This is a genomic window from Bacteroides mediterraneensis (genome assembly GCF_016900355.1).
Classification (GTDB): domain Bacteria; phylum Bacteroidota; class Bacteroidia; order Bacteroidales; family Bacteroidaceae; genus Phocaeicola.
Genome location: NZ_JACJKA010000002.1, coordinates 57,672 through 115,342 on the forward strand (window position 1 = coordinate 57,672; position 57,671 = coordinate 115,342).

The 57,671-nt window shown below is 46.5% G+C and carries 44 protein-coding genes and 8 tRNA genes (2 of these 52 cut by a window edge); 36 read left to right on the forward strand and 16 right to left on the reverse strand.

What is annotated here, in order from left to right:
- The 5 genes in view from H6A28_RS02105 to H6A28_RS02125 are tightly spaced (at most 46 nt apart) and all read left to right on the forward strand, a layout consistent with a single transcriptional unit that may run on beyond the window.
- Positions 1–53, forward strand: partial view of a CvpA family protein gene (locus tag H6A28_RS02105; RefSeq protein WP_204478688.1) — the final stretch only. It extends 466 nt beyond the left edge of the window; the window shows 53 of its 519 coding nt (coding positions 467–519); its start codon lies off the left edge, out of view; it ends in the stop codon at positions 51–53.
- Between the two features lies 1 nt (position 54).
- Positions 55–1,506: a Fe-S cluster assembly protein SufB gene (gene sufB / locus H6A28_RS02110; RefSeq protein WP_204474490.1), complete on the forward strand. Its 1,452-nt coding sequence runs from the start codon at positions 55–57 to the stop codon at positions 1,504–1,506.
- An 18-nt stretch (positions 1,507–1,524) separates the two neighbouring features.
- Positions 1,525–2,277 (forward strand): Fe-S cluster assembly ATPase SufC, encoded by a 753-nt coding sequence (gene sufC, locus H6A28_RS02115; RefSeq protein WP_022353307.1) that lies wholly within the window; start codon positions 1,525–1,527, stop codon positions 2,275–2,277.
- A 2-nt stretch (positions 2,278–2,279) separates the two neighbouring features.
- Positions 2,280–3,623, forward strand: coding sequence for a Fe-S cluster assembly protein SufD (gene sufD, locus H6A28_RS02120; RefSeq protein ID WP_204474488.1), 1,344 nt, complete (start codon positions 2,280–2,282; stop codon positions 3,621–3,623).
- 46 nt (positions 3,624–3,669) lie between these two features.
- The gene (locus tag H6A28_RS02125) at positions 3,670–4,890 is read left to right on the forward strand and encodes an aminotransferase class V-fold PLP-dependent enzyme (protein ID WP_204474486.1); all 1,221 of its coding nucleotides are present in this window, start codon (positions 3,670–3,672) and stop codon (positions 4,888–4,890) included.
- Positions 4,891–4,978: 88 nt separating this feature from the next.
- Here the strand turns inward: H6A28_RS02125 and H6A28_RS02130 are convergent, their stop codons facing one another.
- The gene (locus H6A28_RS02130) at positions 4,979–6,757 is read right to left on the reverse strand and encodes an aminopeptidase P family protein (protein WP_204478689.1); all 1,779 of its coding nucleotides are present in this window, start codon (positions 6,755–6,757) and stop codon (positions 4,979–4,981) included.
- Positions 6,758–6,958: 201 nt separating this feature from the next.
- Between H6A28_RS02130 and rpsU the strand changes: the two genes are divergently transcribed.
- The 17 genes from rpsU (at position 6,959) to rpoC (ending at position 21,562) form a co-directional block, all read left to right on the forward strand.
- Positions 6,959–7,150 (forward strand): 30S ribosomal protein S21, encoded by a 192-nt coding sequence (gene rpsU, locus H6A28_RS02135; protein WP_022353311.1) that lies wholly within the window; start codon positions 6,959–6,961, stop codon positions 7,148–7,150.
- Positions 7,151–7,223: 73 nt separating this feature from the next.
- A complete protein-coding gene (locus H6A28_RS02140) occupies positions 7,224–8,105 on the forward strand; it encodes a tyrosine-type recombinase/integrase (RefSeq protein WP_204478690.1) in 882 nt (293 codons plus the stop codon).
- A 16-nt stretch (positions 8,106–8,121) separates the two neighbouring features.
- Positions 8,122–8,421, forward strand: coding sequence for a ribosome hibernation-promoting factor, HPF/YfiA family (gene hpf / locus H6A28_RS02145; RefSeq protein WP_204478749.1), 300 nt, complete (start codon positions 8,122–8,124; stop codon positions 8,419–8,421).
- A gap of 95 nt (positions 8,422–8,516) precedes the next feature.
- Positions 8,517–8,590, forward strand: a tRNA-Thr gene (locus tag H6A28_RS02150).
- Positions 8,591–8,627: 37 nt separating this feature from the next.
- A tRNA-Tyr gene (locus H6A28_RS02155) sits at positions 8,628–8,710 on the forward strand.
- A 9-nt stretch (positions 8,711–8,719) separates the two neighbouring features.
- Positions 8,720–8,792: transfer RNA gene (locus H6A28_RS02160), tRNA-Gly, on the forward strand.
- A 16-nt stretch (positions 8,793–8,808) separates the two neighbouring features.
- A tRNA-Thr gene (locus H6A28_RS02165) sits at positions 8,809–8,880 on the forward strand.
- A 47-nt stretch (positions 8,881–8,927) separates the two neighbouring features.
- Positions 8,928–10,121 carry an elongation factor Tu gene (tuf, locus tag H6A28_RS02170; RefSeq protein WP_072529616.1) on the forward strand — a complete coding sequence of 398 codons (1,194 nt, stop codon included), beginning with the start codon at positions 8,928–8,930 and terminating at the stop codon, positions 10,119–10,121.
- Positions 10,122–10,176: 55 nt separating this feature from the next.
- Positions 10,177–10,252 (forward strand) — tRNA-Trp (locus tag H6A28_RS02175).
- A gap of 13 nt (positions 10,253–10,265) precedes the next feature.
- Positions 10,266–10,460: a preprotein translocase subunit SecE gene (gene secE / locus H6A28_RS02180; RefSeq protein ID WP_072541481.1), complete on the forward strand. Its 195-nt coding sequence runs from the start codon at positions 10,266–10,268 to the stop codon at positions 10,458–10,460.
- A gap of 15 nt (positions 10,461–10,475) precedes the next feature.
- Positions 10,476–11,018, forward strand: a complete 543-nt coding sequence (nusG, locus tag H6A28_RS02185; RefSeq protein WP_072541482.1) for a transcription termination/antitermination protein NusG — start codon at positions 10,476–10,478, stop codon at positions 11,016–11,018.
- A gap of 62 nt (positions 11,019–11,080) precedes the next feature.
- Entirely contained in the window at positions 11,081–11,524 is a 444-nt protein-coding gene (gene rplK / locus H6A28_RS02190) for a 50S ribosomal protein L11 (RefSeq protein ID WP_007564157.1), read from the forward strand.
- 16 nt (positions 11,525–11,540) lie between these two features.
- A complete protein-coding gene (rplA, locus tag H6A28_RS02195) occupies positions 11,541–12,239 on the forward strand; it encodes a 50S ribosomal protein L1 (protein WP_204474476.1) in 699 nt (232 codons plus the stop codon).
- 16 nt (positions 12,240–12,255) lie between these two features.
- Positions 12,256–12,771 carry a 50S ribosomal protein L10 gene (gene rplJ / locus H6A28_RS02200; RefSeq protein ID WP_204474474.1) on the forward strand — a complete coding sequence of 172 codons (516 nt, stop codon included), beginning with the start codon at positions 12,256–12,258 and terminating at the stop codon, positions 12,769–12,771.
- A 78-nt stretch (positions 12,772–12,849) separates the two neighbouring features.
- Entirely contained in the window at positions 12,850–13,227 is a 378-nt protein-coding gene (gene rplL, locus H6A28_RS02205; RefSeq protein ID WP_007564160.1) for a 50S ribosomal protein L7/L12, read from the forward strand.
- A 159-nt stretch (positions 13,228–13,386) separates the two neighbouring features.
- Positions 13,387–17,199, forward strand: coding sequence for a DNA-directed RNA polymerase subunit beta (rpoB, locus tag H6A28_RS02210; protein ID WP_204474472.1), 3,813 nt, complete (start codon positions 13,387–13,389; stop codon positions 17,197–17,199).
- Between the two features lie 76 nt (positions 17,200–17,275).
- Positions 17,276–21,562 carry a DNA-directed RNA polymerase subunit beta' gene (gene rpoC, locus H6A28_RS02215; RefSeq protein WP_072541485.1) on the forward strand — a complete coding sequence of 1,429 codons (4,287 nt, stop codon included), beginning with the start codon at positions 17,276–17,278 and terminating at the stop codon, positions 21,560–21,562.
- A 68-nt stretch (positions 21,563–21,630) separates the two neighbouring features.
- Here rpoC and H6A28_RS02220 read toward each other — a convergent pair whose 3' ends face one another.
- From H6A28_RS02220 to H6A28_RS02240, 5 genes are all read right to left on the reverse strand, one after another.
- Positions 21,631–22,059 carry a hypothetical protein gene (locus tag H6A28_RS02220; protein WP_204478691.1) on the reverse strand — a complete coding sequence of 143 codons (429 nt, stop codon included), beginning with the start codon at positions 22,057–22,059 and terminating at the stop codon, positions 21,631–21,633.
- A 6-nt stretch (positions 22,060–22,065) separates the two neighbouring features.
- Positions 22,066–22,992 carry a magnesium transporter CorA family protein gene (locus tag H6A28_RS02225; protein WP_022354972.1) on the reverse strand — a complete coding sequence of 309 codons (927 nt, stop codon included), beginning with the start codon at positions 22,990–22,992 and terminating at the stop codon, positions 22,066–22,068.
- A 183-nt stretch (positions 22,993–23,175) separates the two neighbouring features.
- Positions 23,176–23,249 (reverse strand) — tRNA-Asn (locus H6A28_RS02230).
- 29 nt (positions 23,250–23,278) lie between these two features.
- A tRNA-Asn gene (locus H6A28_RS02235) sits at positions 23,279–23,352 on the reverse strand.
- 30 nt (positions 23,353–23,382) lie between these two features.
- Positions 23,383–23,456 (reverse strand) — tRNA-Asn (locus tag H6A28_RS02240).
- 79 nt (positions 23,457–23,535) lie between these two features.
- Between H6A28_RS02240 and H6A28_RS02245 the strand changes: the two genes are divergently transcribed.
- The 5 genes from H6A28_RS02245 (at position 23,536) to H6A28_RS02265 (ending at position 33,412) form a co-directional block, all read left to right on the forward strand.
- Positions 23,536–24,522 carry an adenosine kinase gene (locus tag H6A28_RS02245; protein WP_204478692.1) on the forward strand — a complete coding sequence of 329 codons (987 nt, stop codon included), beginning with the start codon at positions 23,536–23,538 and terminating at the stop codon, positions 24,520–24,522.
- Between the two features lie 52 nt (positions 24,523–24,574).
- A complete protein-coding gene (locus tag H6A28_RS02250) occupies positions 24,575–26,296 on the forward strand; it encodes a S41 family peptidase (RefSeq protein ID WP_204478693.1) in 1,722 nt (573 codons plus the stop codon).
- 893 nt (positions 26,297–27,189) lie between these two features.
- Positions 27,190–30,252 carry a SusC/RagA family TonB-linked outer membrane protein gene (locus H6A28_RS02255; protein WP_430641262.1) on the forward strand — a complete coding sequence of 1,021 codons (3,063 nt, stop codon included), beginning with the start codon at positions 27,190–27,192 and terminating at the stop codon, positions 30,250–30,252.
- A 12-nt stretch (positions 30,253–30,264) separates the two neighbouring features.
- Positions 30,265–31,788, forward strand: a complete 1,524-nt coding sequence (locus H6A28_RS02260) for a RagB/SusD family nutrient uptake outer membrane protein (RefSeq protein ID WP_204474463.1) — start codon at positions 30,265–30,267, stop codon at positions 31,786–31,788.
- 73 nt (positions 31,789–31,861) lie between these two features.
- On the forward strand, positions 31,862–33,412 hold the full coding sequence (locus tag H6A28_RS02265) for a M81 family metallopeptidase (protein WP_204478695.1): 1,551 nt from the start codon (positions 31,862–31,864) through the stop codon (positions 33,410–33,412).
- An 85-nt stretch (positions 33,413–33,497) separates the two neighbouring features.
- Here the strand turns inward: H6A28_RS02265 and H6A28_RS02270 are convergent, their stop codons facing one another.
- The 6 genes from H6A28_RS02270 to H6A28_RS02295 all read right to left on the reverse strand — a co-directional run bounded on the left by H6A28_RS02270 (position 33,498) and on the right by H6A28_RS02295 (position 40,206).
- On the reverse strand, positions 33,498–35,339 hold the full coding sequence (locus H6A28_RS02270; RefSeq protein ID WP_022354981.1) for a 4-hydroxy-3-methylbut-2-en-1-yl diphosphate synthase: 1,842 nt from the start codon (positions 35,337–35,339) through the stop codon (positions 33,498–33,500).
- 4 nt (positions 35,340–35,343) lie between these two features.
- On the reverse strand, positions 35,344–35,853 hold the full coding sequence (gene purE / locus H6A28_RS02275; protein ID WP_204474458.1) for a 5-(carboxyamino)imidazole ribonucleotide mutase: 510 nt from the start codon (positions 35,851–35,853) through the stop codon (positions 35,344–35,346).
- Between the two features lie 17 nt (positions 35,854–35,870).
- Complete coding sequence (gcvH, locus tag H6A28_RS02280) at positions 35,871–36,251, reverse strand: glycine cleavage system protein GcvH (protein ID WP_204474456.1); 381 nt, start codon at positions 36,249–36,251, stop codon at positions 35,871–35,873.
- A gap of 34 nt (positions 36,252–36,285) precedes the next feature.
- Positions 36,286–36,966, reverse strand: coding sequence for a hypothetical protein (locus H6A28_RS02285; protein ID WP_204474455.1), 681 nt, complete (start codon positions 36,964–36,966; stop codon positions 36,286–36,288).
- Positions 36,967–36,976: 10 nt separating this feature from the next.
- Positions 36,977–38,458, reverse strand: coding sequence for an RNA polymerase factor sigma-54 (gene rpoN, locus H6A28_RS02290; RefSeq protein ID WP_204474453.1), 1,482 nt, complete (start codon positions 38,456–38,458; stop codon positions 36,977–36,979).
- Between the two features lie 74 nt (positions 38,459–38,532).
- Positions 38,533–40,206, reverse strand: coding sequence for a nucleoside kinase (locus tag H6A28_RS02295; protein WP_204474556.1), 1,674 nt, complete (start codon positions 40,204–40,206; stop codon positions 38,533–38,535).
- 81 nt (positions 40,207–40,287) lie between these two features.
- Between H6A28_RS02295 and H6A28_RS02300 the strand changes: the two genes are divergently transcribed.
- The gene (locus H6A28_RS02300) at positions 40,288–41,982 is read left to right on the forward strand and encodes a Na/Pi cotransporter family protein (RefSeq protein ID WP_204474451.1); all 1,695 of its coding nucleotides are present in this window, start codon (positions 40,288–40,290) and stop codon (positions 41,980–41,982) included.
- 94 nt (positions 41,983–42,076) lie between these two features.
- On the opposite strand, the gene H6A28_RS02305 is transcribed toward H6A28_RS02300, so the two are convergent.
- Entirely contained in the window at positions 42,077–43,855 is a 1,779-nt protein-coding gene (locus H6A28_RS02305; RefSeq protein ID WP_204478696.1) for an alpha-1,3-galactosidase-related protein, read from the reverse strand.
- A gap of 317 nt (positions 43,856–44,172) precedes the next feature.
- On the opposite strand from H6A28_RS02305, the gene H6A28_RS02310 reads away from it, so the two are divergent.
- The 3 genes from H6A28_RS02310 to H6A28_RS02320 all read left to right on the forward strand — a co-directional run bounded on the left by H6A28_RS02310 (position 44,173) and on the right by H6A28_RS02320 (position 49,984).
- Positions 44,173–47,214, forward strand: coding sequence for a SusC/RagA family TonB-linked outer membrane protein (locus H6A28_RS02310; protein WP_239465226.1), 3,042 nt, complete (start codon positions 44,173–44,175; stop codon positions 47,212–47,214).
- 26 nt (positions 47,215–47,240) lie between these two features.
- Positions 47,241–49,040: a RagB/SusD family nutrient uptake outer membrane protein gene (locus H6A28_RS02315; RefSeq protein WP_204478697.1), complete on the forward strand. Its 1,800-nt coding sequence runs from the start codon at positions 47,241–47,243 to the stop codon at positions 49,038–49,040.
- 104 nt (positions 49,041–49,144) lie between these two features.
- A complete protein-coding gene (locus H6A28_RS02320) occupies positions 49,145–49,984 on the forward strand; it encodes a discoidin domain-containing protein (protein ID WP_204478698.1) in 840 nt (279 codons plus the stop codon).
- A 158-nt stretch (positions 49,985–50,142) separates the two neighbouring features.
- Here H6A28_RS02320 and H6A28_RS02325 read toward each other — a convergent pair whose 3' ends face one another.
- Positions 50,143–50,997, reverse strand: coding sequence for an FKBP-type peptidyl-prolyl cis-trans isomerase (locus H6A28_RS02325; protein WP_204474439.1), 855 nt, complete (start codon positions 50,995–50,997; stop codon positions 50,143–50,145).
- 11 nt (positions 50,998–51,008) lie between these two features.
- Positions 51,009–51,593 carry an FKBP-type peptidyl-prolyl cis-trans isomerase gene (locus tag H6A28_RS02330; protein ID WP_204474437.1) on the reverse strand — a complete coding sequence of 195 codons (585 nt, stop codon included), beginning with the start codon at positions 51,591–51,593 and terminating at the stop codon, positions 51,009–51,011.
- Positions 51,594–51,742: 149 nt separating this feature from the next.
- Between H6A28_RS02330 and H6A28_RS02335 the strand changes: the two genes are divergently transcribed.
- Positions 51,743–52,450: an SIR2 family NAD-dependent protein deacylase gene (locus tag H6A28_RS02335; RefSeq protein WP_204474435.1), complete on the forward strand. Its 708-nt coding sequence runs from the start codon at positions 51,743–51,745 to the stop codon at positions 52,448–52,450.
- 67 nt (positions 52,451–52,517) lie between these two features.
- Entirely contained in the window at positions 52,518–52,682 is a 165-nt protein-coding gene (rd, locus tag H6A28_RS02340) for a rubredoxin (RefSeq protein ID WP_022353352.1), read from the forward strand.
- A gap of 75 nt (positions 52,683–52,757) precedes the next feature.
- On the opposite strand, the gene H6A28_RS02345 is transcribed toward rd, so the two are convergent.
- Positions 52,758–54,554, reverse strand: coding sequence for a MutS family DNA mismatch repair protein (locus H6A28_RS02345; protein ID WP_204478699.1), 1,797 nt, complete (start codon positions 54,552–54,554; stop codon positions 52,758–52,760).
- 213 nt (positions 54,555–54,767) lie between these two features.
- Between H6A28_RS02345 and H6A28_RS02350 the strand changes: the two genes are divergently transcribed.
- The 3 genes in view from H6A28_RS02350 to uxuA are tightly spaced (at most 29 nt apart) and all read left to right on the forward strand, a layout consistent with a single transcriptional unit that may run on beyond the window.
- Positions 54,768–55,853, forward strand: a complete 1,086-nt coding sequence (locus tag H6A28_RS02350; RefSeq protein WP_204474431.1) for a LacI family DNA-binding transcriptional regulator — start codon at positions 54,768–54,770, stop codon at positions 55,851–55,853.
- 5 nt (positions 55,854–55,858) lie between these two features.
- Positions 55,859–56,674: an SDR family oxidoreductase gene (locus H6A28_RS02355; RefSeq protein WP_204474429.1), complete on the forward strand. Its 816-nt coding sequence runs from the start codon at positions 55,859–55,861 to the stop codon at positions 56,672–56,674.
- Positions 56,675–56,703: 29 nt separating this feature from the next.
- Positions 56,704–57,671, forward strand: partial view of a mannonate dehydratase gene (uxuA, locus tag H6A28_RS02360; RefSeq protein ID WP_204474428.1) — the 5' portion only. It continues 211 nt past the right edge of the window; only the first 968 of its 1,179 coding nucleotides appear in the window; it begins with the start codon at positions 56,704–56,706; the stop codon falls past the right edge of the window.

Genomic DNA, 57,671 nt, shown 5'->3' on the forward strand with positions numbered 1-57,671 from the left:
TGGTAGAAAACCTAAAAGAGAAATTTATAGAAACAGATAATAATCAGATTTGATATGCAATTAGAACCCAACAAATATGTGAAGGAACTGACGCAGGAGAAGTACAAGTATGGCTTCACTACGGACGTACACACAGATATCATAGAGAAGGGACTGAACGAGGATGTCGTGCGGCTGATCTCTTCCAAGAAGGGAGAACCCGACTGGCTGCTTGAGTTCCGTTTGAAAGCGTTCCGCTACTGGCAGACGCTGGAGATGCCTACATGGGCGCATTTGAATATTCCGGAGATAGATTATCAGGCCATTTCATATTATGCCGATCCGACCAAGAAAAAAGACGGGCCGAAGAGCATGGATGAGGTGGATCCGGAGCTGTTGAAAACATTTGACAAGCTGGGTATTCCTTTGGAAGAACGTATGGCACTGAGCGGCATGGCGGTGGATGCGGTCATGGACTCCGTGTCTGTAAAGACCACTTTCAAGGAGACTTTGATGGAGAAAGGTATTATCTTCTGTTCCATCAGTGAGGCAGTCCGTGAGCATCCGGATTTGGTGAAGAAATACCTGGGCTCGGTAGTAGGTTACCGGGATAATTTCTTTGCGGCATTGAACTCGGCAGTATTCAGCGACGGTTCGTTTGTATACATTCCGAAAGGGGTGCGCTGTCCGATGGAACTTTCAACGTATTTCCGTATCAATGCGGCCAATACGGGACAGTTTGAACGTACGCTGATTGTGGCCGATGATGATAGTTACGTGTCTTATCTGGAAGGTTGTACGGCGCCGATGCGTGATGAGAACCAGCTTCATGCAGCCATCGTGGAGATTGTGGTGCTTGACCGTGCGGAAGTAAAATATTCTACCGTACAGAACTGGTATCCGGGTGATGCGGAAGGCAAAGGAGGTGTATACAACTTTGTGACCAAACGAGGTAATTGCAAAGGGGTAGACAGCAAATTGTCGTGGACGCAGGTGGAAACGGGTTCTGCCATTACATGGAAATATCCGAGCTGCATCTTGAGTGGAGATAACTCTACGGCTGAATTCTATTCTGTGGCTGTAACCAACAATTTCCAGCAGGCCGATACAGGTACCAAGATGATACACCTGGGCAAGAATACCCGTTCTACGATTGTGAGCAAGGGTATCAGTGCCGGGAAGAGCCAGAACTCTTACCGTGGTCTGGTGCGGGTATCTGAAAAGGCAGACAATGCCCGTAACTACAGCCAGTGTGATTCTTTGCTGTTGGGAAGCCAGTGTGGAGCACATACCTTCCCTTACATGGATATTCACAATGAAACGGCGGTAGTGGAGCATGAGGCGACCACTTCGAAGATTTCGGAAGACCAGATTTTCTATTGCAACCAGCGAGGAATTACTACGGAAGATGCCGTAGGACTGATTGTGAACGGTTATGCGAAGGAAGTACTTAACAAATTGCCGATGGAGTTTGCCGTAGAGGCGCAGAAATTGCTGTCTGTATCGTTGGAAGGCAGCGTGGGATAAATATAAAATCAAAATATTATGTTAGAGATAAAGAATTTACATGCCAGCATCAATGGCAAAGAGATATTGAAAGGAATTAACCTGACCGTAAAGTCGGGTGAGGTTCATGCGATTATGGGACCGAACGGTTCAGGAAAGAGTACGTTGAGCAATGTCCTGGTGGGACATCCGGCTTATGAAGTCACAAAAGGTTCGGTAACCTTCGACGGTAAGGATTTGCTGGCTTTGAGTCCAGCTGACCGTAGCCATGAAGGATTGTTCCTGTCCTTCCAGTATCCGGTGGAAATTCCGGGCGTAAGCATGGTGAACTTCATGCGTGCAGCTGTTAACGAGCAGCGGAAATATAAAGGACTGCCGGCACTGACTGCCAGCGAGTTTCTGAAGCTGATGCGTCAGAAAAGAGAAATTGTGGAACTGGACAGCAAGTTGGCCAATCGTTCTGTGAATGAAGGTTTCTCAGGTGGAGAAAAGAAACGGAATGAGATTTTCCAGATGGCCATGCTGGAACCGAAATTGAGCATCCTGGACGAAACAGACTCCGGACTGGACATTGACGCCCTGCGTATTGTGGCTGAAGGAGTGAACAAGTTGAAAACACCGGAAACCAGCTGTATCGTGATTACACACTATCAGCGTCTGCTCGACTACATCAAACCGGATATCGTGCACGTACTTTACAAGGGACGCATCGTGAAAACAGCAGGTCCTGAACTGGCACTGGAACTGGAAGAAAAAGGTTACGATTGGATTAAGAAAGAACTGGGAGAATAAGCATGAAAGCAGAACAGCAATATATTGACCTTTTCACGCAATGCGAGGCGATGATTTGCCGGCATAGTGCCGAGGTGCTGAATGCGCCTCGTGCCAAAGCTTTTGCCGACTTTGAACAGTTGGGCTTTCCCACTCGCAAGCAGGAAAAGTATAAATACACGGAGGTGGGCAAGTATTTTGCCCCGAATTATGGACTGAATCTGAATCGTCTGGAAATTCCGGTCAATCCGTATGAAGTGTTCAAGTGTGATGTGCCCAACATGAGTACGTCGCTCTATTTTGTGGTGAACGATGCGTTTGACAAGCATGTGCATCCTTCGGCTCAGTTGCCGGAAGGAGTGTATTTCGGCAGCTTGAAAGATATGGCCGAACAGCATCCGGAGCTGGTAAAGAAATATTACGGAAAGCTGGCCGATACGTCGAAAGACGCGCTGGCTGCCTTCAACACGATGTTTGCCCAAGACGGTGTGTGCATGTATGTACCCAAAAACGTGGTGGTGGAACGTCCGATACAGCTGGTGAACATCTTGCGTGCGGATGTCGATTTTATGGTGAACCGACGGGTGCTGATTATCCTGGAAGAAGGTGCACAGGCCAAGTTGCTGGTATGTGATCATGCCATGGACAATGTGAACTTCCTTTCTACACAGGTGGTGGAAGTCTTTGCCGGAGAGAATTCGGTGTTTGACCTGTATGAACTGGAAGAAACGCATAACAGTACGGTGCGTTTCAGCAATCTGTATGTACATCAGGAGGCCGGCAGCAATGTGTTGTTGAACGGTATGACGCTGCACAACGGAACAACCCGCAATACGACGGAAGTCACACTGGCCGGGAAGGGGGCGGAAATCAATCTCTGTGGAATGGCCATCGCCGACGCGAATGAACAGGTAGACAATAATACATTCATCGACCACAAGGTGCCCGATTGTACTAGCAACGAGCTGTTCAAGTATGTGCTTGACGGGCAGGCTGTAGGAGCGTTTGCCGGCAGGGTACTGGTACGCGAAGGGGCACAGCATACCTCTTCACAGCAGACCAACCGCAACTTGTGTGCAACCCGTGAAGCGCGGATGTACACTCAACCGCAGTTGGAAATTTATGCCGACGACGTGAAATGTTCGCATGGAGCTACTGTGGGACAGTTGGATGAGAATGCGCTGTTCTACATGCAGCAACGAGGTATCAGTTTGAAGGAAGCCCGTCTGTTGCTGATGTTCGCGTTTGTGAACGAAGTGATTGATCATATCCGTATGGAGGCGCTGAAAGACCGTCTGCATCTGCTGGTTGAAAAGCGTTTCCGCGGTGAATTGAACAAATGTCAGGGTTGTGCTATCTGCAAATAAGCAGGAAGACACAGGCAAATAATATAGTTATATCGAAGGAGAATTTATGCAGTACGATGTCAACAAGATAAGGGAAGATTTCCCCATCCTTTCACGGACCGTATACGGGAAGCCGCTGATTTATTTGGACAATGGGGCTACGACCCAGAAACCTCGTTGTGTGGTGGAATCCATTACAGACGAATATTATTCGGTGAATGCCAATGTGCATCGTGGCGTGCATTTCCTTTCACAGCAAGCCACAAACCTGCATGAGGCCTCGCGCGAGACGGTGCGTAAGTTCATTAACGCGCGCAGCACTTCGGAGATTGTCTTTACGCGAGGCACTACGGAGAGCATCAATCTGGTGGCCTCTTCGTTTGTGGACAGTCAGATGAAGGAGGGCGATGAGGTCATTGTGTCGGTCATGGAGCACCATAGTAATATTGTATCGTGGCAGCTTCAGGCAGCCCGAAAGGGGATTGTGCTGAAAGTGATTCCGATGAACGACCGCGGCGAACTGTTGCTGGATGAATATAAGAAACTTTTCTCAGAAAAGACGAAATTGGTTTCTGTGGCACACGTATCCAATGTGTTGGGAACCATCAATCCGGTGAAGGAAATCATTGAGTTTGCCCATTCACAGGGGGTTCCTGTATTGGTAGACGGTGCACAGAGCATTCCGCACATGAAAGTGGACGTGCAGGCACTGGATGCTGATTTTTATGTGTTCAGCGGACATAAGGTATATGGCCCTACGGGAATCGGTGTACTTTATGGAAAGGAAGCTTGGCTGGAGAAACTGCCTCCTTATCAGGGAGGAGGGGAGATGATCAAGAATGTGTCTTTTGAAAAGACCACTTTTAATGAACTCCCATTCAAGTTTGAGGCTGGTACACCTGACTATATCGGTTCTACCGCATTGGCAAAAGCCTTGGATTATGTATCTGCTATCGGTATGGACAATATAGCGGCTTATGAACATGAACTGACCCAGTATGCGATGGGGCGTTTGAAGGAAATTCCGGGTATGCGGATTTTTGGAGAAGCGGAGCAGAAGGGCGGTGTGATTTCATTTCTGGTGGGCAATATTCACCATTTTGACATGGGTACGTTGCTTGACCGTCTGGGTATTGCCGTACGTACCGGACATCATTGTGCAGAACCGCTGATGCATAGATTGGGCATTGAAGGTACTGTTCGTGCTTCTTTCGGACTATATAATACGAAGGAAGAAGTGGACGCACTGGTGGCAGGAATTCTGCGGGTGAGCCAGATGTTTGCTTGATTGAAGAAATCTTGAGTGGAAAAATAAAACCTCCCGGCTGGTTTTCTTAGGAAGGAAAATCGGTCGGGAGATTTTTTATGTGGGTTTGTCAGCGGACAGCCATCGTGGCTTTTTTCAGCCATTCTTTTTGTTCCTGAGGCAGGAGCGGAGAAAGTGATGTGTACACCTGCTGGTGATAATTGTTCAGCCATTCCTTTTCTTCCGGACTGAGCAATTCCGGGAGGAGTGGTTTAAGGTCGATAGGGCACAAGGTGAGTGGTTCAAATTTGTAGAACTCACCAAATTCCGTCGTCTGGTCGTTGACAATCAACATGGTGTTTTCTGTACGTACTCCGTAGCGTCCGGCTTTGTACACACCCGGTTCGTTGGTTACCGTCATTCCCGGCAGGAGCAAGGCCGGCATGTGGTTCATGCGGAACTGATGAGGCCCTTCGTGTACATTGAGGAAGTGGCCGACTCCATGTCCTGTTCCATGTCCGTAGTTCATACCTTCTTTCCAAATGAACTGACGAGCCAGCACATCCAGTTGTGTACCACAGGTTCCATACGGGAAGTGAGCCATGGAAAGCTGGATAAATCCTTTCAAAATGAGTGTATAATCTTTCTTTTGGTCTTCGGTGACAGGTCCCAGGGAGATGGTACGGGTAATATCCGTGGTGCCATCCAGGTATTGTGCGCCACTGTCGAGCAGCAAGAAGCCTTCCGGCTGAAGTGTGGCGGCCGTTTCTTGTGTGGCTTCATAGTGTACGATGGCTCCATGTGCCTGATATCCGGCAATGGTATCGAAGCTGATACCTTTGAAGTCTTTTTGGGCAGCGCGGAACTCATACAGCTTTTGGTCGATGGTGATTTCAGTTTCTTTTCCGCTCTTTACTGCCTCTTCCAGCCAGCAAAGGAAATGTACCATAGCTACACCGTCGCGCAGCATCGCCTGATGGAAACCGGCAATTTCCGTGTCATTTTTAATGGCTTTCATATATAAAACCGGAGAATCGTGGAGCACAACCTGGCTGTGACGACTGGCCGCCTGATAAAGGGCATAATTGGTAGAGCCGGAAAGTTGCAGGTTCTCTTCCTTATATTCTTCCAGGTCCTTCTCAACCTGTGAGTAGGCTTTGATTTGTATATGGTGTCCTGTGAGGTAACTTCGGGTTTCTTCCGTCAGCTTGTCGGGATGGATATACAAGGTGGCAGAGGTGGAGGTAATCAGCAGGTAACTGACAAATACTGGATTACAGTGCACGTCGGTACCGCGCATGTTCAAAACCCAGGCAATTTCGTCCAAGGCTGAAACCAGCAAACCTTTTGTCCCTTCTTTTTCCAGGGACTTTCTGATACGATCAATTTTGTGGTCGCACGATTCACCACTATATTCCAAGGGAAGAACGAAAGGCGGGTCGAGCGGCAGAGAAGGTCTGTCTTTCCATAATGTACGGAACGGGTCGTCGATGGTCACCAGTTCCAGGCCATAGGGCTGGAGGGCATTTTGCAATTGTTTAGCTTCTGCGATGCTGTTCACCCATCCGTCGATGCCGACTTTGTCTCCTGCTTTTAATACGCTTCCCAGCCATTCGGCAATTGAAGGTGTTTCTGGTAAACGGTCTTTAAATAAAGTAAGTCCACTGCCTTGCAGCTGGTCGGCTGCTTGCAGAAAATAACGGGAGTCGGTCCATAATCCACCGTCGGATGTGGTAATGACCGCCGTGCCGGCCGAACCCGTAAATCCGGAGATCCATTTCCGGCTTTCCCAATATGCCGGTACATACTCACCTGAATGCGGGTCTGTACTGGGAACAATAAAGGCAGAAACCCCTTCCGCAGCCATTAGCTTACGTAAGGAGTCAATTCTTTCAGCTATACAATTCATGGTATAAATGGATTAAATAAAAATATAAACCTATCGGACAAAAATAATAAATCTGTGAGAAAGGAGGTCTTTGTAAGTTCCTTATCTTTTATTTTTGAATAAAATATACTGGAATGTTTTGTAAATAAAGAAAGTATGCGTAATTTTGCGCCCAAATTGACTGCGAAATAATTTAATAACAACATACTTAATTTAAAAAACATGATTGTAGTACCAGTAAAAGAAGGCGAAAACATTGAAAAAGCGCTGAAGAAATTCAAAAGAAAATTTGAAAAAACAGGTGTTGTAAAAGAACTGAGAAGCAGACAGCAGTATGACAAACCGTCTGTTTTGAAGAGACTTAAAATGGAACGTGCGATTTACGTTCAGAAAATGCATCAGAACGAAGATTAATAATTTCGCGAAACATTTGAATTATTGAATTCTTTTTCATACATTCGTTGCTGAGAATAAAAGCGATGTCTCTATGTGGAAAGATTCTTTTCTGAAGTATCTTCTTTTCGAAAGGAACTATTCGGAAAAAACGATTATAAGTTACCGAACAGATTTGGACGAATTTGAGGCATATTTCAAAGGAGTGGATGAAGAACTCGATTTCACGCGGGTGGATGCCGACATAATCCGGGGGTGGATGCTTTCACTGATGGAAGAAGGTTGTGCGGAAACTACAGTGAACCGGAAATTAAGTTCGCTCCGGTCATTTTATCGCTATCTGCTGCGTCAGAAAGTAATGACGGTGGATCCGGCTGCTAAGGTAACTGGTCCGAAGAAGAAGAAACCATTGCCGGTTTTCGTGAGGGATGAAGATATGGATTCATTGCTGAAGGAAGAAGGCTTTGCGCAGACTTTTGAAGGTGTTCGTGACCGAACGATGCTGGAGGTGTTTTATTCGACTGGCATGCGTCGTGCGGAGCTGATTGCACTGAAAGATGCGGATGTGGATTTTTCTTCCTTGATGATAAAAGTGACGGGGAAAAGAAACAAACAGCGGTTGATTCCTTTTGGGGAACAATTGAGGGAGGTGCTGGAAGCCTATCTGGCGGAAAGGAATCGTTTTTATGCAGGTGAATGTGGGACGTTTTTCATCCGAAAAGGAGGAAAACCCTTGTCTCCTTCGTCTGTAAACTATATAGTGAGGCGATATCTATCGAAGGTGGTGACACTGAAGAAGAAAAGTCCTCATGTGCTGCGACATACTTTTGCCACTTCGATGCTGAATCATCATGCAGAGTTGGAAGCAGTGAAGGAGTTGCTGGGGCATGAGAGTTTGACTACTACGGAAGTGTATACGCATACAACCTTTGAAGAGTTAAAACAAGTTTATGAACAAGCTCATCCCAGAGCGTAAAGAAAAGGAGGTTTTTATGGAAGTAAGAATTCAATCCATTCATTTCGATGCATCTGAAAAATTACAGGCTTTTATTCAGAAGAAAGCCGAGAAGCTCGAGAAGTTTTGCGACAATATAAAGAAAGTAGAGGTGTCTTTGAAAGTAGTGAAACCTGAAACGGCTATGAATAAGGAAGCTGGTGTGCGTCTGTTGGCGCTTAATTCAGAGTTTTACGCAGAAAAAGTAAGTGATACATTCGAAGAATCAATAGATGTGTGCATGGATGCACTGTCTAAGCAACTGATGAAAACCAAAGAAAAACTTCAGGGTAAATAAAAAAGTTGCGTAAAAGTTTTGTGATTAAAAAATAATAGCTAACTTTGCAGCCGCTAAGTCGCGAAAAGTGAAGCGGCTGCAAAGTTTTGAATCTCGCCTCTTTAGCTCAGTTGGCCAGAGCACGTGATTTGTAATCTCGGGGTCGTTGGTTCGAATCCGACAAGAGGCTCGAAGAAAATGAGGCGATGCAAGTCGTCTTGAGAGTGGGGCAAATACCAGAGTGGCCAAATGGGGCAGACTGTAAATCTGCTGGCTTACGCCTTCGGTGGTTCGAATCCATCTTTGCCCACTTGAATTTGCGGAAGTAGCTCAGTTGATAGAGCATTAGCCTTCCAAGCTGAGGGTCGCGGGTTTGAGTCCCGTCTTCCGCTCTCTTTTTCTTCTTTTGCTGTTATAGCTCAGCGGTAGAGCACTTCCTTGGTAAGGAAGAGGTCCCGGGTTCAAGTCCCGGTAACAGCTCGTGAAATTGTAAAGCTGATTATTAATCAAAATAAATAAGTAAAGCTATGGCTAAAGAGAAATTTGAACGCACCAAACCGCATGTGAACATTGGTACGATTGGTCACGTTGACCACGGTAAAACAACTTTGACTGCTGCTATCACTAAAGTATTGGCAGAAAGAGGTTTCACTAAAGCTGACGAAATCAAGTCTTTCGATCAGATCGATAACGCTCCGGAAGAAAAGGAACGTGGTATTACCATCAATACTTCTCACGTAGAGTATGAAACTGCAAATCGTCACTATGCTCACGTTGACTGTCCGGGACACGCCGACTATGTAAAGAACATGGTAACTGGTGCTGCTCAGATGGATGGTGCGATCATCGTAGTTGCTGCAACTGATGGTCCGATGCCTCAGACTCGTGAACACATCCTGTTGGCTCGTCAGGTAAACGTACCGCGCTTGGTTGTATTCTTGAACAAGTGTGATATGGTTGATGATGAAGAAATGTTGGAACTGGTTGAAATGGAAATGCGTGAATTGTTGTCATTCTATGATTTCGACGGTGACAATACTCCTATCATCCGTGGTTCTGCACTGGGTGCATTGAACGGTGTAAAAGAATGGGAAGATAAGATTATCGAACTGATGGATGCAGTTGATACTTGGATTCCTCTGCCTCCGCGTGATGTAGATAAACCTTTCTTGATGCCGGTTGAAGACGTATTCTCAATCACTGGTCGTGGTACTGTAGCAACAGGACGTATCGAAGCTGGTCGCGTTAAAGTTGGTGACGAAGTTGAAATCCTGGGTCTTGGTGAAGACAAGAAATCAGTTGTAACTGGTGTTGAAATGTTCCGTAAGATTTTGGACGAAGGTGAAGCTGGTGATAACGTAGGTCTGTTGCTTCGTGGTATCGACAAGAACGAAATCAAACGTGGTATGATTCTGTGTCACCCGGGTCAGGTTAAAGCTCACTCTAAATTCAAAGCTGAGGTTTATATCCTGAAGAAAGAAGAAGGTGGTCGTCACACTCCGTTCCACAACAAATATCGTCCTCAGTTCTATCTGCGTACTATGGACTGTACAGGTGAAATCACTTTGCCGGAAGGTACAGATATGGTAATGCCGGGTGATAACGTAACTATCACTGTAGAATTGATTTACCCGGTTGCATTGAACGTAGGTCTGCGCTTCGCTATCCGTGAAGGTGGTCGTACAGTAGGTGCTGGTCAGATTACTGAACTTCTCGACTAATACAATCTCTGAATAAATAGTTAATAGTTCCCGGAGTCATTCGGGAACTATTTTTACGGGAATAGCTCAGTTGGTAGAGCATCGGTCTCCAAAACCGAGTGTCGGGAGTTCGAGTCTCTCTTCCCGTGCCAAAATTAAAGGAATATGTTTAAGAAGATAACGAATTATTGTAAGGAATCTTATGACGAACTAGTCCATAAAGTATCATGGCCTACTCGTTCAGAACTTTCTAGCAGTGCAGTGGTTGTTTTAACTGCTTCCCTCCTCATTGCACTCGTCGTTTTTCTAATGGATTCTGCCTTCCAGTTCATCATGGAAGATGTTATCTATCCGCACTAATAAACAGTATAAAGAATGTCTGAGATTGAAAAAAAATGGTACGTATTGCGTGCCGTAAGTGGAAAAGAAAGCAAGGTGAAAGAGTATCTTGATGCTGATATCAAGCATGGTAACCTTGGTGATTATGTATCTCAGGTGTTGATTCCTACCGAAAAAACATATCAGGTGCGCAATGGTAAGAAAATCGTAAAAGAGAGAACTTACCTCCCTGGTTATGTGCTGGTGGAAGCTGCTTTGGTCGGTGAGGTGGCTCATCATTTGAGAAACACCCCGAACGTAATCGGTTTCTTGGGAGGAATGGATCATCCAGTTCCTCTGAGACAGTCGGAAGTGAATCGTATTCTGGGTACGGTGGATGAACTTCAAGAAGGTGGCGAGGATTTGAATATCCCTTACACCGTTGGAGAAACAGTGAAAGTTAGCGTGGGACCGTTCAGCGGATTCAGTGGACTCATTGAAGAAGTGAACGCAGAAAAGCGCAAGCTGAAAGTAATGGTCAAAATATTCGGACGGAAAACCCCGTTGGAATTAGGCTTTACGGATGTGGAAAAGGAATAATACATTTTGTTACGTGTAATTGTTCCATTCGTTAAATACTTATATAAAAATAACAAAAGAAAATGGCTAAAGAAGTTGCTGGACTAATCAAATTACAGATTAAAGGAGGCGCTGCAAATCCATCACCTCCCGTTGGACCTGCTTTGGGTTCTAAGGGTATCAATATCATGGAATTTTGCAAGCAATTCAACGCCAGAACCCAGGACAAGGCAGGTAAGGTATTACCTGTAATCATTACCTACTACACAGACAAGTCTTTTGATTTCGTAATCAAAACTCCTCCTGTAGCAATTCAGCTGCTTGAGGCTGCCAAAATCAAGAGCGGATCTGCTGAACCGAACCGTAAGAAAGTCGCTGAACTGACTTGGGATCAGATTCGTGCAATCGCTCAGGATAAGATGGTTGACTTGAACTGCTTTACTATCGAATCTGCTATGTCAATGGTAGCAGGAACAGCTAGAAGTATGGGTATCGCTGTAAAAGGTGACTTCCCGGGTAATAACTAATTAACTTCAATTGATAATGGGTAAACTGACAAAAAATCAAAAGTTGGCTGCAGAAAAGATTGAAGCAGGGAAAGCATACTCACTGAAGGAAGCTTCTGAACTGGTAAAGGAAATCACTTTCACTAAGTTTGACGCTTCATTAGATATTGACGTACGTTTAGGTGTAGACCCTCGTAAGGCTAACCAGATGGTAAGAGGTGTGGTATCTCTTCCTCATGGTACAGGTAAGCAGGTACGTGTGCTTGTTCTGTGTACACCGGATGCTGAAGCTGCTGCAAAAGAAGCTGGCGCTGACTATGTTGGTCTTGATGAATATATTGAAAAGATCAAAGGTGGATGGACCGATATTGATGTAATCATCACTATGCCGTCTATCATGGGTAAGATTGGTGCGCTGGGTCGTGTGCTCGGTCCTCGTGGATTGATGCCGAACCCGAAAAGCGGTACTGTAACTATGGATGTAGCTAAAGCTGTTAAGGAAGTTAAGCAAGGTAAGATTGACTTTAAGGTTGACAAGAGCGGTATTGTTCATACTTCAATCGGTAAAGTATCTTTCACTGCTGACCAGATCCGTGACAATGCGAAAGAATTTATCGCTACTATCATCAAACTGAAACCGACCACAGCTAAAGGTACTTATATTAAGAGTATTTATCTTTCAAGTACTATGAGTAAGGGTATCAAGATTGACCCGAAATCAGTAGACGAAATCTAATAATTAAGGAGGAATCATGAGAAAGGAAGATAAAGGCGTAATTATTGGTCAGTTGGCTGATACCGTAAAACAATATGGACATTTCTACTTGGTAGATACAACTGCAATGGATGCAGCTGCTACCAGCGATCTTCGTAAGAAATGTTTCAAAGCCGGTATCAAACTGATGGTTGTGAAGAATTCTTTGCTTCACAAGGCTTTGATGAGCTTGGATGTGGATTACTCACCGTTGTTTGATTCTTTGAAGGGTACTACTTCTGTAATGTTCTGTGAAACAGCTAATGCTCCGGCAAAACTGTTGAAGGAATATAAAGATGGAGTTCCTTCCTTGAAAGCTGCTTATGCAGAAGAAGGATTCTACGTAGGTGCAGACCAGTTGGAAGCTCTCGCAACAATCAAGAGCAAGAACGAAGTTATTGCAGAAATCGTGGCTTTGCTGCAGTCTCCTGCAAAGAACGTTATCTCAGCTCTTCAATCAGGTGGCAACACCATTCACGGTGTTCTTCAGACTTTGGCAGAACGTGCAGAATAATTGCATGGTGTGCATGAGTCGGGAAACCAAAACAACTTTAATATTTAAATAGTACAAACAATTAAATTTCATACAAAAATGGCAGATTTGAAAGCTTTTGCAGAACAATTAGTTAACTTGACAGTAAAAGAAGTTAATGAACTTGCAACTATCCTTAAAGAAGAATATGGTATTGAACCTGCTGCTGCAGCTGTAGCTGTTGCTGCTGGTCCTGCTGCTGCTGGTGCAGCTGCTGCTGAAGAAAAAACTTCATTCGATGTAGTTTTGAAGAGCGCAGGTGCTGCTAAACTGCAGGTTGTTAAGGCAGTGAAAGAAGCTTGTGGTCTTGGCTTGAAAGAAGCAAAAGACTTGGTTGACGGTGCTCCTAGCACAGTAAAAGAAGGTTTGGCTAAAGACGAAGCTGAATCTTTGAAGAAAACTTTGGAAGAAGCTGGAGCTGAAGTTGAACTTAAATAAGATTATCCTGTAAATCAGGTAGTTCGGTTAAGAGTCCTCTGTAAAGAGGATTCTTAACCTTTTTGCGTCTATATTAAGTTCACTAGGTTTCAATTGTCGGAACTGTGAGAGTTCCCCGACTGTAATTATCCTAGTTTTTACATTTTAAACTCCATACAGATGTCTTCAGAAACTCAAAATCAACGAATTAATTTTGCTTCTATCAAGAATCCGATGCAGTATCCGGACTTCTTGGAAGTACAGTTGAAGTCATTTCAGGACTTCTTGCAATTAGATACCCCACCCGAAAAACGAAAGAACGACGGTTTGTATAAGGTGTTTGCTGAAAATTTCCCGATTGCAGATACACGTAACAACTTCGTGCTCGAGTTCCTTGACTACTATATTGATCCGCCTCACTATACTATTGACGATTGTTTGGAACGCGGACTGACTTATAGTGTTCCCTTGAAAGCCAAACTGAAGCTTTATTGTACAGACCCCGATCACGAAGATTTCGATACCGTGATTCAGGATGTGTATCTGGGACCTATCCCTTATATGACTCCGAAAGGTACTTTCGTGATTAACGGTGCAGAGCGTGTCGTTGTATCTCAGCTCCATCGTTCACCGGGTGTATTCTTTGGACAAAGCATCCATGCGAATGGTACGAAATTGTATTCTGCCCGTATCATTCCGTTTAAAGGATCTTGGATTGAGTTTGCTACGGATATCAACAATGTGATGTATGCGTACATCGACCGTAAGAAGAAACTTCCGGTAACTACATTGTTGAGAGCTGTGGGTTTTGAAAACGACAAGGACATTCTTGAAATTTTCAACCTGGCTGAAGATGTAAAAGTCAACAAGACAAACCTGAAAAAAATCATCGGACGTAAACTGGCTGCCCGTGTGTTGAAAACATGGACAGAAGATTTCGTAGATGAAGATACTGGTGAAGTTGTTTCTATTGAACGTAATGAGGTAGTGATCGATCGTGAAACAGTGATCGAACCTGAGCACATTGATCTGATTCTTGAATCAGGTGTACAGAATATCCTCGTTCACAATGAAGAGGCAAATGCTTCTGACTATTCTATTATTTTCAACACTTTGCAGAAAGACCCGAGTAACTCGGAAAAAGAAGCAGTGTTGTATATCTACCGTCAGTTGCGTAACGCAGACCCTGCCGATGACGCAAGTGCACGTGAGGTTATCAACAACCTGTTCTTCTCTGAAAAACGTTACGACTTGGGTGATGTAGGTCGTTATCGGATCAACAAGAAGTTGAATCTGGATACTCCGATGGATGTCAGAGTGTTGACTAAACAAGATATTATCGAGATTATCAAATATCTCATTGAGTTGATTAACTCAAAGGCAGACGTAGATGATATTGACCACTTGAGCAACCGTCGTGTACGTACGGTGGGTGAGCAGCTGTCAAATCAGTTTGCTATTGGTTTGGCTCGTATGTCTCGTACCATTCGTGAGCGTATGAACGTACGTGACAACGAGGTGTTCACTCCGATTGATTTGATCAATGCGAAGACCATTTCGTCTGTTATCAACTCATTCTTCGGTACCAATGCCTTGTCACAGTTTATGGACCAGACGAACCCGCTGGCTGAAATTACACACAAACGTCGTTTGTCTGCCCTGGGTCCTGGTGGTTTGTCACGTGACCGTGCAGGCTTTGAGGTTCGAGACGTACACTATACTCACTACGGTCGTTTGTGTCCGATTGAAACTCCTGAAGGTCCGAATATCGGTTTGATTTCTTCTTTGTGTGTATATGCAAAGATCAACGATCTGGGCTTCATTGTCACTCCTTATCGTAAGGTGAAGAATGGAGTGGTAGACTTGTCTCCTGAAGGTATTGAATACTTGTCGGCTGAAGAGGAGGAAGACAAGATTATCGCTCAGGGTAATGCACCGCTGAATGATGACGGTACATTTATCCGCGATAAAGTAAAGGCTCGTCGTGATGCCGATTATCCGGTGGTTACTCCGGATCAGGTGGACTTGATGGATGTGTCTCCTCAGCAGATTGCTTCTATCGCTGCTTCTTTGATTCCGTTCTTGGAACACGATGACGCGAACCGTGCGTTGATGGGTTCTAACATGATGCGCCAGGCGGTTCCTTTGTTGAAGACAGAAGCTCCGATTGTAGGTACAGGTATTGAAAAACAGTTGTGCGAAGATTCACGTACACAGATTGCCGCAGAAGGTGATGGTGTGGTTGACTTCGTAGATGCAACGACTATCCGTATCCTGTATGACCGTACAGAAGATGAAGAATTTGTAAGCTTCGAACCGGCCTTGAAGGAATATCGCATTCCGAAGTTCCGTAAAACAAACCAGAGCATGACTATCGACTTGCGTCCGATCTGTAACAAGGGTCAGCGCGTGAAGAAGGGAGATATCCTGACTGAAGGTTATTCTACTGCAAATGGTGAGTTGGCTTTGGGTAAGAACCTGTTGGTTGCTTACATGCCGTGGAAGGGTTACAACTATGAGGATGCTATCGTATTGAACGAACGCGTGGTACGTGAAGATATCCTGACTTCTGTACACGTGGATGAATATATCCTGGAAGTACGTGAAACCAAACGCGGTATGGAAGAGCTGACCTCTGATATTCCGAATGTCAGCGAAGAGGCTACTAAAGATTTGGATGAAAACGGTATTGTACGTGTAGGTGCTCGTATTGAACCGGGTGACATCCTGATTGGTAAAATCACACCGAAGGGTGAATCTGATCCTTCTCCAGAAGAAAAACTGTTGCGTGCTATCTTTGGTGACAAGGCTGGTGATGTGAAGGATGCTTCTCTGAAGGCTTCTCCGTCACTGCGTGGTGTGGTTATTGGCAAGAAACTGTATTCACGTGTAATCAAGACACGTAGTGAAAAGAATGCAGACAAAGCAATCCTGCCGAAATTGAATGAAGAATTTGAAGAAAAGGCTGCAGCTCTGAAGACTATCTTGATTGATAAGTTGTTGGTTCTGACTGCTGATAAGGTTTCTCAGGGTGTGAAGGATTATCTGGGAACTGAAGTCATTGCCAAAGGAGCTAAGTTTACGAAATATGATTTGGAATCATTGGATTATACAGTCATTCAGTTGAGCAAATGGACAGCAGATGCTCACAAGAATGATATGATTCGTGACCTTATCATGAATTACTTGAAGAAATACAAGGAGCTGGATGCTGAACTGAAACGTAAGAAGTTTGCGTTGACAATCGGTGATGAACTGCCTTCAGGTATTATTCAGATGGCGAAGGTTTACATCGCCAAGAAGCGTAAGATTGGTGTCGGTGATAAGATGGCCGGTCGTCACGGTAATAAGGGTATCGTTTCACGTGTAGTACGTCAGGAAGACATGCCGTTCTTGGCTGACGGTACTCCGGTAGATATCGTATTGAATCCGTTGGGTGTGCCTTCTCGTATGAACATCGGTCAGATCTTTGAAGCTGTATTGGGACGTGCCGGAAAAGAATTGGGTGTGAAGTTTGCCACTCCTATTTTCGATGGTGCTACCTTGGAAGATTTGGATAAATGGACAGACAAAGCCGGACTGCCTCGTTATTGCAAGACTTATTTGTATGATGGTGGTACAGGTGAACAGTTTGACCAGCCGGCTACGGTCGGTGTGACTTACATGTTGAAACTGGGTCACATGGTTGAAGACAAGATGCACGCCCGTTCAATCGGTCCGTACTCTTTGATTACTCAGCAGCCGCTTGGTGGTAAGGCTCAGTTCGGTGGTCAGCGTTTCGGAGAAATGGAGGTTTGGGCAATCGAAGCATTTGGTGCGGCTCATGTACTTCAGGAAATTTTGACCATCAAGTCTGATGACGTGGTTGGACGTTCTAAGGCATACGAAGCAATTGTGAAAGGTGAACCAATGCCTACGCCGGGTATTCCTGAATCTCTCAACGTATTGTTGCATGAACTTAGAGGTTTGTGCTTGAGCATTACGCTGGAATAACTTTTTTCAACTGAAGAATGGGGTATAGATTCCCATTCTTCCTGATTAAATTCTTCATTATCATAAAATAGAAAGTATGGCTTTTAGAAAAGATACTAAGATAAAAAGTAATTTCTCAAAGATTACGATCGGTCTGGCATCACCCGAAGAGATTCTGGAAAATTCTTATGGTGAGGTGTTGAAACCGGAAACCATCAACTACCGTACCTATAAACCGGAACGTGACGGTTTGTTCTGTGAACGTATCTTCGGTCCGGTAAAGGACTATGAGTGCCATTGTGGTAAGTACAAACGTATTCGCTACAAAGGTATCGTCTGCGACCGATGCGGTGTGGAAGTAACGGAAAAGAAAGTACGTCGTGAACGTAGCGGACATATCCAACTGGTAGTGCCGGTGGCTCACATCTGGTATTTCCGTTCTCTGCCGAACAAGATTGGTTATCTGTTGGGTTTGCCGACCAAGAAGCTGGATGCAATTATTTACTACGAACGCTACGTCGTTATCCAGCCGGGTGTAAAGGCTGAAGACGGAGTAAGTAAATATGACTTGTTGTCTGAAGAAGAATATCTGGACATCATGGATACACTTCCAAAGGACAACCAGTACTTGGAAGACAGTGATCCGAACAAGTTCATCGCAAAGATGGGTGCGGAAGCTATCTACGATTTGTTGGTAGGACTGGACTTGGATGCGTTGTCATACGAGTTGCGTCACAAGGCAAACAGCGATTCTTCTCAGCAGCGTAAGAACGAAGCTTTGAAACGTTTGCAGGTAGTGGAATCTTTCCGTGCTTCACGTGGCCGCAACAAACCAGAGTGGATGATTGTACGTATCGTACCGGTTATCCCGCCTGAACTGCGTCCGTTGGTCCCGTTGGATGGTGGACGTTTCGCTACTTCCGACTTGAACGATTTGTATCGTCGTGTGATTATCCGTAACAATCGTCTGAAACGACTGATTGAAATCAAGGCTCCGGAAGTCATCTTGCGTAATGAAAAACGTATGCTTCAGGAAGCTGTCGATTCATTGTTCGACAACTCTCGTAAGTCGAGTGCAGTGAAGACAGATGCCAACCGTCCGTTGAAATCTTTGTCAGACAGCTTGAAAGGTAAGCAAGGACGTTTCCGTCAGAACCTGTTGGGTAAACGTGTCGACTATTCAGCTCGTTCCGTAATCGTCGTAGGTCCGGAACTGAAGATGGGTGAATGCGGTATTCCGAAACTGATGGCTGCCGAATTGTACAAGCCGTTCATCATTCGTAAGCTGATTGAACGTGGTATCGTGAAGACCGTGAAATCTGCAAAGAAGATTGTAGACCGTAAGGAACCTGTGATTTGGGATATCCTGGAACACGTAATGAAAGGTCATCCGGTATTGTTGAACCGTGCGCCGACATTGCACCGTCTGGGTATTCAGGCCTTCCAGCCGAAGATGATTGAAGGAAAAGCTATCCAGTTGCATCCGTTGGCTTGTACCGCGTTCAACGCCGACTTCGATGGTGACCAGATGGCCGTACACTTGCCGTTGAGCAATGAGGCTGTATTGGAAGCACAGATGCTGATGTTGCAGTCACACAATATTCTGAACCCGGCCAACGGTGCGCCTATCACCGTGCCTGCACAGGATATGGTTTTGGGATTGTATTACATTACCAAACTGCGTAAGGGTGCTAAAGGTGAAGGTTTGATTTTCTACGGACCGGAAGAAGCAATGATTGCTTACAACGAAGGTAAGGTAGATATTCACGCTATCATCAGCGTTGTTGCCAATGACTTGGATGAAAACGGCAACATCGTGAAGAAGATGATCAAGGAAACCTCTGTAGGTCGTGTGATTGTCAATGAACTGGTTCCTGATGAATGTGGTTATTTGAATACCATTATTTCTAAGAAGTCTCTGCGTGACATCATCAGCAATGTAATCAAGGCTGTGGGTGTGGCTCGTGCTTGCGAATTCTTGGATGGAATCAAGAACTTAGGTTATAAGAAAGCATTCGAAGGTGGTCTGTCATTCAACTTGGGCGATATCATTATCCCGAAGGAGAAAGAGGAACTGGTAAAACGTGGTAACGAAGAAATCGAACAGATCATGATGAACTATAACATGGGATTCATCACTGATAACGAACGTTACAACCAGGTAATTGATACTTGGACACACGTAAACAGTGACTTGTCAGACATTCTATATAAAACAATTAAGAACGACGACCAGGGATTCAACTCTGTATTCATGATGCTGGATTCCGGAGCCCGTGGTTCTAAGGAACAGATTCGTCAGTTGTCTGGTATGCGTGGTTTGATGGCCAAGCCGCAGAAAGCCGGTGCCGAAGGTGCTCAGATTATTGAAAACCCGATTCTTTCTAACTTTAAGGAAGGTCTTTCGGTGTTGGAGTACTTTATTTCAACCCACGGTGCTCGTAAGGGTCTTGCCGATACCGCGTTGAAGACAGCCGATGCCGGATACCTGACTCGTCGTTTGGTAGACGTTTCTCACGACGTTATCATCAACGAAGAAGACTGTGGTACATTGCGTGGTCTGGTTTGCACAGCGTTGAAGAACAACGATGAAGTAATCGCTACGTTGTACGAACGTATCTTGGGCCGTGTATCTGTACACGATATCATCCACCCGACTACTGGTAAGCTGATTGTGGCTGCCGGTGAAGAAATCACGGAAAGCATCGCGGAAGAAATCGAAAATTCTCCGATTGAAAGCGTAGAAATCCGTTCCGTATTGACTTGTGAGTCTAAGAAGGGTGTATGTGCGAAGTGTTATGGACGTAACTTGGCTACCAGCCGTATGGTTCAGAAGGGTGAGGCTGTCGGCGTAATCGCTGCACAGTCAATCGGTGAACCGGGTACTCAGCTGACTCTGCGTACATTCCACGCCGGAGGTATCGCTGGTAACATGGCAGCCAATGCAAGTATCGTAGCGAAGAACGATGCACGTCTGGAATTCGAAGAATTGCGTACAGTTGATGCTGTAGAAGAAACTGGCGAACCAGTGAAGATTGTAGTAGGCCGTTTGGCAGAAGTTCGTTTCGTAGATGTCAATACTGGTATCGTATTGTCTACTCACAACGTACCTTACGGTTCTAAATTGTATGCTTCAGACGGTGAAGTCGTAGAAAAGGGCAAGCTGATTGCGAAGTGGGACCCGTTCAACGCCGTTATCGTAACAGAAGCTGCCGGTAAGATTGACTTTGAATCTGTGATTGAAAATGTCACTTACAAGGTAGAATCCGATGAAGCTACAGGTTTGCGTGAAATCATCATCACTGAATCTAAGGATAAGAACAAGATTCCTTCTTTGCACATTTTGGATGAGAATGGTGGAATTATCCGTACATACAACTTGCCGGTAGGTGGTCACGTAGTCGTAGAAGACAAGCAGACCGTGAAAGCAGGTGATATTTTGGTGAAGATTCCGCGTGCCGTTGGTAAGGCTGGTGATATCACCGGTGGTCTTCCGCGAGTAACTGAGCTGTTTGAAGCTCGTAACCCGTCTAACCCTGCAGTCGTATCTGAAATCGATGGTGAGGTAACAATGGGTAAGATCAAACGTGGTAACCGTGAAATCATCGTGACTTCCAAGACAGGTGATGTACGTAAGTACTTGGTTGCATTGTCTAAGCAGATTCTGGTTCAGGAAAATGACTACGTACGTGCCGGAACTCCGTTGTCTGATGGTGCTATCACTCCTGCTGATATCCTGGCTATCAAAGGTCCTACGGCCGTTCAGGAATATATCGTAAATGAAATCCAAGACGTATACCGTCTGCAGGGTGTGAAGATTAACGATAAGCACTTCGAAATCATCGTTCGTCAGATGATGCGTAAGGTACAGATTGATGAACCGGGTGATACTCGCTTCTTGGAACAGCAGGTGGTTGACCGCATTGAGTTCAATGAAGAAAACGACCGTATCTGGGGTAAGAAAGTGGTAGTAGATGCCGGTGATTCTCAGAACTTGCAGCCGGGACAGATTGTCACAGCTCGTAAGCTTCGCGACGAAAACAGTATGTTGAAGCGTCGTGACCTGAAATTGGTGGAAGTACGTGATGCAGTGCCGGCTACTTCTACTCAGATTTTGCAGGGTATCACACGTGCCGCATTGCAGACTTCAAGCTTCATGTCGGCTGCTTCCTTCCAGGAAACAACGAAGGTATTGAACGAAGCTGCTATCAACGGTAAGGTGGACAAGCTGGAAGGTATGAAGGAGAACGTAATCTGCGGTCATCTGATTCCGGCGGGTACAGGTCAGCGTGAGTTTGAAAAGATTGTGGTAGGTTCTAAAGAAGAATACGACCGCATCTTGGCCAACAAGAAGAACGTATTGGACTATAGCGAAGTTGAATAACTCAACCGAATATAAAAAGAAAAGCCGTCTCGTTTGAGGCGGCTTTTTTTTATGCTTGTCATCCTGCGTCAGCGGTTTCGTTTCCTTTTCCAGAAGAGCCGGATAAAACGCCCTCCGGTGGCAATGAGTGCCAGAGAGAGGCCGGTATAGAATACGGCAATGAAACTCTCCGGCAGCAAATGTGCCTTGCGGATGGTGACGCCCATCCCAATCATGAACGCCATGACAATCCACCCCTTTACATCGAAGAAAGAGAAGGGACAATGCTTTTCCCGTTTTCCCGAAGTGATACGCTGCGTATGCTTGCGGTAGAGCTTGTGGAAAACCATGCAGAAGAACAGCAGGAACACCAGACTGGCCTCACAGACCTTCAGAAGCCAATAGTGCGTGTCCGTAATCCAGCAGGAGAGGCCTATATGTAGGATGTTGAGGCCTGCCACCAGCCACACCACGCCAGCCGTCAGCAATAGGGTATTGGAAGAAACTCCGTACTTCATCTTAGCTTAGAACCATTTGATTTTTCGGAAAATGACAAATGCGGCTGCCGATAAGAGAATCGAGAAGCAGACAATCAGGGCAAACGCATGGGGCAAGCCTTCGATGTGAATATCCACGTTCATACCGTAGAAACTGGCAATCAGCGTAGGCACCATCAGGATGATGGAGAGACTGGTCATGCGTTTCATGATGGTGTTCACGTTATTGGAGATAATGGACGCGAAGGCATCCATCGTACCCGTGAGGATGTCACTGTAGATGTTCACCTGGTTGTGAGCCTGTTTCAGTTCGATGAGCACGTCGTCGGTCAGTTCCGCGTTCTGGTAATCCTGTTCATTGAAAATGTTCTGCAGCTTGCCTATCATGACCTCATTGCCACGGATGGACGTGTTGAAGTACACCAGACTCTTCTGCAGGTTCATCAACCGGAGCAAGTCCTCGTTACGGATACTCCGCTCCAGTTCCTTTTCCGCACAGTTCACCTCATTGTTAATCTGTTTCAGGTATTTCAGGAACCACACGGCCGAAGAGTAAATCAGCCGCAGAATCAGTTCGTATTTGTTGGGCACGTTGATACCCTTGCGTTGCGTATGTTCAATGAAGTCGGGCAGCATCTCCGTAGAGTAGTAGCACACCGAAATCACCAGTTCATTGTTCGTGATGATGCCGATGGGCACCGTGACATAAGGCACCTTCGAATCGGGCGTCTGCATGGGGATACGCAAGATGGTCAGCAGCCAGTTGCCTTCCGTATCCGTACGCGGCCTTTCGTCCGTATCGGCGATATCGTTCAAGAAAGATCGGGGAACTTTCAATTCATCTTGCAGGAAGCGGAAATCCGACTCATCGGGACATTCCACATTAATCCAGCAGTTGGGCTGCCAGTTCGTTTTTTCTACGAAACCTGCTTCACAAAAAAGATACTTTCTCATGTTTCTGCTCCTTTCCTTCGTTTTAAGCCCGGAGGAGCATCTTCAGAGTAAGCTACAATCTACTCACGACACTCCTTCAGGAAGTGGTTAAAATAATGATAATACGTTCGCGAGTAAGAATCGTCCATATCGTTTCGTTTTAGGGTATAAAAAAAGTTCGTTTTTAGCAAACGAACTCTCAAGCTCTTCAGGTTGGACTTGAACCAACGACCCTCTGATTAACAGTCAGATGCTCTAACCGACTGAGCTACTGAAGAAAGTTTAAACATGTTTTCCTAAAAAGGAGCTCTTCAGGTTGGACTTGAACCAACGACCCTCTGATTAACAGTCAGATGCTCTAACCGACTGAGCTACTGAAGAAAATTTAAACATGTTTTTTCAAAAAAGGAGCTCTTCAGGTTGGACTTGAACCAACGACCCTCTGATTAACAGTCAGATGCTCTAACCGACTGAGCTACTGAAGAAGGTTTTTCCTTAATTGCGCTGCAAAGGTAGTAGGATATTTTGAATTATGCAATATCTTTGCAAAAAAAATAAAGCAAAATGGATAAAATATTAGGAATGGGCAATGCATTGGTAGATGTATTGGTGAGAATTGATGACGATTCTTTATTGGAGAAGCTCCATCTGCCAAAAGGAAGCATGCAGTTGATACAGGAAGATACGCTGGCCGAGATACGTAAATCCACTGCCGGCATGAAGATACATCGGGCCACGGGCGGTTCGGCCAGCAACACGGTAAGTGCCTTGGCTGCCTTAGGGGCCACTCCCGGATTTATCGGAAAGATAGGAAAGGATGAAACCGGGCGCTTCTTCGATGACACCCTCCGGCAGCGGGGAGTGAAAACTGCATTGAAAACCTGCGATTTACCTTCCGGTATTGCCTCTACGTTCATTTCGCCCGACGGAGAACGCACGTTCGGCACCTATTTAGGAGCAGCTGCCACCTTGTATGCCGAGGATTTGTCGCGCGATATGTTTACCGGTTATGATTATCTTTACATCGAAGGTTATCTGCTGCAAGACCACGACCTCATGTTGCGGGCCATGCAGCTGGCCAAGGAAGAAGGCCTTCAGGTGTGTCTCGACATGGCCAGCTACAATGTGGTGGAAGCCGAGCGCGACTTCTTCGACCATCTGATTGTGAAATACGTAGACATCGTGTTTGCCAACGAGAGCGAGGCGCGGGCCTATACAGGTAAGGAACCCCATGAAGCTTTGGAAGAAATCGCCTCCAAGTGCAGCATTGCCGTGGTGAAGACCGGAAAAGAAGGCTCTCTCGTGAAGAAAGGTACCGAAGTCATCCAGCTGTTGTCGTGTCCGATTGAAGGCGTGGTGGATACCACCGGCGCCGGCGATTTCTATGCCGCCGGTTTCATGTACGGCCTGACCTGCGGCTATTCACTGGAAAAATGCGTGCAAATCAGCACCATCCTGGCCACGGCCGTGATTCAGGAGGTAGGCACCACCCTGCCCGGAAAGAAATGGGACGAAATTAAGTTAAATATTGACGCACTTCTGCAAGTCTGACCGGAATAATGTGTTTATTTGCAGGAAGAAATAAATTGAAAACAAACGACGTATGAATGCAAGAAAAATGCTGGCCGGAGCCTTCATTGTGATGCTGGGCATGGGGATGGCCAGTTTCAAGGAAGACGACCGCAATTTTCAGATATCGAAAAATCTGGACATCTTCAACTCCATTTTCAAGGAACTGGACATGTTCTATGTCGATACCGTGAATGCCGAAAAAATGATTCAGACCGGGGTGGAAGGCATGCTTTCGCTGACCGACCCCTATACGGAATACTATCCTGAAGAAGAGGTGAGCAGCCTCAAGGAGATGACGACCGGAAAATACGGGGGCATTGGAGCGGCCATCCGCTACTATGAAGCCAAAGACCGCATCGCGGTAGTAGAGCCTACCGAGGGTATGCCGGCGGCTGAGGCTGGCGTGAAGGCGGGCGACATCATCCTCTCGGTGGGAGGAAAGGAGATGGTGCGTGGCAACATGAAGCCCCAGGAGTTTTCTTCGAAAGTGAGCGAAGCCCTGCGTGGAGAGCCGGGCACCTCGTTCGTGCTGAAAGTACTGCGCCCGTTGAAGAACGACAGCACGGTGATGGAGTTCAAGCTCACCCGTAAGAACATCCGTACCAATCCCGTGCCCTATTACGGCATGGTGAAAGACAGTATCGGCTATCTGGCCCTGTCCAGCTTCACCGAAAATTCTGCCAAGGACTTCAAGAAAGCCTTCATCGAACTGAAACAGAAAGGTGCCAAGTCACTGATTATCGACCTGCGCGACAACGGAGGTGGTTCTTTGTCGGAAGCGGTAGACATTGTGAATCTTTACGTGCCGAAAGGACAGGAGATTGTGGTGACCAAAGGTAAGCTGCGTCAGGCACAGGGCTCCTACAAGACACAGAACGAGCCGGTCGACACCCAGATTCCGTTGGCCATTCTGGTGAACGGCGCCACGGCATCTGCTTCTGAGATTGTGAGCGGTTCGTTGCAGGACTTGGACCGTGCGGTGATTATCGGTACACGTACTTTCGGAAAAGGGCTGGTGCAGACCATCCGTCCGTTGCCCTACAACGGTACGTTGAAAGTGACTACCTCCAAATATTATATTCCTAGCGGACGTTGCATCCAGGCCATCGACTATGCCAAGAAGAACGCCGACGGTTCTGTGGCTCGTACACCCGACAGCCTGACCACCGTGTTCCACACCGCCGCCGGACGTGAGGTACGCGACGGGGGAGGTATCCGTCCCGACATCGAAGTGAAGGGCGACAAGATTCCGAACATCGTGTTCTATCTGATGAACGACGACCTGATTTTCGATTACGCCACCCAATATTGCTGGGATCATCCCACACTGGCTTCGGTAGACGATTTCAAGTTGACCGATGCTGACTACGAGGCGTTCAAGAAACTGGTGAAGTCGCGTAATTTCACCTACGACCGCCAGAGCGAGAAGCTGTTGAAGAGTCTGAAGGAAGTGGCGGAGTTCGAGGGCTACATGACCGAAGCGTCCGAAGAGTTCAAGGCCTTGGAGAAGAAACTCAACCACAACCTGGACCGCGACCTGGACTATTTTGCCAAACCGATTAAGGAATATCTTTCACAGGAAATTGTGACCCGCTATTTCTACCAGCGTGGAGCTGTAATGGAACGTCTGAAAGACGATACCGACCTGGAGAAAGCCATCGAAGTATTGCAGAATCCCGTCCGTTATCGGGAAATTCTTTCGGCACCGGTAAAGAAAGACGAACCTGTCAAGAAGGAAGAAGTGAAGAAATAAGGCCTCAGAAGGGCTTCTGGAGGGCTTTCTAGGAAGGCCCGGAAAACGCAAGTACGTTTTGTTTCAAACGCAAGTGCATTTGGAGTAAAACGTACTTGCGTTTTGATTAAAACGTCCTTGCGTTTTAGAGAAAACGTAAAGGCGTTTGAGTTGAAACGCTTCGGCGTTTTGGAAGCAGGTGTTTCTTGTTAATAAATTTTCGGATAGAATTGGAAAATTTCAAATAATTTTTTAGCTTTGTGAGAGCCTATTTGTGACCTTCTAGGCATAAGACCCACGAAGATAAGACAGATGATGACAAATCTAGTCGGCCCTATATGGTGGATAATTCTTATTTTCAAAGGATAAGAGATGATGAGGCAAACTGGATTCGAAGGGTGGGTAAATGTGAATTGCTATAGAAAATCATTCTAAAAATAAATCAGGGCCACGAGCCTTTAAGATACTTGAATACACGAACATTTAGTATGGGTGCCTGGAAAATGACTTCCCCGACCTCATAAGCTATTTGATGATTTTTTAATTACTCGATGTGACGCAGTCCGTACCCTTTCAAAATGGCTTGTTGTCTTTCGAGTCAGGATAAGTTCTTTTTGAAAATTCTGTAAGTCCGGTTATGGACAAGGTGGAAACTCCGTCTTTGGAAGTAATGGATGCACAGAAAGATGAAATAAAGATTTGTTTAACTTAAACCTAACAGGATTATGAGAACAAGATATCCGTAGTCTGTCATTCTCAGTTTCCTATTCTACATGTTCGTTGCGGAATACAGGTGAAAATGCACACTTTTGTTTACCTTTAAAAATCTATTAAGAATTATGCGAGAAAGAAATTTTCCCCACGTACGAAATCTTTTGCGTATAAGATTTACCGCATTATTACTCGTACCATCGCTGACTGTAGTCAATGCAGCAAGTTTATTCGTTCCTGATGCTTTTCCTTCGGATGAAGTGGCCTCCATACAGCAGAACCGAAGTATAAAAGGTGTGGTGATTGACCCTAAAGGCATACCTGTCATTGGTGCAAACGTATTGGTCAAAGGTACTACAGTGGGAACCATCACCGATGTAGACGGACGGTTTACCCTGGATAATGTACCCGCTTCCGCTACGTTGGTTGTTTCCTACATAGGCTTTCACACCCTGGAAGTTTCTGCCAAACAGGCTTCTCCCCTCAAGATTGTGTTGAAAGAAAACCAGCAGGCATTGGATGAAGTAATTGTAGTAGGATATGGAGTGATGAAGAGAAGTGATGTGACGGGAGCTATTTCTTCTGTCAGTGAAGAGAAACTGGCCAAACAACCCGTATCCAACATTTCAACTGCATTGCAGGGACTTGCCACAGGAGTTTCGGTTACTTCTAATTCTGGAGCACCGGGCAGTGCGGCTACCATCCGAATCCGAGGAGTCGGTACTGTAAACGATGCAGAACCGTTGTTTGTGGTAGATGGAATGCCGGTGACAGATATTAACTATTTGAGTACATCAGACATTCAGTCAATGGAAATCTTGAAAGATGCTTCTGCATCTGCCATATATGGTTCTCGTGGGGCCAACGGTGTCATTCTTATCACTACCAAGAAGGGTACGGTAGGCAAGACGACCGTGACGTTGGATGCTTACTGGGGAGCCAGTAAGATTCTGAACAATCTGGACCTGATGTCTGGTCCGGAATGGTATGACTATCAGACGGAACTGAACAAATATAGAAGCGCGCCTATTGATTTGGGACTTGTGAACAGGAATACCTCTACAAATTGGATGGATGAAATTTCACAGACTGGATTTATGCAGAATTACAGTGTGGGCGTAAGTGGCGGAAAGGCCGACGACTATAAATTCAATCTGGGACTGAATTATATCAGCCAGGAGGGTACCATCAAACGGACTAAGTATGAAAGGTTTAACGTACGTCAGAGTTCGGAAAAGACTGTGGTGAAAGATCATCTTGTGGTGGGTACCAACTTGTCTGTGGCAAAGTCTGCTGCTACAAGCATCAGCGAGTTTAAGTCTAGCGGAATGTATGATGCCGACTATGGAGTGATGAGTAATGCCATCCGTTTGGATCCGGTGACTCCAGCTCAGAATCCGGACGGCACATACGGATATTCTCCTTATATTGATTACTATAATCCGCTGGCAAGTGTGATGTATGGAGATAGAAATATCGATAAGCTGGCCGTCATAGGCAATATGTATGGAGAATGGCAGATTATCAAGGGACTGAAGTTCAAGAGCAGTTTCGGCGTGGAATTCAGAAGAGTGGACAGCAAGAGTTTTTCTCCTGTGTATCAGGTTTCCAACAGTCAGAAGAACTTGGAAAGCAGTCTGTCGAAAAGCCATATAAACGGAAGTTATTATACGTTTGAAAATACATTGTCGTACGATCGGAAATTTGGTGACAAACATTCTCTCTCTGCCATTATCGGTTACACGAACGAATGGGGAAAAAGAGAGACCCTGGGAGTAAGTGGATATGATTTTATCGGCGAATCGGAAAATCTACAGTATATAGATGCTACCTTGGACAAGAACAAGATAACAGGAAACAATAGTGCTACGGAATATGGCTTGATTTCCTATCTGGGTAGAATTCATTACGACTATGCAGACAAGTACCTGATTACTGCTACCTTCCGACGGGATGGTTCTTCCAAGTTCTCAAAGAGCAACCGATGGGGTAATTTCCCTTCATTTGCACTTGGATGGAGAATTGACAATGAGGAATTTTTCAAGAAAATGAAAGCCAACTGGATTTCATCTCTGAAACTGAGAGCAGGATGGGGACAGATTGGTAATCAGAATATTGGTAGTTATGTAGACCGTAGTTTGTTGTCATTGTGGGCACAGTATGGCGCTTTGTTTGGTGCACGTGAGAACGAAACGTTGTATCAGGGTATTGCAGTGAGAAGACTGGGAAATCCTGACATCAAATGGGAAACCACAGAGTCGTTCAATATCGGTTTGGATGCTAGTTTCTTCAACAGCCGGATGATATTCAGTTTTGAGTATTATTATAAGACTACGAGAGATATGTTGCTTGCAGCTCCTATGCCTGTATATATGGGATATTTTGATAATACTTATACCAATATTGGAGAGGCAAATAACCGGGGTATTGAGTTGAATCTGGAATGGAGAGACCGGGTTCGGGAATTTGAATACAATATAGGTTTCAATATGTCTACTATCCGTAACCGCATGACCAAGCTGAACGGAGGTACCCCTATTTCTGATGGTGAACTGCGTCAGCAGTATGTAACCTATACCAATGAAGGCATGCCTATCGGTGCGTTTTGGGGCTACAAGACCAACGGACTTATCCAGACTCAAGCACAGTTGGATGCCGTGAAGAAACCTGGGGTACAGCCTAATGCTGAATTGGGAGACATTTTGTTTGTAGATACGAATGGTGACGGCCAGCTGGATGCCAACGACAAATGCATGATAGGTAATCCTATTCCTGATGTGATATATGGCTTTAATGTGTCAATGGCTTGGAGAGGATTCGATCTGAGCTTCCAATTGGGAGGAACTTTGGGTAACGAGATTTTCAATGCCATGCGTTATTACACCTATTTCCCCAATGATATAACCAATAAAGACCGGGATTTGCTGAACTACTGGACTCCTCAGAATACGAATACGGATATTCCTCGTCTCACTGGTACCGACGTCAATGACAATGACCGAATTTCTGACAGATATGTAGAAAACGGATCTTATTTGCGTCTGAGAAATGCGCAGATAGGTTATACCTTGCCTTCGTCTATAGCCAAGAAGATGAAGATGCAGAATGTACGTTTCTATATCAGTGGTCAGAATCTGTTTACAATAAGTGGATATAGCGGTCTTGATCCTGAAGTAGGTCAGTCTACATCTTTGTCAAGAGGAGTGGATTATGGTATCTATCCTCAGTCTAGAACTTTTACTGGTGGTATTAATATTACTTTTTAATTGTACAGGCTTATGTTAAAGAATAAATATATTATAGGAATTGCATTTGCCGCTATATGCGGATTCAGCAGTTGTGTAGATTTGGATATGGCGCCATTGGGTAGTCTTGAGGCTGGCGAAGTGCAAGATGAACGACAGGCTTTCCTGCGTTTGGCGGCTGTGTACTCAGACATGAAGGATTTCCGTTATACCTGGTCCATGCAGTGCTTTGGTGATGTATTGTCGGAGGATGCCACATATAGTGGCTCGGCCAATGATGCGGCTACCTTTGAGCTGATGGAGAGTTTTCAGTATCCGGCGGATCATAATGAGATTTTGAACAAATACAAGCAGACTTATCAGTGCATAAACAAGGCAAATTTGATTATCCGTGACTTGGAGGCTGTTTCCGATGAGATGTTTTCTGAGTATAACAGAGAGCAGATGATAGGAGAAGCAAAGTTCATTCGCGCGTATTCTTATTTTGAACTGGTAAAGACATTTGGGGGAGTTCCGCTTTATACGGATGTATTGGGATTGGATCATGAAAGATTGGGACGTTCTACTCCTGAGCAAGTTTATGCAGTAATAGAGAAAGACCTTCAGGATGCGGCTGAGGTGCTTCCTTTGAAAAGTGAGATTCCTAATTATGAGAAAACGTATGCAGGACGAATCACCCTCGGAGCTGTTTATGCGATGCAAACCCGTGTTTTCCTTTATGAAAAGAAATATAATGAGTTGAAGAAAGTATTCGAAGAGAAAATCTTGCCTTTAATTCCACAAGAGTATGATTTGATGCCTAATTATGCGGATATATTCAAACTGTCGGGAGAACATTGCATAGAATCTATCTTGGAGGTAAATATGTATAACTCTACCACCCAGTCTTCATGGAATGTAAACAATGGTAACCGTCATGTACTTATGTCCATGCCTCGAAATATGACCATCGGATTTGGTTGTGCACAACCTACACAGGCATTGGCCGATGCATACGACGCAGCAGGTGATACGGAGAGAAAGAATGTCACTTTGTTGTCTCACGATGAGGCGATAGCGATAGAAAAGGCAGCGAAAGGAGAAGACATTCCGGCCATTACGGATGACAGAACAGGCTGGTATAATCGTAAACTTTATCTTGCTCCTGATGAAAGAGAAGAAAACAGGGGCAACAACCAGCCTACCAACCTCCGATTGATTCGTTTGGCAGAAGTCTATTTGAACTATGCGGAGGCTTGCTGTAAGACAGATGATCCGACTACTGCAACGGAATATCTCAATAAGATAAGAAATAGAGCACATTTGCAGGATTATCCGAATAATCCTGGCGATGACAACCTGGACTTGTTTGAGGCTATCATGCAAGAGCGTCATTTGGAACTGGCGATGGAAGGATTCCGTTTCTTTGATGTAGTACGTGTAGGATGGGGCGAACAGGTATTCAAAGAAGGATTCAAGAGTGCTATCGGCAACTACCAGCCGTTTAAGGCAGGAGCAGAAGTGTTGCCTATACCTCAGATTGAGATTGACATCAGCAACGGAGTAATCAAGAATTGATGCACGGTGTATCGTTCTTGAAAGTCGTTTGTGTGGAATCTTTTTGTTCTATATTCTTATTAAAATAACAGATATGAAAAAAATATGTTTGTTTTGCTTGTTCCTCATTGCAGTATCATTGACCGGTGAGGTGCTTGCACAAAAGAAGAAACCTCGTATCGGAATTGCAGGTATCCAGATAGAAAACAGTGTGTTCATGCCTAACCGGCAATCCATAGTGGGCATGCCGGTTAGGATGCCCGACTATTTAAGTCCTGATTCTGTGATGGGTCAGTCGGCCACATGGCTTCCCGCCTTGATAGGCAGGGGAGGTGGCAGAGGTCCGGTCACGAAAGAGTCGTATGATGCGTTTGTGGAGAAGTCTCTTGAGATTATAAAGGCCAATATGCCGTACGATGCTTTCTGGTTTTATAACCACGGAGCATGTAGTGTGGAAGGAGTGTCCGATCCGGAAGGTGAATTTATGGAAAAAGTGCGCAGCTTGATTGGTAATGATGTGCTGGTGACTACCACTATGGATTTGCACGGCAATGCTTCTTGGCTTGTGGCATTAAATTCAGACTTGATAACGACTTATCGGAAGGCTCCTCATGATGATGCAAGGGAATCTCACCGACGCGGTGTCGTTCATTTATTGGAGAGACTGGAATCTGGTAAAGGTCGTCCAGCCTATAAGGCATGGGTGGCAGTTCCGGTTTTGCTTTCAGGTGAATGGACCAGTACACGTGTGGAACCTGCAAAATCATTGTATGCCATGATTCCGGAAGTAGAAGCAATGCCGGGAGTAATAGATGTAGGTATCTGGATTGGTTATGTATGGGGAGACGACCGGCGTAATCAAGGAGTTGTAATGGTGTATGGAGATGATAAGGAACAGGTGGAAAAGGGCGCTAAGAAACTGGCTCAGAAGTTCTGGGATGTTCGTCGGCAATTCTCGTTGGAAGCTCCAGGGTATGAATTGGACAAGTGTCTGGATTTGGCTGTGGCCAGCAAGAAGAAGCCCTTCTTTATCAGCGATATGGGAGACAATCCGGGTGGAGGTGGCTCTGGTGAAGTCACTTGGACACTGGCCAGAGTGTTGAAACGTCCTGAGTTTCAGTCCCCAAAAGGTAAAACGCTTCTTTACTGTTCTATACCAGGAGATGAACTGGTTGAATCTGCCCGTAAGGTTGGAGTAGGTGGACAGATAGAAGGTTATGTCGGTGCGATGACCGATAAGGAATATGAGGGCCCGGTAAAACTGTCGGGAACAGTCGTATATGTCAGCCCTGAGGAGAAAAGCGATGAAAAGAGCTTTTACAAACGGAATATTGCGATTGTAAAGACAGGAAGTGTTTATGTGGTAGTGGGTACTTCTTCTCCTACACCCAACCTGGAAGGCTCCGGTATCGATCCTAAAAAGATGGATATAGTCATGGTTAAACAAGGTTATCTTGTAAGCCGTTGGTATAACATGAAGGCTGACTGGGTAATGGCTCTGACTCGCGGAGGTGTAGATCAGGACTTCAAGAAGCTTCCTTACAAGAATATTGTAAGACCTATGTTCCCTCTGGATCCTGATATGCCCGATCCTGAACTGAATGTGATATTTATTCCTTCTGCTTTACATCTGTATGGCAGATAATCAGTTTCCTTTATAAAACAACAGAGGCCGTCTCAAAATGAATTGAGATGGCCTCTGTATTTTTTAATATTATGGATGTGGAGAATCAGTCTCTATAATCTCCGTTTGCCTTAATCAGTTCAATCAGTTTTTCCACGGCCTGTTCTTCCGGAATGTTCTTTTCAATACATTCCTTCTTTTTGTACAGGCTGATTTTACCTCTTCCGGCACCTACATAGCCATAGTCGGCATCGGCCATTTCTCCCGGGCCGTTGACGATACAGCCCATGATACCGATTTTCAGTCCCTTGAGATGGGAAGTGGCTGCCTTGATACGGGCGATGGTCGATTCCAGGTCGTACAGGGTACGTCCGCAGCCCGGACAAGAGATGTATTCGGTCTTGGAAGTACGGATACGTCCTGCCTGCAGGATACCGAAGGCGGTTTCGTCCACTTTCAGGTTGCTGATTTGGTTGCCGTGGTTGTAGAGCAGGATACCGTCGCACAGCCCGTCGATAATCAGGGCACCCATGTCGGCGGCCGACTTGATTTGCAGGTCTTCCGTTTCACTTTCCTGATAAAGCTGGAAGAATACCAGCGGGTTTTTCAGTCCCTGGTTCATCAGCTGGTGGGCCAATGCACGGAACTCACCGAGGCGGTTGTAATGGTTGCTTTGGGCTACGATGACCACTTCCGGGTGCAGGCGCAGACACGCCATCACCTCTTCGTTCAATCCGAGGTAGGAAGTGAAGAGGAATTTCATCTTGGCCGGATGGTGGTGCAGTTCGATGAGCTGCTGGTAGTTGAAAGCCGGATAGGTATGCTCGCTGCCGTCCCAGGCGCAGGCATCCACGATGTAGCCGATGTCGGCTCTCCGGTTTTCCGGTAAGCGCTGTCCGCAGTACAGGTAGTCGGGCTTGAACTGTTCGCTCACTTCCAGATCGTTGTTCAGACGGGCAGAGATGACTACCGGAAGTTGGTCGCCTCCGATGTTACCTACGGCTACGGTTTGTCTGCGGCTGGGATGTGTGTAGTTGAACTCCGGAGCTTCGGTGGCTGGAATGTAAGGGTGTCCTTCGCGTTTCAGCACGTAATCCACCAGCTTGCGGGCTACCGGGATTTCGGCTTCGGGGGCCTCACTCAGGGATACGCGGATGGTGTCGCCCAGTCCGTCGCACAGCAGGGCACCGATGCCCAGGGCCGATTTGATGCGTCCGTCTTCTCCGTCACCGGCTTCCGTCACTCCTAAGTGGAGCGGGAAGGCCATGCCCTCTTTTTCCATCTGTTCCACCAGCAGGCGGACCGTACGTACCATGATGACCGTGTTCGAAGCCTTGATGGAGATGACCACGTTCGTGAAATTCTGTTCCACGCAGATGCGCAGGAACTCCATGCACGATTCTACCATGCCTTCCGGGGTGTCTCCGTAGCGCGACATGATGCGGTCGGACAACGAACCGTGGTTCACACCGATACGGATGGCCGTGTGGTTCTCCTTGCAGATGTTCAGGAAGGGAATGAAGCGGTCGCGTATCTTCTGGATTTCTTTTGCATACTCTTCGTCCGTATATTCCAGTTGCTTGAAGGTGCGGGCGGCATCTACATAGTTACCCGGATTGATGCGTACCTTTTCGGCATACAGGGCCGCTACCTCAGCCACTTTCGGGTTGAAATGCACGTCGGCAATCAGCGGGGTCTGGTATCCCTGGGCGCGCAGGGCGGCGTTGATGTTCTTCAGGTTTTCCGCCTCACGCACGCCTTGAGTGGTGAGCCGCACGTATTCACCTCCCGCCTCGATGATACGCTTGGCCTGCTCCACGCATGCCTCGGTATCCATGGTGACGGTGTTCGTCATACTCTGTATACGGATAGGATAAGCGCCACCCATAGGAGTGGCGCCCACATATACCTCGTTCGCCTGTCGGCGAGAATAGTTGAAGTAATTCATTCAGTTAGTTGGTCTTATAAGCGTATTTGACTTCTTTCAGCTCTTCGTTGGCTTTGACGATTTTGTTCTTCAAACCTTCCTTGTAAGCTGCAAACTTCTGGGCCAGTTCCGCATCGCTCAGGGCCAGCATCTGTACGGCCAGGATAGCCGCATTCATGGCACCGTTGATGGCAACTGTAGCCACGGGGATTCCGGGAGGCATCTGGATGATGGAGTAGAGTGCGTCTACGCCGTCGAGTACCGCACCTTTTACGGGAACTCCGATGACTGGGAGGGTGGTGTTGGCTGCAATGACTCCCGGCAGTGCGGCAGCCATTCCGGCAGCTGCGATGATGACTTTGAGGCCACGTCCGGCAGCTTCCTTCGCAAATTTCTCCACTTCAGCTGGAGTGCGGTGAGCCGACAGGGCATTCATTTCAAACGGAACTTGCATTTCATCGAGCAGTTTAGCAGCCTTTTCCATGACGGGAAGGTCAGATGTACTGCCCATAATGATACTTACGATTGGTGTCATTCGTGAATCTGTTTTAATTATTCGTTAATAATCTCTTTGTAGGCTGCCGCATCCAGCAGTTCGTTCATTTCGTCGGTATTGGTCGGTTTCAATTTGATAATCCAGCCTTCGCCGTAAGGATCTTGGTTTACCAGTTCAGGATGTTCTTCCAGTTGTGGGTTGACTTCCATCACTTCGCCGCCGATGGGGAGGAACAAATCGGAAACGGTCTTTACTACTTCTACAGTACCAAATGTTTCACCTTTCTCCAGTGTTTCACCTTCAGTCGGTACATCGATGAATACGATATCACCTAATTGTTGCTGTGCATAGTCTGTAATGCCTACATAGGCAATGTCGCCTTCCAATCGAATCCATTCGTGTTCGTTGGTGTACTTGATGTTAGTTGGGAATTCCATATTGAGTGAATTTAAAGTTTAAAATTATCTGTCTTCAAATAAACAAAATTCCGATGATACCACAAAATAAACCGACCAAAAACCCACCGGCCACTTCCTTTAAAGTATGTTGTTTGACGATAATCCGGGCCGAACCGAGCATGCCGGACAGAAGGATGAACACACAGAGCCATTCCACCGGATTGAACTGGAAGATAAAGCTATAGGACAGCAGACCGCCTATCATCAGTCCTCCGCTGGCCATGTGCGTACTGATTTTTACCCGAGTATTGATCAGGGTACAGATGACCATGCAAATCAGGGTGGCCACGATGATGCCGCTCATGTAGCGGGGCAGATGGATATGGTACATGGTGAGCAGGCAGGCCATGTAACTTAGGATGGTCATGCCATAGGGAATGAAGCGTTTTTCGCGGTGTCCCAGTTCATGGAGTGTCCATCCGTTGATCTTCTGGAACAGGTAGATGCCTAACATAGGCATCAGGATGGTGAAGCAGTACACGAGTGCCAGTATGGTCAGCTTGTACTGGAGTGGCATGATGCTCAGATAGGTAAAGAAAAAGAGCAGGCAGAATGCCACGAAAGGTACCATGAACGGGGTAAAAATCATCGAGATGATGCGTGCTGCCGTGAACAAGGCATCCTTCGGCCTTTCTGGGTCGCGGGAGGCCGGATCGTGATAAGTCAGTTCATCAGGAATACTGGTTTCTTCCATATCAAATAAGTTATCTTCTTAATCTTGCAACGGGAATGTTCAGCTGCTGACGGTACTTGGCTACGGTGCGTCGGGCAATAGGGTAGCCTTTCTCTTTCAGCATGTCGGCCAGTTCGTCGTCGGTGTAGGGCTTTTCCTTGTTCTCGCTGTCTACGCACTCCTTGAGGATGCGCTTGATTTCGCGGACGGAAAGTTCCTCGCCGTTTTCGGTGGTATAGCCGTCGCTGAAGAAGAATTTTAGTGGATAAATGCCGAAATTGGTTTGCACATACTTGCTGTTGCTCACACGTGAAATGGTGGAGATGTCCAGTTTGGTACGTTCGGCCACGTCTTTCAGAATCATCGGACGGAGCAAAGACTCGTCGCCTTCCTCAAAGAACGGGCGTTGCAGGTCAATGATGGCTTGCATGGTGCTGAGCAACGTCTGTTGGCGTTGCTTTACCGCATTGATGAATCCCTGGGCGGCATCCACTTTCTGCTTGAGGAACATCAGGGCATCTTTCGATTCCTTGCTCTGGTTCTGCTTGTTGCGGGTATGCTCGTCGAGCAGTTCTGTGAATTCCCGACTCAGACGCAGTTCCGGAATGTTCCGGTTGTTGAGGCTCAGATGGATGGTGCCGTCGTCTTCCGTCTCCACCAGGAAGTCCGGGATAATCTGCTGCAGGTTTTTTCCGATAGCTTCTCCCATGGAACTGCCCGGACGTGGGTTCAGCTTGGTCAGCTCGGCCGTAGCCGCATTATATTGTTCTTCAGTGATATTCAGTTTCTGGATGATTTTCTCCTTGTTCTTGCGCGTGAAGTCGTCACAGCATTTCCCGATGATGTCCAACTCGATTTGTTTCAAGGGCGAGTCTTCTTTTCGGCGAATCTGGATGAGAAGGCATTCCTGCAGGCTTCTGGCTCCGATACCAGCCGGATCGAAGTCCTGAATGATGGAAAGCACATGCTCCAGTTCTTCAGCCGTGGTATAGATACCTTGGTAGATGGCCAGTTCGTCCAGCAAGGTTTCGGTTGACTTGCGGAGTAGACCGTCGTCGTCGAGTGAGCCGATAAGATATTCTCCTAATTGTTTCTCTTCCGGCGTGAGGTGCTGCATGTCGAGCTGTTCTTTCAGGGTTTCGTAGAATGACACGTTGTCTGAAAAAGGAATGTCTTCTGCCTGGTCCTCTTTCGAGCGGTTGTTTTCCTGCAGTTTATAGTCTGGGATATCATCTTCCGTGCGGTAATCGCCCAGCGAGATGTCCTCTCCCGTGTCAGTATTCGGTTCTCCGTCCTCGTCGGTGGTGTTGTAATCCTCGTTGAGGTCATCGGAAGTGTCGGGAGTTTCTTTACCTTCTTCCAATGCCGGATTGTCCAGCAATTCTGCGTGAATCCGTTCTTCCAACTCCAGCGTAGGGAGCTCCAACAGTTTGACAGCCAGTATCTGTTGTGGAGATAAAGTCTGTACCTGTTGTTGTGCTTGTGTCTGCACCTGACGTGAACCTTGTACCATTTTTCTACTTAAATCTGATGAACTGCGTGCAAAAATAATAATTTAAATGAACAACACAGCAAAAGGAAAAATTTTTAATACTGAAAGCTGCTGCCTCCCAAGAACTCTCTCAACAGGGAAGTGGGGGGAAGTTCCTTGTCCTGTACCGATACGAAATAGTTCAGAAATCGCAACAGACGATGAGCCTCAGAATATTCTGGACAGCGGTTGGGGACTTTTCGCAAGACGGGTTCCACATAATCTTTCAGTACGGCCAGTTCAAAGAGCAGGGCCGAATTGAACATGGCATCAGCATTCTCCTGATAGGGGAAAATCCACTTTTCTTCTCCGGCTCTTACGCTCGGCCAGCGGGCGATGGTTTCTTCGGCCGAATAGTTGCGGTACTTGTAGTCGCGGATAATGCGTCGGAGTAACCGGTTGTCGGTGGTCGGAATGTAGTTGTGGTTGTCGAGCAGAATGGTGGTCAGGGCCGACACGTAGATTTTGTATTTGTTTTCTGCTGGAATATGCGGGGTCAGGGCCGGATTCAGGCCATGAATTCCTTCAATCACCAGAATGGTATGTTCGTCTATCCGGAGTTTCTTGCCACTTTTCTCCCGTTTTCCGGTTGTGAAATTGTAGCGAGGTAGTTCCACTTCCTCTTCATTGAGTAAGGCGGTGAGCTGTTTCTCGAAGAAAGGCAGGTCTACGGCATAGAGGGATTCAAAGTCGTGTTTCCCGTTCTCGTCCAGCGGAGTATCTTCACGGTTTACGAAATAGTCGTCCAATGAGATAGGGTAGGGTTTGATTCCGTTGGTCATGAGCTGGATACTCAACCGCTTGCTGAAGGTAGTCTTTCCGGAAGAGGATGGTCCGGAAATCAGTACCAGTTTCACCCGTTTGCCGTCTTGGTTGCGGTGAGTAATTTCATCGGCAATTTGCGCGATTTTCTTTTCCTGCAAGGCTTCCGACACGTTGATCAGGTCGGTGGCATGCCCCTCGTTGCAGGCCACGTTCAGGTCGCCTACCGTACTGATGCCTAAAATCTGGTTCCATCGGTGATACTCCTGAAACACTTCCAGCATCTTTTCCTGTTTCACTACCTCCTCCAGTTTGGTCGGGTTGTGATGGTCGGGAATGCGGAGCAGCAGTCCGTCGTAGTATTTCACAATGTCGAACAGGCGGATGTATCCGGTACTGGGTACCAGGCTGCTGTAGTAGCAGTCTATGGTGTCGCCCAAGTGGTAGTAATAAGAATACAGCTGTCCGTAGGTGTCAAGCAGTCGGGCTTTGTCGTGCATGCCCCGTTCCTCAAACAGCCGGACTACCTCGTCCGTGTGACTTTCGGTACGCACGTAAGGAATGTCGGCTGCAATGATTTCCTGCATCTTTTGCTTGATGCGCTGCACGTCGTCCAGTCCGATGGTACGGTCAATATGTAGTTTACAGAAATAGCCTTTTGAGATGGGATGTTCCAGGGAAATGCTTCCTTGCGGATAAAGTTCTTCCACCGCTTTTACCAAGATGAAAAACAGCGAACGGACATAGGTCCGCATACCCGATGGATTGGTAATGTCCAGAAATTCTACGTCTTTGTTGTAGTACACTCGGAAGTCGAGACTTTCTACCTTATTGTTTACTTTGGCGCTGACTGGGCCGTAGGGCATAGACAGATTAAAACCGTTATAAATATCCAAAAGTGAGCATCCCTCAGGGAAATCTTTTGTTAAATTATTATTTTTGCAATATATTTGTAGCATAAATGTAATATGTGTTACTAACCGTGTGAATAGGCAGTTAATTTACTCATTAAACAATTAAAAGCCTCTTTCCTATTTAACTAATTACAAATGGAATATTCTTTTTATGATTTTTTAGCGCTTCTCGGCTCGTTGGCGCTCTTCCTTTATGGAATGAAAATCATGAGTGAGGGACTTCAGAAGTTTGCGGGCGACCGACTTCGCAGTATCTTAACCGCAATGACTACGAACCGTGTCACTGGAGTTCTGACCGGAATGCTGATTACTGCCTTGATTCAGTCGTCGTCTGCCACTACCGTGATGGTGGTCAGCTTCGTAAACGCCGGTTTGTTGACACTCTCCCAGTCTATCGGAGTGATTATGGGAGCCAATATCGGAACCACCGTGACAGCGTGGATTATTTCGGCTCTCGGTTTCAAGGTAGACATCTCCGCCTTTTCTCTGCCGCTTCTGGCCTTTGGTATTCCTTTATTGTTTTCGCAAAAAAGTACCCGAAAATCCATTGGGGAATTTATTTTCGGTTTCGCTTTCTTGTTCATGGGCTTGAACTTGCTGAAGACCAATGCGCCCGACTTGAGCCAGAATCCGGACATGCTGGCCTTTGTGCAGAACTATACGGATATGGGATTCATCTCCGTGCTGCTGTTTGTCTTCATCGGTACAATATTGACCATGATTGTACAGGCTTCGGCGGCCACCATGGCAATTACCTTGATTATGTGTGCCAACGGCTGGATTAGTTTTGAACTGGGAGCGGCTTTGGTGTTAGGGGAAAACATTGGAACCACAATTACGGCCAATCTGGCGGCTCTGACGGCCAATACGCAGGCGCAGCGGGCGGCCATGGCACACTTGATGTTCAACGTGTTTGGTGTAATCTGGGTATTGATTCTGTTCAAGCCTTTCCTGGCGATGGTAGACTGGATTATTACAGACTTTATGCACGTGAGTGAAGCGGACGGAGTGGCTGTTTCCTTCAAACTGTCGGCCTTCCATACTTGTTTCAATGTGTGCAACGTATTGATTCTGATCTGGTTCGTACACTTCATCGAAAAGACGGTGTGCAAGATTATTCCGCAGAAGGAACAGGAAGAGGAATATCGCTTGCAGTTCATCACCGGTGGTATGCTTTCTACGGCTGAATTGTCCATCCTGCAGGCCCGGAAGGAGATTAACCTCTTTGCTGAACGTATTCAGCGCATGTTCCGCATGGTACGCGACTTGCTTCATACCGAGAATGAAACGGATTTCAACAAGCTGTTCAGCCGGGTGGAGAAGTATGAGAATATTAGTGACAATATGGAGCTGGAGATTGCCAACTACCTGACACAGGTGTCCGAAGGCCGTTTGAGTTCGGAAAGTAAGTTGCAAATCCGGGGAATGCTCCGTGAGGTGACAGAGATAGAAAGCATCGGCGACAGCTGTTACAATCTGGCCCGTACGATTAACCGGAAGCGCCGGGGGAACGAAGATTTCACGAAAGCACAATATGAGCATATTGCTCAGATGTTCCAACTGACAGACAATGCCTTGACGCAGATGTTGGATTTGGTGAGAGATACCCATCAGCAGGTGGATGTGAACAAGTCGTTCAACATTGAGACGGAAATCAATAACTACCGGAATCAGCTGAAAAACCAGAATGTGATTGATGTCAATGAAAAGAAATACGACTACCAGATGGGAGTACATTATATGGATATCATTGCCGAGTGTGAGAAACTGGGCGACTATGTGGTGAATGTGGTAGAGGCCCATCGGGACGTGAAAGAGAAGAAAGCCTGAAAAAGAGGTCAATCAAATAAACAGTAATCCCCGCTACAGACGTGCATCGTCCGTTGCGGGGATTACTATTCTATATATTATTCTGCTCTATATATTATTCTGCGATTTCCACCCGGTTCACTTTTTCCAGCAGGAATCGATTCTGGTTCCAGTGGAAGGGCTTGTAGTCAGTATTGGTGTGGATACGGTTGCGTTTGAATACCAGTCCGTCTACCGACTTGGCATAGAGGATGGGCAAGTCGAAGGTCTCAAACTCGTTGTCCGTAATCTGGATGGCGCCCGGCTTTCCTCCGTGGAAATACTTCACCTGATGCTCCAAATCGGGAATTTCCGGATAAATGGAAATTACGGCATTGGTAAATTGGAACATGTTGGTCAGGGCATTTACAAACCGGTTGTGACGGATAATCACTTCGCGGCAGGCTCCTGTTTCATACCAGCCGTTGCAGTCGCCGCACAACAGGATAGCAGTTCCGGAGGTATGGTCAAATAAGTTGTGCTCTACCACAGTTTTTCTCGGTGTACTGAACAGAGAGCCTCTGGCGCGGTTGTTCCGGATGGTGTTGTGGGCAAAATACACCTCGGGGGTCCAGGTCAGATTCTCAATGCCGAAGGCTTCCTGGTCGTCCAGTTCCTTGGGAAGCGGTTGCTGGAAACGGATACGGAACTCCTTGGCCCCATGAGCGGTCGGCTGGTCTTGCGCCGTGATACTTTCAATGCGATTGGTTCCGTCCAGCAGTTCCATGGTTTGGGAACGGATGAACTGCACTTCGTCGCCGGCAAATCCCCAGTCGAATCCCCAGGCCTGCTCGTGCATGTAGCGTGCTAAGAGGGTATGATCGTCCACCCGTTTCGTCACCTTCAGGTAAGTGCCGTGTACATTGATGGCATCGTCCATCATTCCTTCATAAATTCCGTTCACCGATACGATTTCGCCTTTGCATTGCGAGAAGTGAGTGGCATCGGCCTGTGTCGTAAAGTAGCGTGGGTCATTGTCTCCTTTCAGGCAGACACTGAAACCGTCCATGTAGATGCTGTCGCAAAGCTGTGCCAGCAGTCCCATGCCTTGTGCGTAGTGCACTTGTATGTTTTTCAGGGTAGTGTGCGTGTTATGTGACAAGAAGATGCCCGGAGTAGGGCGATCCCAGGAACGCATGGCTACCACCGTACCTTCGGGAAGTCGTTTATCTTTCCATCGGGGCGCATAAACCAGTCCCTCACCCGCCTTGACGCAACCTTTGGTGGGGCAGCCGATGTCGCTGGTATTATATACAATGTGGTGGCTTTTCTCTTCGAAGGCGATGCCCGACATCGGGTGCAAAGTCCATCCGTCACCGTAAGTCTCAAAGATGGAGTCTTTGGTCAGGCGGTATTTCACCCACGAAGCAGGGCGGAAAGTGATACCTTTGTCGCCTTCATTCTTCACAATCTGTACTTGGGCAATGTGCGGGTTCTCAAAATCAATGCTGAAGTCTTTCAATGTACAGTTTGTGCTGCGCAGGAGGGAAAGTGGAATCATCTGTCCGTGGAAGACAAATTCGGCTCCGTTACCTTCCAGCGTGATGGATTGCAAGTCCTCCAGGGCGAGACCCACCTTCTTGGGATTGGTCTGGTCGTGGTTAGAAATATAATACGTGCGTTCTGCTGCACCTTCTGGATAGAAATGATAAGTACCGCTTTGGAAACGCAGCACCAGTGTCTCACCTTTCTTGGCTTCTTTCTTGATTTTTGCCAACGCTTTCTCCATGCGGGCCGACATGTTGCTTTTCTTCTCGGGAGTAATGCCGAACCGAGCCATGTTATACACTTGCTGGGCACATACAGGTAGGCAAAGGACCGTGGCCAGCAGCAGGCATCCTAATCTTATTCTCATAGTTTATGAATTAAGTATTTAGCACTATAATTAATGGCAAAGGTAAGTGTTTTCTTCTTTTATTGTAAATTTTAGTGGAGTAGTTTATTGGCATAGGGAGAATATGGTTGGTCGGACCCTATTATGCGTAATGGAGGAATGTATAAATAATGATGTATAATAAATTATTTTGCTTATTTTATTCACAAGTTGTATTTGAAATAAGATTTAATGATTTGATACTAAAATATTTTAGAGATATTGTGAAAGTATTTGATTTTTTTCTATAAATTTGCGGAGATTAAATATATGTCTATTCTATTAATCTCAATAATATTATGAAAATGAGGAAAACAAACAATGTTAGCCGGCTGATGGTGTTAGCAAGTGCTTTGTATTGCGCATCTCTTCCAACATTTGCCACATCCACTGTACCGGAATCAATGGCTTCAGTTGTTCAACAAACAACCAAACTTAAGGGTGTTGTATTAGATGCAAAGACAGGTGAGCCGATTATCGGAGCGAATGTATTGATTAAAGGTACGGCTGTCGGTACAATCACTGATTTTGATGGAAATTATGAGTTTGAAGGTACGGTAGGTGCCAAACTGGTCATTTCTTTTGTGGGTTACAAATCTATTGAAGTGACAGCGACGGCTCATAACCAGACTATTAAATTGAGTGAAGATTCGGAAGCACTCGACGAAGTAGTAGTTGTGGGTTATGGTATGCAGCGTAAAAGCTCCATCACGGGTTCTATTTCTTCTGTTAAAGCGGATAAATTGAAAGACATTACTACACCGAGTGTAGCTAATATGCTGCAGGGTAAAATTGCTGGTGCGGTAGTAGTTCCTACTTCTGGTCGTCCGGGTGACGGAGTGAGCATCCGTGTGCGTGGTATTGGGTCTATCCGTGGTAATGTAGAGCCTTTGTGGGTAATTGATGGGGTTGTGGGAGCTTCTTCTGCCGATTTGAACCCCAATGATATTGAATCTATTTCTATTCTGAAGGATGGTTCGGCTACGGCCCTCTATGGTTCGCGTGGTGCTAACGGTGTCATTCAGGTGACTACCAAACGTGCCACTTCGGGCCCTTCACAAATTGATTTGTCGGCTAAGTTTGGTATTTCTCAGTTGCAGAAAGGTAATTTGGAGATGATGACAGGTGCTGAGTATTACGATTATGTGCGTACAGCATACGAAAATGCCGGCACACTGGATGCCCAGGGATGGTTACAGCCTTATCTGCGCGATCGGAACTTTGACTGGTGGGATTTGGCTACTCAGAATGCCTTGACACAGAATTATAATCTTGGCTACCGTTATGGTAATGAAAAAATTAAGGCATATTTGTCGGCCGATTATTATTCTGAAGAAGGTACCATCAAGGGATTTGATTATGATCGTTTCACCATCCGTTCGAACACTGATTATGTGGTTAATGACCGTTTGACTTTGAAATCTAAGATTTCTGCCAGCTACAAGGAGACTAACAATCAGGAATACTCTTTGGCACATACCAGCTATACACCGTGGGATACTCCGTGGGATTCTCATGGAAACATAAAGGATGGTACGCAGGGTGTGCCGACAGCTGCAGATGCTCCAACTGCCAACCCAGATGATTACTGGTATTCTGATGGAGGATCCAACTTCTTGTATGATAGATCTTTGAACTGGAGCAAGACTCGTAGCAACGGTATCGATTTGGGTCTCGGTCTTGATTTCAAGATTATCGACGGACTGACTTTTGAATCTAATAACCGTGTTGGTTTCAGTAATAACTATTCTAATTCCTACGTAGATCCTAACAGCCGTTCGGGTGCGGGAACCAATGGTTCTTACGATGACGGACAGTCAAATACCCGTTCTATCTACACCAGCCAGTTGCTTCGTTTCCTGAAGACTTTCGGTGAAAAACACGAAATCAATGCTTATTTGGGATATGATTACGATGAATATCGTTACTGGAATCTTTCGGCTACGGCGTATAAGATTTTCCAAGGAGCTGAAATTATCAATGCAGGTGCGGATGATCCTACTGCCAGTGGTACGAAGACAGAATCGAAGAATGCGGCTGTGTATTTGAATGTCAATTATTCATTCGATAGCAAATACTTGATTCAGGGTATGATTCGTCGCGATGGTTCTTCTAAATTCGGTAGTGACAAGCGTTGGGCTACCTTCTGGTCAGTCGGTGCCGGATGGAATATGCACAAAGAAAACTTCCTCAGCGGGGTAGAATGGATCAACGAATTGAAGCCACGTGTATCCTATGGTATTAGTGGTAACCAGCCGGGCGGGGCTTATGAGTGGGCCACCATCTTTGGCTACACTTCTCAGTACGCCAACGAAATTGCTTTCTTGTCCAACTATCAGGGTAACCCTGACCTGTCTTGGGAGGAAACAGCCAACTTCGATGCCGGTATCGATATCCGTCTGTTCGACCGTGTGAACATTACTTTCGATTACTATCTGAAGAAAGTGAAGAACTTGATTTACTTGCGTCACTTGCCTGCTGTAACGGGCTTCAACCGTCAGACGGCTAACAACGGTAAGATGGAAAACTCTGGTGTGGAATTGACTATTACTCCTGAATTGATTAAGACCAAAGACTGGTATTGGGACATTAGCTTCAATATGGGTTATAACCGCAACGAGGTAACTTATCTGCCCGATGGTGATGATTTGACGATGCAGGCAGTTGCAGTTGGTTATCCTTATATGAACTGGTATATGAAAGAATGGGCCGGAGTAGATACCATGACAGGTACACCGCTTTGGTTTAAGGTTGATCCTGAGACTGGTGTGAAGACCGTGACCGGTAACTACAATGACGCTACCAACGTATTGCTCGATGCTTCGCCTACTCCGAAAGTGACTGGTGGCTTGAGTACTAATCTCAGTTGGAAGGGGTTGTCACTGAACGCGAACTTTACTTTTAGTGCCGGTGCTAAGATTTACAACGGTATGCGTGCCGGGGCTCTTGACCGTGATGCAGAACGTCCTTCTCAGCCCGCTATGAGATTACCTGACGGATGGACCCGTTGGGAAAAACCGGGTGACATCGCTACGCATCCGCAGTTGAAGGCCGGTGGTAATAATGGCGCTTCTAACACTTCTACCCGTTACCTGGAAAATGGTGACTACTTTAAATTGAAGACTTTGACGCTGTCGTACAGCCTTCCCAAGAAATGGTTGCATTCGTTGAAGATTTCGGGAGCCAATATCAATGTGAGCGGAGAAAATCTGTTTACGATTACTAAGTTCTCGGGTCAGGATCCTGAAATTCTGTTGTCCTCTTCTTACAAAGGTAATGCCAGCGAATTCGGCTATCCTACCGTAAGACGTTTCACCATAGGATTGAATGTTAACTTCTAAGTAATGATAAATAATAAGATAAAACTATGAAACTGAAATATACATTAGGTACCTTGTCGGCTGCGTTTGCCTTGGCAGGCTGTAGCTTGGACGTGAATATGTACGACGGTGTGACGGGTGAGGACGTAACAGCCCGTAACATTGTGGAATTGTCGCAAGGCAGTTACAGCATGTTGAAATACGATGACGGACTGATTGATTATGGATATTTTTTCTGGGCTTACGGTGCGGACGACCTTTCATGGGGGGGGACTTCGAGCGATGCGAAGTTTGATATTTATGACTATAGCCGTAACATTAACAGTTCAATTACGGAATATACCTGGGAGTTGGGTTATCGTACCATCGGTAATTGTAATAAGGTGATTGAGATGGGAGCTGAACTTGGTTCGAACATCACCGACGAGGAAAAGGTCATTGTAGGTGAGAATTACTACCTTCGTGCCTTGTCTTATTTCCTGTTAGTGAACGAATTCGCTCAGCCTTATTCCAATAATCCTACACAGAATCCAGGTCTGCCATTGAAGCTGACCAGCGATCCGGACGACCTGCCTAAATCTCGTTCTACGGTAGCTGAAGTTTACGATCAGGTAGTAAAGGATTTGCAGGATGCCATCACTTATATGACACTGCCAGCTGGTATGTCTCCGAAGAACAGCTGCTATGCCACTAAGGAAGCTGCTCAGGCGTTATTGGCTCGCGTGTATCTGTACATGGAAAATTGGGACGGTGCTTGGAATATGGCCAATGAGGTCATTAATTCAGGTCGTTTTAATCTGTTGCAGGGTGATGATTATAAAATCTATTCTCAGTTCGTTCCTGAGGACAACTCTGAGACCATTTTTGCCGTACGTCGTACAAAACTGAAAGACGACGGTGGATATGAAAGAATGGGAGGTCTGTACATCCAAGTGGACAACAGTGGTTGGGAAGAAGTATATGCTTCTGCTCCTTACCTGAACTTGCTGGAGTTGTATTTGGATGATAAGGGTTATCCCAAGGATTTGCGTAGTAACTTCATTACCAAACGCTATGTAGAGGATGGAACGGATACTTCCAAATATCCTATTACCGGCAATCCAGAGCGGAACTATAAGGATTGGACCTTTGTGTATGCAGCCAAGCGGGCAGGTGCTAATGCCAATTATGAATACCGTCAGATTTCTGTCACCAAACAGAACGACGGAACGTATGCCATGGGTGCAGAAGATGCAGCTAATTTCCAAAGTGCGACCATCCAATCGGAACCTTATAACTTGGGAACCCGTTACTATGTGCAAGCTTCAGACGGAACGAAATATATAGGCCGTATCGAACCGCGTGTATACGATGCCAGAACTCTTCGTCAGAAGGAAGCTATGTTCTTGGTCTATGCCATTAATAAATGCTCTTATCAGGAACAGTATTACCACTTGTGGTCACCCATTATCTCTCGACTGGCTGAAATGTATCTGATTCGTGCAGAGGCCAATTTGGAGAAAGGTGGCTCTACACAGACCACTCTTGACGACGTGAACGTGATTCGTAAGAGAGCCGGTATTCCTGAATGGACACTGGAAAATATCCAGACTGCTGAAAACGGCCAGCCGAAGGATATACATAAAATCATTGAAGAAGAACGTATGTTGGAATTTGCATGGGAAGGTCTCCGTCGGTTCGACGTGTTCCGTTGGCGTCATACGCTCGACCGCAAATATCCGGGTGGACATACCTTGAGACAGGGTGACCGCTATTTGGAAATTCCTTACAACTCTCCTTCTGTATGCGAGTTCATCCCGCAGGCTCAGTATGATGCCTATCCTTATGATTTAGGACAGAACCCCTAATAGAATAAATTGGTAGACTGGGAAATAGGGCTTGCCTGCCTTTCCCGTAGAGAGGCAGGCAGCATCTGAAGATCATAATTTATATACATAACAGAAACTGTAAAATGAAAAGAATATCTTATTTTTTGTCGCTTCTCTTACTGGCATTGTTCTGTGGCTGTAAGGAGCAAGAACAACCTTATGTGGGTTACATTATTATTGAACGGGCCGTACTCGACGCAGCTGAAGGTTCTACTACTACAATCACGGCTGATACGGATATTCCTTCTGAAATGATTTTTACCATGGAAGACGGAGTGGATTGGTGCACGGTGTCTGCTTCCGGTAAGGAGATTACTGTGAAAGCTACTCAGGCCAATCCGGATCCTTCCAATTATCGTACTGCTACCGTTCAGGTGAGATGCGGTTATCGTACCACTTCTTTTACCGTGTTGCAGAAGTATGAAGGTCAGACTACATTACAATACGACTGGACCACATGGACAGCTACAGGCTCTGACGTAGAAACTGGTGACGGAGGTGGTTATCCTAGTCTGTTCACTGATGATCGTACTCAATTCTGGCACAGTGCTTATACCGGTGGAAATGCACCGCTTCCTCACACGTTGGTTATCGATATGCAGGAAGAGTTGGAATGTGTCAGCTTTGCTATCGGCCGTCGTGTAAATGGGGAAAATAATTATCCTTCGGTGAAAACTTTGCAATTGTGGGTCAGCACAGACAATGAGAATTTCACTCAGGTGGGTGGATTTACATTTGCTTTGCCATGGCAAGCCCCTGATGGCACTATCGTAGAGGGAAACAGTCCGTTGGTTCCGGCTGAAGAAGTCATCACATTGACTGAACCGGTAGTAGCCCGTTATGTCAAACTGGTTATCACAGAAACCAATAACGACACTGGCGTTTGTCAGGTATCTTACTTCAAGGCATACGGAAAGATTTAAGTGAAGAATCTCTCTCCATACAGAAAGGCCGTTCTCCGGGTGAGAGGATGGCCTTTCTTATGTGAATATGTGGAGAAAAGAAAATGAAAATCCCCCGCTTGTCATTTTTCTGAACAAGCGGGGGATTTCCCGAAGTAATGTGACACAGTGGATGTGTATTATTTCTCGATATCTACCAATTCTACTTCAAAAATCAGCGTAGAGAACGGTTTGATCTTACCAGCTTCCTGTGCACCGTATCCCAGTTCCTGCGGAATGTACAATTCCCATTTAGAACCTACCGGCATCATCTTCAGGGCTTCTGTCCATCCCGGAATCACACGGCTGACAGCCAATGTGATGGGTTCTTTAGAGCTGTCGAATTCAGTACCGTCAATCAGGGTACCTTTGTAGTTAACTTTTACGCGTGAAGTATCGGCTGGGATAGCACCTGTACCTTTGGTAATGATTTTATATTGCAAACCGCTGGCAGTAGTCTGAATACCTTCTTTGCCCTTGTTCTTGGCCAGGAAGTCTTCGTTCTGTTTTTTGTAGTCAGCATATTTGGCTTCCAAAGCTTTAGATTTGATCAGTTCAGCTTTTGAACGTACGTATACAGCAGCAGAATCTACTGAAACCAAGCCTTGTTTCTTTACGGCAGCGATAAATCCAGCCAGGAAGTTTTCCTTGCTCAAAGTCTGTGTAGAGTCCTGACCGAAAATCTGACGGTTGTTGTAGTCGAACATGTCACCGCTGATCTGCTGGCCAATCTGCATACCTGCCAGATAAGCTTTCTGTTTAGCATCGGTTTCCTTGCAGCCCTGTTCCAAACCTTTGATGAAGTCGGCTACATAAGCTGAATCTACGCCCAGACGACCTTGTACATATTCCATCAAACCCTGAGTGTTAGTTACACCCATCATATAAGACAAAGAATCTACGTCACTTTTCAAGTTGGCTTTCGGGCCTTGTGCTGTACATGATGCCAGGCTGGCTGCAGCGGCAAGCATCATAAAAAATGTACCTTTTTTCATTTGCTTCTTATTTATAATACTTCAATTAATTCTACTTCAAAAATCAGTGTGCTGTGAGGCGGAATCATTTCACCGGCTCCCTGTGCCCCATAGGCCAGTTCCGACGGGATGTAGAGTTTCCACTTGGCACCTTCCGACATCAGCTGAAGGGCTTCTACCCAACCTTTGATGACCTGATTTACACCGAATACAGCCGGTTCGCCACGCTTGATGGAGCTGTCGAACAGCGTTCCGTCAATCAGTGTACCTTCGTAGTGGCAACGTACGCGGTCGGTAGCTTTCGGCTTCTTGCCGTTGCCTTCCTTGATTACTTCGTACTGCAATCCGCTGGGCAAGGTCACTACTTTCGGGTTCTTCTTGTTTTCTTCCAGGAATGCTTTTCCTTTTGCTATGTTTTCTGCGTTGGTTTTCTCTTCCAGTTCCATGAAGAACTTGTTGACGATTTCACGTGCCTCTGTATGAGAAATAGCAGTCTGATTTCCTTCCAATACGTCTTTGATAGCCTGTGCAAAGTCATTTACATTGATAGAGCGAGCGCCCATGCTGAACAGGTTTTGGCCAATCCCCAGACCAATGGCGTAACTAAATTTATCCATAAATAAATCTTGTATTAAAATGTGAATTAACGGGGAGCAAAGGTATCTTTTTTCTGTGAATATGAGGAATTTTGATTGATAAATTTTCTTATTTTTGGCGAGTGAACGCGATAACGAATCATGTATCTAACATAAAGGAGGACAAGAATATGAAAAATCTGGTTGTATTGACAGGTGCGGGCATGAGTGCGGAGAGTGGTATCAGTACGTTCCGCGATGCAGGAGGACTGTGGGATCAGTATCCGGTGGAACAGGTGGCTACCCCTGAAGGATATGCGGCGAATCCGGAACTGGTCATCAATTTCTATAACGAACGACGCAAACAGTTGTTGGAGGTGAAACCGAACCGGGGACACGAACTGCTGGCGGAACTCGAAAAAGATTTCCATGTGACCATTATCACGCAGAATGTGGACAACCTGCACGAGCGTGCCGGAAGTCACGAGGTGATTCACCTGCACGGTGAACTGACCAAGGTGACATCCAGTTACCATCCCAACGACCCGCGCTATATCAAGGAACTCCGTCCGGAAGAGTATGAGGTGAAGATGGGCGACAAGGCGGCCGACGGTTCCCAGCTGCGTCCCTTCATTGTCTGGTTCGGCGAGGCGGTGCCGATGATTGAAACAGCCATCGAGTATGTGGAGAAGGCTGATATCTTTGTGATTATCGGGACTTCTCTGAACGTATATCCGGCAGCAGGCCTATTGAATTATGTGCGCGACGGGGTGCCGGTTTACCTGATTGACCCGAAAGAAGTGCGCATTGCCTCAGGGCGCCCGGTGCAGGTTATCCGCAAGGGAGCTTCCGAAGGAATGGAAGAATTAAAAAAAATGTTATTGAATGAAGCAGAGTAAACAAATTCTTTCTATATTTGTTATCATTTTAAACTAAGAACAAATACTAACGAATTAAGAATTGATTATGAAAAAGTACATTTGCACAGTATGTGATTGGGTTTACGATCCGGAAGTGGGTGACCCAGACGGAGGTATTGCACCGGGTACTGCTTTTGAAGATCTTCCAGAAGACTGGGTTTGCCCGGTTTGTGGAGTAGGAAAAGAAGATTTCCAGGTAGTAGAAGATTAATACACTTTTCTTGATAAGAGCGGCCTTCTAAAAAGTATGCCATATACTTTTTTGGAAGGCCGTTTTCTTTTTGTCCTATTCTGGCAAGGTAATACCCATCTTCCGCATCAGGAAGCAGGCGTTCATGTTCTGCGCCACACCTTCCCGCAGTTGGTAGGAGAAGGTCAGTTCATTGTTTTGGATGTCAGCTTCGAAACAATAATTCCGGATTTCGTCGGGGAACTGTTCGATGAGACTGCCCAGCAGGAGGTCGTGGGTGGCGATGATGCCGTTGGCCTTCAGTCGCATGAACTGGCGGATCAGTTCGAAAGAGCCTTTCTGCTTGTCAATGGAATTGGTACCTTTCAAAATCTCGTCCAGGATGATGAAGAGTTGTTGTCCTTGGTTCAGCAGGTCGATGATGCGTTTCAGCCGTTTCAGCTCGGCGAAGAAATACGATTCGTTGTCGGACAGCGAGTCGGACGTGCGGAGGCTGGTCATCAGCTGGTGCGGATAGAGGACCAGCTTTTCACAGCATACGGGTGCGCCGATGCAGGCCAGCAGGTAGTTGATTCCGATGGTACGCAGGTAAGTGCTCTTTCCGGCCATGTTGGCACCGGTAATGATCAGGAAGAACGGGCGCGACGGAAGGGTGGCGTCATTTTTCACACATTGGGCAGGTGGCATGAGCGGGTGCCCCATCCGGGTGGCCAGGAAGCAGAATGGTTTCTCGGCCAGTTCAGGATAAGTGTAGTCGGGATGATTGTAGGCAAAGGTGCCCAGTGAGCAGAGGGCATCCAGTTCCCCGATGGTTTCCAGCCAGCCGGTGATGTGCTGTCCGTAGCGGGCTTTCCAGCGTTCGATGCGGACAATTTCCTGCAACTGGAAGAAGATGCTGCCCTCTAACAGGACATATAAAAACTGGTTGTTGCGCAAGTCCAGTCGGTCGAGTTCGCGGGAGAGTTGTTGCAAGGCTTCGATGGGAGAAGTTCCGTCCATATCCAACCGGTTCATCAGTTGTTGCATGCCGGGCGCTTCCCATTGCTCTTTCTTTGCCAGTGCGATGAGCTGTGCATAACCGTTGAGGCTTTTCAGTTGCGTGCCATAGGTTTCCTGTACGTAAGTGGCTCGTTTGACAATACCGAAGCTGAGAATCAGGAAGAGTCCGAATGAGAGACCCAGCCAGGTGAAGGAAGTCCATCCCACGAGGGATGTCAGCAACAGGAGGCCGTTGAGGAGAGGAACTCCCCACGTAAAAGCCTTTACCCAAGTGCTGTGCAGGTATTGTGCTGGACTTTGACTCCAGGCACGCAGCTTTTCTCCGTCGGAGGCTGTACCTTGGTGTACGAGTCCGGTGATTCGGAATTGTTCCCGGAACAGCGGACGCCGGCTCATGTCTTGCACCATTTGCTGGCGGGTACGGATGGCAGAAGGTTCACAGAGGTGATGTTGCAGCCATTGGGCCAGGCAGTCTTTTCCGAAGGAGGTACAGGTGCGGTTCATCGCCTGAAACAGCGAACGCTTCCCGAACACATCGAGGTCAAAGGTATAAGGATGTTCCGGTTGGACGTAAGTCTGGCCGTCGTCAAAACAGCTGTAATCACCGGTGAGGGCTTGCAGTTCTTCTTGTTGGACACGTACTTGGGTTTCCAGCCATTTTTTCCGGTAGAAGAGCCGGCTGTGTACTTTCACAAGGATGAAAAACGGCAGAAAGGTGAGGCAGATACTGGCCGTCAGCAAGGCGTGCTGATGGAAGAAAAAGTAGATGCCGGCCAGTCCGGCCACGAATAGGATTACGCGTAAGGCACTGATGCGTGCGATTTGTTGTTTGACTTTGTGCAGCTGGCCTTCTGCCAGAGCCAGTCTTTCGGTGTAGTAGTTTTTGGGGTTCATACGTCTGTATTTGTGTAGATGGTGCAAAGGAACGAAAAAGTGTACATCGCTGGCTGAAAAATCTGTTAAAAGATTGAATCTGTTTGTGTTTCTCATGAATAAATCCCTTCTTTGCATAGAAATCAAGAAATGTTTCATCGAAAGTGTGCGCGGTAACGCGTTTTCTTTTTCACTCAATGCGTGTTCGCACACACTTTTGAAAAAAGCCTGTCTATGCAGAAGAACAAGAACATACGGCTGACGGATATTGCGCGTCTGGCCAATGTGTCGGTAGGTACAGTCGACCGAGTGATTCACAACCGGGGGAGAGTTTCGGAAGAGAATATCCGCCGGGTGAAGGAAATCATGGAGCAGGTGGGCTACAAGCCTAATCTGATTGCCCGCTCGCTGGCCGTCAAGAAGCCCTGTCATCTGGTAGCGTTGATTCCAAACTTCCGTGCAGGAGATTATTGGAGTGCCATGGATTATGGCATCCGCCGGGCGGAAGAAGAACTGGAAAGCTATGGGGTAAAGGTCACGGTACTGACTTTCGACCAGTATAGTGAAAGCAGCTTCGAGGAGGCGGCTTCCCGTTTGCTGAATCTGCCGGAAACGATAGACGGCGTGGTGGTCGGGACGTTGTTCAAGGAGGCCGTGATTCGGTTGTCGGCTTCACTGGATGAGCGTGACATACCTTATGTGTATGTCGATTCGGACATCGAGGAGGCGCATCGTTTGGCGTATTACGGTACCGATTCCGTGGCCGGTGGTGAGATTGGGGCTCGGATGTTGTTGGCTTCCATGGCTTTTCAGGGCGACATCCTGGTAGCACGGATTCAACACGGAAAAAGCGGGCTTTCCACGCAAGGAGAGAAGCGTTATTTAGGATTCCGCCGCTACCTGGACGGACAACGTGAAAACTTGCAGCTGGTGGAAGTAGAACTGTGGATGGGCGATAAGGCACACAACGAGCAGGTGCTGGACGAAGCATTCCGGAATCATCCGGGCATTCGCGGGGCGGTAACGTTCAATTCTTCCTGCTACATTTTAGGGGAATACCTGGAGAAGCAGGAAAGAAAAGACATCCGGCTGGTAGGCTATGACCTGATTGCGCCCAACGTGCGGTTGCTGAACGAAGGATATGTACAGGCGTTGATTGCTCAGCGTCCGGAATTGCAGGGTTACAACGCGGTGAAGGCTTTGAGCCGCTTGCAGCTGTTTAACGAACGTCCGCCTGTGGTGAACCTGCTGCCGATAGACATTTTGTTGAAAGAGAATTATCAATTTTATAATAAAGTATCCAATTTATTGCTAATCTAATTATTATGGCAAACGAATTATTTAACGTAGACGGCAAAGTTATCGTCATGACCGGGGGAGCCGGTGTGTTAGGAAAAGGTATTTCCAAATATTTGGCTGCACAAGGTGCAAAGATGGTCATTCTTGACCGTAGTGAAGAAGCAGGTAAAGCATTGGTCGCAGAAATCGTGGCACAGGGTCACGAAGCTACTTTCTGGTATACTGATGTGCTGCAGAAAGAAGTGCTGGAACAGAACAAGAAAGATATTCTGGAGAAATATGGCCGCATTGATGTATTGTTGAACGCTGCCGGTGGAAACATGGCAGGTGCTACCATTGCTCCGGACAAGACTTTCTTCGACCTGCAGATTGATGCGTTCAAGAAGGTGGTCGACCTGAACCTCTTCGGTACGGTATTGCCGACCATGGTTTTTGCCGATGTCATGGTAAAACAGAAAAAAGGAGCCATCGTGAACTTCTGTTCTGAATCTGCCCTCCGTCCGTTGACCCGTGTGGTAGGTTACGGAGCTGCCAAGGCTGCCATTGCCAACTTTACCAAATACATGGCCGGTGAACTGGCTATCAAGTTCGGCGACGGCTTGCGTGTGAACGCCATTGCTCCGGGCTTCTTCCTGACGGAACAGAACCGTACGTTGTTGACGAACCCGGACGGCTCACTGACTCCTCGCGCCGATAATATTTTGGCCCACACTCCGTTCGGACGTTTCGGTGTACCGGAAGATCTGTATGGTACCATCCACTACCTCATCAGCGATGCATCCAGCTTCGTAACCGGTACAGTAGCCGTTATCGACGGTGGCTTTGATGCATTCTCTATTTAATCGAGTACGAACTTTAAAAAAGAAACATTATGTATTTATGTGAACAAACTTGGCGCTGGTATGGTCCAAATGATCCGGTGTCTTTGTGGGACATCAAGCAGGCCGGTGCCACGGGTATTGTCAATGCCTTGCATCACATTCCGAACGGTGAAGTCTGGACGGTAGAGGAAATCATGAAACGCAAGAAGATGATCGAGGAAGTCGGCTTGAAGTGGAGTGTGGTAGAAAGTGTGCCAGTACACGAACATATCAAGACGCAGACGGGCGATTTCATGAAATATATCGAGAACTACAAGGAAAGCCTGCGCAACCTGGCCAAATGTGGCATTTACATTGTGACCTACAATTTCATGCCGGTACTCGACTGGACCCGTACGGATTTGGCTTATACGATGCCTGACGGTTCCAAGGCTTTGCGCTTTGAACGGGCAGCCTTCGTGGCTTTCGACCTCTTCATCCTGAAACGTCCGGGAGCTGAAAAGGATTATACCGAGGAAGAAAAAGCCAAGGCCAAAGCTCGCTACGAACAGATGGACGAAGAAGAAATCCACCGTCTGACCCGCAATATGATTGCCGGACTGCCGGGTTCGGAAGAGAGCTTCACGCTGGAACAGTTCCAGCATGAACTGGACCGTTATAAGGATATTGATGCAGAAAAGCTGCGTTCTAACCTGATTTTCTTCTTGAAACAGATTTGTCCGGTAGCCGATGAGGTAGGGGTGAAACTGGTGATCCATCCGGACGACCCGCCACAGACAATCTTGGGCTTGCCGCGTATCATGAGTACGGAAGAGGATTTCCGCAAGCTGGTGGAAGCTGTGCCGAACGAATCCAACGGCTTGTGCCTTTGCACCGGTTCGCTGGGTGTGAGTGCCAAGAACGACTTGGCCGGCATGATGGAACGCTGGGGCGACCGCATCAATTTCGTACACTTGCGCAGTACACAGCGTGACGCAGAAGGCAACTTCTTTGAGGCCAATCACCTGGAAGGCGATGT

Excerpts from the sequence above, each read along its gene's own strand:
- H6A28_RS02265 (WP_204478695.1), top strand. The coding sequence starts at position 31,862 with ATGAAAAAAATATGTTTGTTTTGCTTGTTCCTCATTGCAGTATCATTG.
- rplK (WP_007564157.1), top strand. The coding sequence starts at position 11,081 with ATGGCTAAAGAAGTTGCTGGACTAATCAAATTACAGATTAAAGGAGGC.
- H6A28_RS02315 (WP_204478697.1), top strand. The coding sequence starts at position 47,241 with ATGAAACTGAAATATACATTAGGTACCTTGTCGGCTGCGTTTGCCTTG.
- H6A28_RS02325 (WP_204474439.1), bottom strand. The coding sequence starts at position 50,997 with ATGAAAAAAGGTACATTTTTTATGATGCTTGCCGCTGCAGCCAGCCTG.
- H6A28_RS02140 (WP_204478690.1), top strand. The coding sequence starts at position 7,224 with ATGTGGAAAGATTCTTTTCTGAAGTATCTTCTTTTCGAAAGGAACTAT.
- hpf (WP_204478749.1), top strand. The coding sequence starts at position 8,122 with ATGGAAGTAAGAATTCAATCCATTCATTTCGATGCATCTGAAAAATTA.
- rplL (WP_007564160.1), top strand. The coding sequence starts at position 12,850 with ATGGCAGATTTGAAAGCTTTTGCAGAACAATTAGTTAACTTGACAGTA.
- sufB (WP_204474490.1), top strand. The coding sequence starts at position 55 with ATGCAATTAGAACCCAACAAATATGTGAAGGAACTGACGCAGGAGAAG.
- sufC (WP_022353307.1), top strand. The coding sequence starts at position 1,525 with ATGTTAGAGATAAAGAATTTACATGCCAGCATCAATGGCAAAGAGATA.
- H6A28_RS02335 (WP_204474435.1), top strand. The coding sequence starts at position 51,743 with ATGAAAAATCTGGTTGTATTGACAGGTGCGGGCATGAGTGCGGAGAGT.
- tuf (WP_072529616.1), top strand. The coding sequence starts at position 8,928 with ATGGCTAAAGAGAAATTTGAACGCACCAAACCGCATGTGAACATTGGT.
- rplA (WP_204474476.1), top strand. The coding sequence starts at position 11,541 with ATGGGTAAACTGACAAAAAATCAAAAGTTGGCTGCAGAAAAGATTGAA.
- rplJ (WP_204474474.1), top strand. The coding sequence starts at position 12,256 with ATGAGAAAGGAAGATAAAGGCGTAATTATTGGTCAGTTGGCTGATACC.
- H6A28_RS02300 (WP_204474451.1), top strand. The coding sequence starts at position 40,288 with ATGGAATATTCTTTTTATGATTTTTTAGCGCTTCTCGGCTCGTTGGCG.
- H6A28_RS02330 (WP_204474437.1), bottom strand. The coding sequence starts at position 51,593 with ATGGATAAATTTAGTTACGCCATTGGTCTGGGGATTGGCCAAAACCTG.
- H6A28_RS02355 (WP_204474429.1), top strand. The coding sequence starts at position 55,859 with ATGGCAAACGAATTATTTAACGTAGACGGCAAAGTTATCGTCATGACC.
- H6A28_RS02225 (WP_022354972.1), bottom strand. The coding sequence starts at position 22,992 with ATGAGAAAGTATCTTTTTTGTGAAGCAGGTTTCGTAGAAAAAACGAAC.
- H6A28_RS02270 (WP_022354981.1), bottom strand. The coding sequence starts at position 35,339 with ATGAATTACTTCAACTATTCTCGCCGACAGGCGAACGAGGTATATGTG.
- rpoC (WP_072541485.1), top strand. The coding sequence starts at position 17,276 with ATGGCTTTTAGAAAAGATACTAAGATAAAAAGTAATTTCTCAAAGATT.
- nusG (WP_072541482.1), top strand. The coding sequence starts at position 10,476 with ATGTCTGAGATTGAAAAAAAATGGTACGTATTGCGTGCCGTAAGTGGA.
- H6A28_RS02320 (WP_204478698.1), top strand. The coding sequence starts at position 49,145 with ATGAAAAGAATATCTTATTTTTTGTCGCTTCTCTTACTGGCATTGTTC.
- H6A28_RS02250 (WP_204478693.1), top strand. The coding sequence starts at position 24,575 with ATGAATGCAAGAAAAATGCTGGCCGGAGCCTTCATTGTGATGCTGGGC.
- H6A28_RS02220 (WP_204478691.1), bottom strand. The coding sequence starts at position 22,059 with ATGAAGTACGGAGTTTCTTCCAATACCCTATTGCTGACGGCTGGCGTG.
- H6A28_RS02260 (WP_204474463.1), top strand. The coding sequence starts at position 30,265 with ATGTTAAAGAATAAATATATTATAGGAATTGCATTTGCCGCTATATGC.
- H6A28_RS02130 (WP_204478689.1), bottom strand. The coding sequence starts at position 6,757 with ATGAATTGTATAGCTGAAAGAATTGACTCCTTACGTAAGCTAATGGCT.
- rpoN (WP_204474453.1), bottom strand. The coding sequence starts at position 38,458 with ATGGTACAAGGTTCACGTCAGGTGCAGACACAAGCACAACAACAGGTA.
- H6A28_RS02305 (WP_204478696.1), bottom strand. The coding sequence starts at position 43,855 with ATGAGAATAAGATTAGGATGCCTGCTGCTGGCCACGGTCCTTTGCCTA.
- H6A28_RS02245 (WP_204478692.1), top strand. The coding sequence starts at position 23,536 with ATGGATAAAATATTAGGAATGGGCAATGCATTGGTAGATGTATTGGTG.
- H6A28_RS02310 (WP_239465226.1), top strand. The coding sequence starts at position 44,173 with ATGAAAATGAGGAAAACAAACAATGTTAGCCGGCTGATGGTGTTAGCA.
- rd (WP_022353352.1), top strand. The coding sequence starts at position 52,518 with ATGAAAAAGTACATTTGCACAGTATGTGATTGGGTTTACGATCCGGAA.
- sufD (WP_204474488.1), top strand. The coding sequence starts at position 2,280 with ATGAAAGCAGAACAGCAATATATTGACCTTTTCACGCAATGCGAGGCG.
- H6A28_RS02125 (WP_204474486.1), top strand. The coding sequence starts at position 3,670 with ATGCAGTACGATGTCAACAAGATAAGGGAAGATTTCCCCATCCTTTCA.
- H6A28_RS02345 (WP_204478699.1), bottom strand. The coding sequence starts at position 54,554 with ATGAACCCCAAAAACTACTACACCGAAAGACTGGCTCTGGCAGAAGGC.
- gcvH (WP_204474456.1), bottom strand. The coding sequence starts at position 36,251 with ATGGAATTCCCAACTAACATCAAGTACACCAACGAACACGAATGGATT.
- H6A28_RS02285 (WP_204474455.1), bottom strand. The coding sequence starts at position 36,966 with ATGGAAGAAACCAGTATTCCTGATGAACTGACTTATCACGATCCGGCC.
- rpsU (WP_022353311.1), top strand. The coding sequence starts at position 6,959 with ATGATTGTAGTACCAGTAAAAGAAGGCGAAAACATTGAAAAAGCGCTG.
- rpoB (WP_204474472.1), top strand. The coding sequence starts at position 13,387 with ATGTCTTCAGAAACTCAAAATCAACGAATTAATTTTGCTTCTATCAAG.
- purE (WP_204474458.1), bottom strand. The coding sequence starts at position 35,853 with ATGACACCAATCGTAAGTATCATTATGGGCAGTACATCTGACCTTCCC.
- secE (WP_072541481.1), top strand. The coding sequence starts at position 10,266 with ATGTTTAAGAAGATAACGAATTATTGTAAGGAATCTTATGACGAACTA.
- H6A28_RS02350 (WP_204474431.1), top strand. The coding sequence starts at position 54,768 with ATGCAGAAGAACAAGAACATACGGCTGACGGATATTGCGCGTCTGGCC.